The organism is Pseudomonas sp. X10 (assembly GCF_054889225.1).
This window is the reverse complement of the sequence record NZ_CM142677.1, coordinates 4,428,500-4,484,625: the sequence shown is the minus strand read 5'-3', so window position 1 is coordinate 4,484,625 and position 56,126 is coordinate 4,428,500. Positions and strand designations below refer to the sequence as shown.

Genomic DNA, 56,126 nt, shown 5'->3' with positions numbered 1-56,126 from the left:
TCTTTCCCGAAACACGAAGTTCGATTTCGATTCACACCGCGCCAATCAAACCCACCGCTCAAGGCAGGCGGAGATTGAAGAAATCAGCTACCGGACTACTCACCATTGCGTGATGGCCACTCATCGATGCGCACGGCCATCTCAGGGCACGCGGTTGAAAATTCTGGCCATCGATCCCAGCCGCAGCATCTTCCCGGTTGCGTCAGGGTTGACGAAGGCCAGAGGGAATGGATGCGCCACGCCGTTCAGGTTCATCTGGAAGAGATGGTCACCGACCCGCTTCAGCTCAAAGACCGGAGCCTCGGCGTTGTCGGTCTCATAGAGGTCCTGCCTTGCGACCATCCTGGCCAACAACTGGTCGCCTTCGCGGTAGACATCAAACCGAAAAAGCTGATTCTCGAAACTTCCCTCATAGGCCGCAGTGTCGAAAGCCCCTTCGATCGGTGTCAGAGGATCGGCCGTCGCGCCCCAGCTTTCAAGAATGGGGTCGATGAGCTTCGCATCGAAAGCCCCGTACTTTGAACAGTTGGTAAGAAGCGCGAATGCTCTGCCGGTCTCCGGGTGCGCATAGAGCGCTGAGGATACGCCCGGACCACCGCCGCCGTGAAAAAGCACGCCTCCAGACAAGAGCATCCAACCGAGGCCTACACGCCACGTGTGAGGAGAAATAAATCCGGTTGTCTCTTTTGCCATGAGAGACGCGCTGGCCTGCGACAGAATACGAGCACCGTTGAGGCCGACGCCGCCGTTAATCAGCGCTCGGGCGAATGTCACTAGATCGCTGGCGGTCATCATGACCGTGGCTCCAGCCGGGGCAAAGCTCAACGGCAGGAACGGCTTGGTGCTTTGAACGAGCTTGCCCTCTTTGTCGACCTGATCGCCGACACTGACGCGGAACCGGGGAAGTTCGGTGATGTCGGCCAGCGAATGATGAAGGCCGAGCGGCTCGAAAATGCGCGACTTGATCAGGCTGTACCAGCCTTCACCTCGGAGCTTCTGGGCGATGTAGCCCGCGATGACCGTACCGATATTCGAATAGGCTGTCGCTTCGCCCGGCGGATGTAACTGTAGCTTGGACGCGCAATCCTCGATCGCATTGTCGATGCGCTGTTCGTCGAAATCCCGGTAGGCCGGGCAGTCATAGTCGATACCATTGGTGTGATTGATGAGCATCCGGCAGGTGATCCTGGAGAGAGCCTCTGGATCACCCAGCCGCAATTCGGGCAGATGCCTGGTTACGGGATCGTCGAGATCGATCAGCCCGTCATCGACCAATTGCATGAAAAGCGTAGCGTTCAGCACCTTGGTGATCGAGCCGATGTGCATCAGCGTGTCGAGCGTCACCGGGTCACCGGTCATGCTGTTGCGCAGGCCGCCAACGGCGTGGTGCATCTGGTCGCCATCCCAGAAAGCGAAGGATGCGCCGGTCACTTCGCCGCTTCCCGTGATGTCCGCGATGACCGCGGCGAAATCAATGGTCATTTCAATGTCCTTTCAAGTCGATTGCTATCAATGTCCACCGCTGATGCATGACGGGCATCCAGGCAGCCGGGCACCATGCTGGAGGAAGCGCTTGAAATGGGCCTCCTCCTCGAGTGGCGGCGGGAGATCCGCAGTCAACAGCGGACGTTCGGGCAGCGCGGCGAGGTCGACGAGCGCGCCGTCCTTGATGACCGCGTGGATGCTGCGATAGTGGTCGGCTGCCTCCAGCGGGTCCTTGTCGAGAACCACCATGTCGGCAATCTTGCCGGCTTCGAGGGTGCCGAGATCGGCGTCGACCTTATAGGCCTGGGCGATGTTGCGCGTTGCCGCGTGGAGCAGGTCCATCGCCGCCATTCCCTTTTCCTCCATCGCACGGAGCCAGGCGAAGTGTCCGGTCGCAAGCCTGCCGAGCGCCTCTTGTTCGGGCATGCCGTTCCAAGTGGCCTTCAGCCAGGGCTCGCGCAACAGCTCCTGAGAGAAGACTCCGCCGTCATTGCCCAGCAGAATCGGTGCGCTCGAGTCGATGAGGTTGCGCGCGTTGATGTCGGCGGCCGCCCACATTGTCCATTCGTGATCGGATACCGCTCCCTTGACATGCGCCAGCCCCGCCTCGGTAACCGGAAAGATCACCGCGCCACATTGGGTGTGCGCGAACAGGTCGAGGGTTTCGTCTGGGATCGGCACCGGGCCGGTCATATTGCAATGGGTGACAAGGTCGCATCCAGCCTCGATCGCCATGCGCAGGCTTTCGACCGTAGTACTGTGCGCTTGGACGGTTCGACCGGCGGCACGCCCTGCCTCGACGATCGCCCGTTGCGTGCGCTCGGAGAATTGCAGGAAGGCTCCTGCGGCAAGTGCGCCATGTTCGGATGCACCATATTTGACGAAGTCGATGCCGCGCTCAATGTAGCGGGCGACTTCCTCTGCGACCTGGGCCGGGGTCATCCACATCAGGTGCCGCCCGCTGTTCTCGACCCAGCTCGCATTGACGCGATCGACGAACCACGAACTCGCAACCTCGGCCGCCTTGCCGAAGAAGTCGCCTGAGAAAGGGCCATCGAAGCCGATGATGTTGCCCGCGCAGCGAATGCGGCTTCCGACGGCTTCGCCGCTTTCGATCCGATCGCGTACCGCCATCAGCGCGCGGCGCGGCCCCCAGGTGTCGAACACCGTTGTCATGCCGGCTTTCAAAGCGACCTGAGCCGCCTCGGTGATCAGCTCCTCATAGCGCCCATCGAAGCGCAGTAGTGTTTCGGGGGTCACATTGACAAGTAGATGGACGTTGGCATTCATCAGACCCGGGATGAGGAACTTGCCCGTCAGATCGAGATGGTGAGCGTCGAGCGGGACGCCCAACTCCTCGCGTCGGCCAATTGCACGGATGCGCCCGTGCTCGACCAGGATGGCGCTGCCGTTGAGAGGCTTGTCCGCGATGCCGTCGATGATCGTGGCGCCAGTGATTAACAGAGTCATGTCACTACCTTTTCAAGAGCGGTCGGGTTCGTGAATGGTAGGCTCGTAGCCTGACCAGCTGGGTGGATCCTGTAAAACCAGGCGCCTGTTCGAAGCGGTCCACGGTGATGGCCACGTCGGGCTCGTCTGGCTGGCGCATCGCAAGGCGGTGAATCGCAAGGCGGTGAATCGGTCTCGTCCGCGGGCGAGGTCAGCAGTAGGCCGGCATCCGGCTTGAAATAGAACTGCTCGTCGACCGCGATGGATGCAGGCCAGCATGCGGCATCCCGGTTGTCCGGCACATCGACGAGCGCAGCGGTGCGGTGCTTGGGTTGTAAGCCGAGCGGTGCGGCACCGGCGCTGCGCGCCACGTTCGGGCCGCCACATAGGGATTCTGGTGCAAGCGTTCCAGCAGATCCAACTGGCCGGCCGTGCCGAAAAAGAGCGTTTCCCGTGGCGTCACCAAGGGGGGCGCCGCAAACCCGGCAGGTGGCTTGAACGGGAAGCTGCGGCTGGCACGGGTGAGGCGACGCTCCACGGCGTTGCCGTGGAGCTCCGAAATGAGGGCCGCCGAGTGGCCGGTGGAGTGATTGCCGGGATGGTCCTCGGTCTCGAGCAGGAGCACCGAGCCCCGCGCGGCCTGGTAAGCCGCCGCCGACGGCTCGGAGATGCCGGCGCCGATCACCACGAAATCAACTTCCCTGACTTGACTCATCACTGCCACCCATCGGTTAAGGTGGGTTGACTATACGAAATAAAAATTCCAAAAGGGAAATTAATTTTCCGTATTAGGGGTGTCACTTCGCTCGCAGTGAGTGCCGTGGCTTTGTCCCGTTCAGGCGGCTCTTGGGGGCAGTCGCTCGTTTCTCGGAGGCCGAGACAAAGGTCTCGATCATCGGATTCGTGCCCCCGCGCGGCGCGGCCGCCGCGACGATGCGGCAGGGCGCGTCGCTTGCCTTGAGGTAGGCGTGACCCATCTCGCTGTCGAAATAAAGCGTGTCGCCCGCGCGCAGGAGCATCGGCTCATAGAGATCGCTCCAGAACTCCACCTCGCCCTCGATGATATACACGAACTCCTCGCCTGGATGGCGGATAAAGTCACCGAACTCTGCGCGGAACTCGTCCATCGTGCGGGCGTGTACCTCGACGATCATCGGCGTCATCATCTTGTGCAGCAACTCCGTGGCGAGGTAGATCTGGCTATAGCAGCGGGTTTCCACCTGCTTGCCCTCGCCAGCGCGCAGCATCACTCGCCGGCCGCTGCTGCTAGGAGCCGGAGCGACGGCCGGAGCCGGATTGCCGAGCAGTTCAGTCATGTCGACACCCAGGCCGCGGCTGATTGCCACGAGCTTGTCGAACGAAAGCGATACGTGGCCGGCCTCCAGCTTCGACAGGGTCGAGGCGGCCAAGCCCGTCTTCGCGCTCAGCTCGGCAAGTGTCATGTCGGCACTGCGGCGCAGGGCGCGGATCGTCGTGCCTGGGTTGTTGTTGCGGTTGTCGGTGGTGGGATCGGTCATTTTCATAGCGCGCACTGTAGCAGGCACATTCCATTACCCCAAGTGAAATTCAGTATCGTCAATATCTGATTTTGAAAATTATATTCCGTTTTGGAAAATTAATTGCTACGATGCGACGCACGTACCAAGCATCAGTTGTCGCTCACAAGGACTCTCATGAACGTTGCAGACTCCACCGACCGCATGATCGCACAGCACTCGGGCCGCGCCGGCTCGGCGCCAGCCCCTATCCGGCGCGCTGGTTGGTTCGTCGGCGGGCTGCAAGGCCGACCTGACATGCTTTCGAGCAGGGGGGGCGAATGACTGGATCATCTTCTCCGGGCGTCGCGGTCAAGGCCGGTGTCGTTGCACTGGACGAGCTCTTCCAGGCAGTCAATCGCAGCGATGCCCCGGGCCTGGTCGTTGGCGTCGCGCAGCACGGCAAGGCCCTCTACCGTCGCGGTTTCGGCCTGGCCAGCGTAGAGCTGGGTGTCGCCAACACGCCTTGGACGCGCATGCGTATCGGTTCCACCAGCAAGCACTTCACCTGCTTGGCCGTGCTGCTGCTCGCCGAGGAGGGCAAGGTCGATCCCGATGCAAGCATACGCCGCTACATCCCCGAACTACCGAAGCTCGCAGGGGAGCCCAGCCTGCGGCAGTTGATGTCGCATACCGGGGGCTACCGCTGCTATCTCGACCTGGGCTTCATCGCCGACGGTATGGCGATACGGCCAAAAGGCGAGGCGCTGGCGGCGCAGCTGCGCCAGACTGCAGCGAACTTCGCGCAGGGCGAGTCAAGCCTTTACTGCAACAGCGGTTATCACCTGCTGTCACATGTGATCGTGCGGACCAGTGGCATGCCCTTCGAGCAGTTCCTGCGCGAGCGTATCTTTACGCCACTGGGCATGCTGGACACCGCCTCGGTACCGAGCGACCTGGAGATCCACCGTGGCATGGCGACCCTGCATCTGCCGCAGCCAGACGGTGGCTGGAAGCGCGGCATTTTCCCCAGCGAAGAGGTGCTCGGCGAAGGCGCAATGATCTCGACGGTTGACGACATGCTGCGCTGGCTCGTCCACCTTCGCGGCCCGAAGACGGTCGGCAGCGAGGCCACTTGGGCGCAGATGACAACGCTCTCGCGACTGAACAACGGCATTACCAATCCCTACTCCCTCGGGCTGATGCGGCACGACTACCGCGGCGTCGAGGTGATCCACCATGCCGGCGGCGTGATCGGCGGTGCCTCGCAGATGCTGACGGTGCCGAGTCATGAGCTCGACGTGATCATCATGACCAACGGCGTGCTGGTGAATCCTGTCGAGCTCGCCAACCAGGTCGTGGATGCCATGCTCGGCGACGTGCTCGGCCTGCCTGCTGAGAAGGCCGCGACGGAGCGGTTCTATCCGTTGTTGGGGACCCGTTACCACTCGAAGAGCACTGGTCAGGTGATCGGCTTCGATGATGCCGGCGGCAAACTGGGTCTGTCTTTTCTGAACAGTCCGGCGATGCCGCTGACGGATGGTGGCGATGTGCTGTACATCGGTTTTCAGGAACTCGCCGTCGGCCCACTGAGCTTGCCCATCGCGCAATTGGCAGACCTGCAGGAGGTGCCGGCCTCGCTTCAGTTCAGCGAAGCCGGCAACGCATCGACATTCAAGCGTCTCCCAGCCGACGCGCCATCGCTGGCGGAAGCAGGTGCTGCACTAGTCGGCCGCTACCACGCCGCCGACCTCGGCGCGGACGCCGAGGTCCGCTTCGATGGCGAGGCCCTGAACCTGCACGTCCACGGCGCGCATGCGGTCTCGGTGATGCCGCTTGAAGCGTTCAGCGCAGACGTCTTCGGCCTGGCGTCGTCGATCCCGACATTGCGTTTACACGGGGTCCTCAACGTCGAACACAAAGACGGCCGCGTGACAGGCTTCGTCCTCGACACCATGCGTACGCGGCATCTGCAATTCGAACGGAAGGAATGACGATGAAAGCCCCCGTACAAAAAACGCCTTCGCTGATTTCCTCGATGCTGGTCTGGGACAACCATGCCTGCATGCCCCTGCGTCCGCAGGATGTCAGCTTCATGGACCAGCTCGAATGGCATCACCTCAACGGTACTGACGTCGTGATGCTCAACGTCGGTTTCGGCGACGACTCGATCGAGGCGCACCTGCGCATGCTCGCCACCTTCCGCGCATGGCTGGCCGCACGCCCCGCGCAATACCGGTTGATCCGATCGGTAGCAGACATCCACGCCGCCCGCGCCGCCGGGCAACTGGCTGTGGGTTTCGACATCGAAGGTGCCAACGCGGTCGGCGACCAGCTCAGCCTGATCGAGCTGTATCGGGACCTCGGCGTGTGCTGGATGCTGCTGGCCTACAACCGGAACAACCGCGCCGGCGGTGGCTGCCAGGACGATGACCCCGGCCTGACCGCTTTGGGTCGGGCGATGCTGGAGGAAATGGCGCGCGTCGGCATGATTGGCTGCTGCTCGCATACCGGCTATCGCACGGCCCGGGAGGCGATCGACGCATCGCCTGTGCCGCTGATCTTCTCGCATTCGAACCCGCGTGCGTTGTACGAGCACCCGCGCAACATCCCCGATGAGTTGATCCGCGCCTGCGCCGCACGCGGTGGCGTCATCGGCATCAATGGCATTGGCCTGTTCCTCGGCGGTAACGACGCGTCGCCAGCCAATGTGGCGCGGCACGTGATGTACGTTGCCGAACTGGTCGGCATCGAGCATGTCGGCATCGGGCTGGATTTCATTCACGACCGCCAGGACATCGACGACTTCCTCGCCGCGAACCCGGACAAGTTCCCGCCCCACCTAGGCTATGGGGCCGGCATGAAGATGATGACGCCGGCCGAGCTCCCGGCACTGGCTGCCGAGCTGAGCAGGCTAGGTATGGCCGACGCCGAGCTGGCGGCTGTGTTTGGCGGCAACTGGCTGCGACTGGCCGAGCAGATCTGGCGCGACTAGCCAGCGCAACACGAGCTACCCGCATCCAAGTCGTTGGCCCGCACGGGTAGGGCCGGCTCCGCCGCGGGTGTTTCAGAGATTCGACTCCCATTTTTTCACCGAGACGAGACTTGCTATGACCAACCTTCAACGCTTCGATGTCGGCCCCCGCATCTCCCAGATTGCCATTCACAATGGTGTCGCTTACTTAGCCGGCCAGATCCCCTCCGACATGAATGCGGACGTGCGGGGCCAGACGGCCCAAGTCCTGAATGCGATCGATGCTCTGCTGGCCCGCGTGGGCTCGGACAAGACACTGATCCTGAGGGCTGAGATCTTCCTGGCCGACATCGCCGACTTCGCGGAGATGAACGCAGCGTGGGACGACTGGGTGCCTGCCGGCTATGCGCCGCCGCGCGCAACGGTAGAGGCTCGGCTGGCGATGCCGGAAATCAAAGTAGAAATCGTCGTGACGGCTGCGGTGCGGACGGACTGATGTCCGTTGGCGACCGTATGAAGTCGAATGATCATTCGCCCAAACGGTCGCCGGGCCTGGTCATCCGCACTTTGTGCCTGGACACGGGCTCCGCTCTCGAAATCGACATGGCATTGAAGGAGGGGTCGTCGCGTTTCGACGGCATGACCCACATGGGCAAGCTCTACCGGTCCTCCTGCAAGTCTTCCCAAATTTAAGCGTTGTCTCACGGCAGTGCACCCATAACTAACCACAAAAAAAAGAAAGGAAATAAGATGAAAAATGTCATCGTGCATGCATCCTTCGACTCAAAAAAATCCGGAGAGCACACATTTTGCTCACGCATGAAACTTATCGCGTGTAAAGGCTGGCAACCCTCGAGCTTGAGCATAGTTATTGTTTCCCTTATCTCTCTCTCTCCTCTCGGGCTGACCGCAAGCGCTAGCGAAGTTGATTCCAACGAAATCGCAGCAACTCCTGACACCCCTGAATGTTTGAAATACGATCGATACAACTACACAGGTTCCGAGTCGCCTTTTCCCTCCAATTGCGAATCGATTGCCCCTGAATTAGGAGGGTTTCGCGATTTCATGTACGACGCGGGGTGGAATGCGCAACTCATACTTACCAGTGGTGTTACCTATGATCTAAAAGGTCACGATCGCGAGACGCAAGTGTACAGTGGGCAAAGGCCTTCTTATACGTCGACCGGCAGCCTTTTGATAAACCATGACCTAGAGCGGCACGGGCTTCCCAAAGGATCTTTATTTACCTTGGGTGGATCGTTTGCCTACAGTAGCTTTCGTGGAGATGGACTTCGTGAGGCATTTATAAGTCAGCTTTCCGCTCGAGTTCCGTTTCATGATGATCAAGTGGTTGTCCAATTAGGTTATTACAGTCTGGCAGGCCAGTTCTACGGGACCCTATTGGGGAACAATATTGCCGCCTCGACGCTCGGCCCGAGCAGTGGACTTCTTGCTCAAACCGGCGCCCAGGGATTTAAACCATCGCCGGCGTTCGATATTCGCCTCTACTCCAAAGATAAGCGTTATTACAATCACTTTGGCGTGGCCCGAAGTATCAGTCCCGATGGACTGTTTGCCGATGCTGACGACAATAAGTCCGGTTTGAAATTCCATACAAAAGATGCCAAGGCTGTAGTTATTAACGAGGTAGGTTATCGAGTCGAAGCCGGGCCCGAGCAGAAGAAGATATGGTTGCGCGGCGGCCTTATTTATAACAACTCGGATTACACCAGGCTGGACGACCCGGAACGAAAAAGCAGCAATCACGGCTCATACGTAGTTGGTGATCTCCAGTTGACACAACCGAGCTCAGCATTGCCCTATAAGGGCTGGTACGTGAACGCCTATGTCAATCAGGGCAGGGAAAGTGTCAATTATTTACCTGGCGCTTTCGGTGGCTCGATTTACAGCTTGGCGCCGTTTGAATCTCGTCCATACGATCTATTTGCCATTGGTATTTCAAAAAACCAATACAGCAGCTGGGCAAGACGCAATGCGTCAGCAGCGGACCTGGACTATGCGAACGCATCGACTAGTTTGTCGGTTTCCTACGCCTACCGAGTGAGTCGCGGAATTTATGTTCAATCCGCACTCATCCATACTGACAACCCTACGTTTTCGCCACGGCGAGAAAGCGCGCTCAATGCCAATGTGAATTTGGTTCTGGTATTTTGAAGTCCACGTCTTTCGGCATCGTGAGTTTTTCCGTGAAGGCCAACGGTTTGACCTGTTGAGTTCCGCCGTTTTGTGATCCCAACAGTCAGAGCTTAGGAGGGGGTAGACAAAATCAAGTAAACTTCTTGCTTCGTGCCTACGCAGCGTTGACGCTATGCCTCGAACTGGACGCCTACACCTGTAATTGCTGCGGAGCACTACCTGCTGCAGGGCTCCAGTCCAGCCCAAGCATTTCACGCTGAAACAGGTATCACTGCTCACCCCCGACACGATCCCTTTGCAAAAGCCTTGAAACTGGCCGGGATCGCTCGTGTAAAGGAGTGGGCCAAGGGTAGCTTCCAATCTCCCGCGCCTCGCAAGTCTTATGGCTACACCGAGGCATAGCGGCGCCAGTTGCCTGATGGGTCGGAGTCTTGGCAGGTCGGGTGCCAACGCGGGCCTTCATGATAGGCATCTGTTATAGCGAGCCGAATTGTTTTTGGCTGAGCATTGGCAGCGGGATAGGAATGAAGCTGCGGATAGATATCGTCGAACTAGCGCTTCACCTCGGCCTACCTCATGTTCAGTCATTACTTGCCCGAAGGTTATCTCGCCGCCTTAGACGCTGCGAAGTTGTCGTTCGACCCCGGCCTCATCGTGGAATGCGATCTCTCAGAGGACGGTGGACTAAGCGGGGCCCGACAACTTCTGGCAATGGATAACCCGCCCACAGCGCTGATGTGTGGTCATGACCTCATCGCGATTGGAGCGATGCAGGCCATCGTCGAAATGGGGATGCGCTCGGGCACTCGCGTAGCGATCATTGGATGCGACAACCATCCGCTGGGCTCTATTTGACTCCACCGTTGGCAACCTTCTCTGCACCAACGCTGGAAGCTGGGTGGAGGATGGTCGAACTACTTCTCGCACTCCTGAGAGGCTGATCAGCCGAGGCCCCGCGGGAGGTCTGGTCGCTGGAATTGATCTTGTGCTCCTCTCATGGAGGGGACGTGGCAACCCCTTAACCCTATACAGGCTCGTCTTGACAGTCGCGGGTAAGAGCGGTAATTTTTCGAAAACGTTTTCGTTTTTTTTGACGTATTGCTTGATGGAGAGATTGGACCATGAGAGCGCGTGAGGGCGGCTGCTTGTGCGGCGCTATTCGATACAAGGTAAAGGATGAGCCACAAGCCATTGTGGTTTGCCATTGCAGCCATTGCCAAAGAGCGAGTGGCAGTGCGTTTTCCGTGAACCTTTTGGTAAAGGAGGGAGATTACGAACAAGCAGGGGAAACCAAGTTCTTGGTGGATACGGGTGATAGTGGGCTGCCGTCCTATCGCCATTTTTGTGGCAATTGCGGTTCCCCAATCATGACCAAGGCGATGAATCTGCCTGGCATCGTCTTGGTGAAGGCGGGAACCCTTGACGATCAGGAGGGGCTCCAGCCGCAGGTCGAGATCTACACCGAACACGCAATGAAGTGGCATGCCCCGGTCATTGGTGCAGTTCGTTTTAGTCAGGCTCCACCAGGCTGATCGGAGTAGGGAATGGTGATTTTTTTGCCATATAAAGAAAACGTTTTCGATATATGGCCGGTCAGGCTGCCCAGTGCACTGAGCAGTCAGAACAGAAAGGCGCAGCGATGCGACCAATGCAAGCGGTCCAAGTGGCGAAGGCGGGTGGCCCGCTCGAACTCGTCGAGCGAGGCATCTCCGGAACCGGTCGGGGCGCATGAAGAGTCGTTCTACGGTCCGAGCACGGGGCAGATTCGATCGACTTGCTTTTCTCTTCCATCCAACGTGTCACTAGTGAGGAGTTATCCATGAGCTTTCAGAGCATTAACCCGGCAACGGGCGAACTCATAAAGGAATTTCCACTTCAATCGGATGCTGAAGTCTTCTCGGCGTTGGAGAAGGCGGACAAGCTCTATCGTGAAGACTGGCGGTTGCGGTCTGTGGCCGACCGTGTCGCTATCATCGCGCGAGCCGCCCAAATTCTTCGCGAAAAACGCGATGAATACGTGACCTATCCCACCCTCGAAATGGGCAAGGTCACGCGCTTCGGTTATATGGAGGTCGATCTGGTCGCCGATATCCTGGACTACTACGCGAAGAACGGCGAGCGGCTGCTGGCGGCGCAGGAACTGCCAGGGGAGCCAGGCGCGACCCTGCTGTCCGAGCCCATCGGCGTCATTCTGGCAATCGAGCCCTGGAATTTCCCCTATTACCAACTGGTTCGGGTCGCGGCACCGCAGCTTATTGCCGGCAATGTGGTGCTGATGAAGCATGCTGAGAACGTGCCGCAATGTGCGCTGGCGTTCGCACGCTTGTTCGAGGAGGCCGGTGCGCCTGAAGGGGCTTATACGAATCTCTTCTGCAGCATCGATCAGATCGCCAAATTGATCGAAGACTTCCGTGTTCGTGGTGTGGCGCTGACCGGCAGCGAACGTGCGGGAACGTCGGTTGGCGAACGCGCCGGCCGGAACTTGAAGAAGGTGATCCTCGAACTGGGCGGTAGTGATCCGGCCATCATCATGCCGAGTGCCCCGCTGGATCATGCAGTGGAACAGGTCGTGATGGGGCGTACGTTCAACTCGGGACAAGGTTGCGTCAACATCAAGCGCGTCATCGTCATTGGCAAGCAGCGTGGCGAACAGATGTTGGAGGCCTTGAAGCAGAAATTCTCCGAGATCAAGGTCGGCGATCCCACGGATGAAGCCACATTGCTCGGTCCGCTTGTCAGTGAGCGAGCCCTGCAAGGACTACTCAAGCAGATTGATGACGCGAAGGCCGCCGGGGGCCGAATCGTCTTTGGAGGCAAGCGGGTAGATCGTCCGGGCTTCTATCTCGAACCGACGATCATCACCGATATTTCTGAAAGCAATCCTCTTTATACACAGGAAGCGTTCGGTCCGGTGCTGTCCTTCTATATCGTGGATAACGAGGAAGAGGCAATCCAGCTAGCCAATGCCACCCCTTATGGCTTGGGCGGTTATGTCTTCGATGCTGATGTCGAGAATGCAAAGCGAGTGGCTTCGTATATCGACTCCGGCATGGTCTATATCAACTCGTGCTTCGCCGACTCACCTGGGTTGCCCTTCGGCGGCGTCAAGAACTCCGGCTTCGGGCGGGAACTATCTGAAATCGGTATTGGCGAGTTCTTGAATCGCAAGCTGATACGGGTAGCCGAAGTTGGGTGAGATAAACAGACGGCGTAAGAGCGGCTACTAAGGCGTTTGACGAATTGGCGGCCACTGTGAACATTTGCGCGTCAGCAGGCCGCCCAAAACGAAAGCGCAGCTCTTGGCTGCGCTTCGTTCTATAGGAAGGCACGATAAGCAGGAGAGCTGACTAGCTGAGCTGCTCTCCTGTTTGTCGGGCTCAAACCACAACCACGATCTTTCCGACCTGTTGGCCTTTTTCCATGTAGCGATGCGCGTCGGCGATTTCGGCGAGCGGGAACGTCCGGTCGATGCGCGGCTTCAAATGGCCGCTGTCGAGCTTCTCATAGACGTATCGTTCAGCGCTCTTGAGCGCCTCGGGATCGCCGGTGATCGAGAACATCGTGTAGCCCATGAGTTTGAAGGGCTTGCCTTGCGCGCCCTGTCCCCAGGCTTCGTAGATCGGAAAGGGCGTCGGCTCGGGGGCCAGGTTGCCGTAGATCATGATGAGTCCGTCCCGGGCTGTGGCCTTGGCGAGTTCGAGGATGCCGGAACCAGCCACGGCATCGAAGACGATCTTTGCACCGACGCCGTTGGTGATTTCCAGAATCCGCGCAGCGATATCTTTCTCTTCGTCGGTGATGATCACGTGGTCGGCGCCGGCGGCAAGGAGCTCGTCTCGTTTGTCTGCGCCACGCGTGGTCGCGATCACGATGCCACCCTCTGCTTTGACAATCTGAATCGCAGCGATGCCGATCGAGCTAGTGGCTGCGGTCAGGACGACATGATCGCCCTTGGCGACACGTCCGTTATGTACCAGTGCTCCATAGGTCGTGATGTATTGCATCCAGATGCTGGTGCCTTGCTCGAACGACAGGTGCTCCGGATAAGCCGCGAGTGCGCCAGCGGGGACGATCGCCACCTCGCCATAGACGCCATATTTGTTCAGCGGAAAGGCTGGCACGGTCGAACGTACCTTTCCGATGAGATCGGTATCGACGTCTGGACCAACGGCCTCGACAATGCCCGATGCCTCATAGCCGATGTTCGATGGGAAACTGGGTTCCAGGAAGTACTGGCCCTCGCGGAACATGACCTCGGCCCGGTTCAGACCGATGGCCTTGACACGAAGGCGGACCTCGCCGGGACCCGGTTCGGGTAGAGGGAGCGTGTCTATACGCAGTACTTCGGCGCTGCCTTTCTCATGGAAACGCACGATTTTCACTTGATTCGGCATGTCGGTTCTCCACACCTCGTAGGGGAGGTTTGTCAGGTAAATAAAGTGGCTTCTTTCGCAAGGTGGCGAAATCAGCCCTGGGTAGGATCGATCAGGAATTTCTCGCCCGTCGCTTTGCGGTCGAAGGCGCGTAGCACGTCAGGTTGCAGCACGTCGGCCAGGCCGATGGTGCGCGTGTAGTGGCTTGCGAAGGTGGTAGTCAGTTCGTTGGTCACGCGCTGGCGAAGACGCTGCACGACTTCCGGGCCAGCCTTGGGCAGGTAGTTGAAGAGCAGCCACGCCGATACGCTCCATGCGTAGCCCAGCGCGCCGCGGTCCAGCACGGTTGGTGCGGTGTCGAGGCTGCCGTAGATGTAGAGCTGCTTGAACACGGTCGTGCCATATCGGCTGTAGGCGCCGGGTATCCGAGCGGCGGCGCGCTCCATTGACTGGAGGATGTCGCTACCGAGCTTTCCGCCGCCGATCGCGTCAAAGGCGATGGTGGCACCTGTCTCCGCAATCGCCTCGGTCAGACGTGCAGCGAAGTCCGCGTCCTTGCTGTTCAGCACGTGGGTCGCACCGATGCTCCGCAGAAGGGTTACTTGTTCTTCTGAGCGCACGATGTTGACCAATGGGATGCCGTCGGCAAGGCAGATTCGCTGCAGCATCTGGCCGAGATTGGACGCGGCTGGAGTGTGAACGATGGCCTTATGGCCTTCCCGGCGGGCGGTTTCGACGAAGCCGAGGGCGGTCAGGGGATTGATGAACATGGACGCGCCATCAGCAGCGCTGGCACCTTCGGGCAGGGGGATGACGTCATTCATGCCGATCTTGCGGTAATCGGCGTACATGGCGCCGCCATACATGCCGACGCGCTTGCCCAGCAGGGCGGCTGCATTCTTGCCGGCTGCGACGACCGTTCCTGCGCCTTCATTGCCTACGGGCAGCGACTGGCCAATCCGGCCGGCGACAGCCGCCAGGCGCGTTGTCGGCACGGTGAGCGTCAGCCTCGGTGCACCTGGCTTGTCCGACACCTCGATGTTGGACAAATCCGCGGGGCCCAAGAGCAGGCCGGTATCACTAGGGTTGACCGGTGCCGCCTCGATACGGACGACAACCTCGTCATCACCAGGTTCTCCCAATTCAACTTGATCCAGTGACAGAACGAGCGTGCCGTTCTTGTCGATGGTCGATCGCATTTCGCGTCCGGTCCAGGTCATATTCCTGCCTCCAATAACGGGTATCCGAGCTTTCGCCTGCGTAGCTAGCTTCGGTTTCAAAAAGACTAAAAGAAAACGTTTTCGTAGTCCACATATCTTAGCGGACCCTATCAAGCCGAAAGCCAAGCGATGGCTTCCACCTCGAACAGGAACGCCGGGAGGAATAGGGCGGAAACCTTCACGGCCATACTGGCTGGATGAAGTTGTCGCGGGCCTAGTGCATCGGAACCTTGGCGCCAGTCGCTGTGCCGTCGAGAGGGTCGATGTCCCTTGGACCAAGCGGTGTTGTACACGCGAGTACCTTTTTAGAAAAACGATTTCGTTGGTGTTGTGCTGAAAAGTGCTTCCGGTGACCGGCTCTGGCGTAGCGCCGTATCAGGTCCTAGATGTGCCGCGACAGTCAGGGTGGGTCGAATCAAGATGGCCGACTGGAGTACGGCTGCGAAGACGGTAAGGGTGAACTGATTACCTGATCGGTCTGCCAGGAAAATGTTGTTCCACGGTAGGGGGAATCAAGCTAATAAGCTGTAGGTAATTGGCTATGTGACTGAAAGAATCGTCGCCTCGCAAATCGCTCCATCTTCCTCTCATACGCAAGGTTCAGGGTCATATGGATCATTTCGTTGTCATTTCTGGCTGTTCGGGTGGAGGCAAATCCACGCTGCTTGCTGAGCTTCAGCGGCAAGGCCATGCCATCGTCGAAGAGCCTGGGCGGCGTATCGTTCAGGCAGAAGCCCGCACCGGTGGCCAAGCCCTCCCGTGGGTCGACATGGCTGCGTTTCTACGTCGAGCCATCGCACAGGCACTGGATGACCATGAAAACGCTAGTGCCGGCAGCGGGAAATGGCTGTTCTTCGATCGTGGCTTGGTAGATGCGGCAGCGGCGCTTCAGGAACTGACGGGGGAGCCGCTTCTCGCAACGCTCGGACAACGCCATCGCTATCACCGTCGTGTGTTTCTCGCTCCACCGTGGCCTGAAATCTATGAGCAAGATCCGGAGCGCCGTCATGACATGGGGGCAGCGTTGGCCGAGTACGAGAGATTGCAGAAGGCCTATCCGGCGCTTGGCTACGAGGTCTCGTTACTGCCCAAGGTCAGCGTGCCGGAACGCGTGGATTTCGTGCTGAATACTTTGGCGGTCAAGTCGCCTAGCTGAATTACCGCTGCGAGAAGGGCAAAGACGGGATCAATGCGTGACTTTGCCCTCTGGCGCAGATGCTTTTACACTTGCATGCCAATCATCCATTACCGAGGTATGCGTCATGCGCCATTGATGCCGCCGTCTTCATGACGGCCAGTCTCCACCTACCCCCATGAGCAGGGGGAGTTCTTGGCATCCTTGGAAATGACACATGACCAATCCCTATCTCGCGCTGGAAGGCGTGTCTTATGTTCTGCCGGACGGCAGGACACTCTTCTCCGAACTCAACGAACAGTTTGACCATCGTCCCACAGGTCTGGTCGGGCGCAATGGCGTCGGCAAGAGCGTGCTGGCGCGTATTTTGTCTGGACAGGTGCCACCGACTGCCGGGCGTTGTGCGCGTTCTGGCAGCGTGCATTACCTGGGGCAGCAGGTCTCTCATCCAGCGGGCACCACCGTTGTCGGTCTGGCAGGTGTGCAGGTCACGCTAGATGCGCTTGAGCGCATCGAGGCGGGCAGCAGTGCGACCGACGACTTCGATGCCGTGGGCGATCGTTGGGATATACGCCTGCGTCTGCAGCATGAGCTGGAACTCATCGGCCTGGGCTATCTCGATGTTACGACGCCTGCGAGCGTGCTCAGTGGCGGCGAGGCCATGCGTGTCATGCTGATCGGTGCTTTCTTGTCGGATGCCGATTTCCTCATCCTGGATGAGCCCAGCAATCATCTAGACCGACCGAACCGTCAGGCGCTGATCGAGCAGTTGCAGCGTTGGTCGCGCGGCCTGTTGGTGGTGAGCCATGATCGGCAATTGCTGGAGACGATGACGCGTATCGTGGAGCTGTCCTCACTGGGGCTGCGCAGCTACGGTGGCAATTACAGCTTCTACGCGCAATGCAAGGAGCAGGAGCGGCAGAACGCAATCCAACAACTCGAACAACGCAAGCTCGAACGCCAACGCGAAGAACAGTCCCTGCGCGAGCAGCGTGAGCGCCAGGAACGGCGGCAGGCCCGCGGCAGTCGGCGTGCGCACGAGGCCAATCAAGCCAAGATCCTGCTGGACCGCCAGAAGGAGCGTAGCGAGAGTTCGGCAGGCAAGTTGCGTCAGCAGCATGCTGCGACCCGGGAACAGCTCGCCCAGCGCGTGCGCGAGGCCGCGCAGCAGGTCGAAGAAGATTTGGCGATCGTGGTGCACGCGCTGCCGGTCGCCCCGTCTTCACAGCGACGTGTCGCGGAACTGGATGCGCTGGAGCTACCCTTTGTATCGGCTGCCACGCGCCATGTCAGCCTTAGCTTGACTGGACGGCAGCGGGTGGGCGTGGTTGGTCCCAACGGTTGCGGCAAGTCGACCTTGCTCAAGGTCCTCGCTGGCCAGCTTCAACCTCGGACCGGGGCCTGTCGGGTAGCGGTCGAAGGTGTCTATCTCGATCAACGGCTGGCCAGCCTGGAGCCTCAGCGCAGCGTGCTGGAACAGATGCTGGCAGCCAACCGCACCGCTACAGAAGGCGATCTGCGCATGCGCCTCGCGCAACTTGGCCTGGATGCCCAGAAGATCGTCGTGCCCAGCGGCTCGCTCAGCGGCGGGGAGCGGCTGAAAGCGGCGCTGGCGTGCGTGCTCTATGCCGATCCGCCGGCGCAGTTACTATTGCTGGATGAACCCAGCAACCACTTGGACCTGCCTTCGGTACAGGCGCTGGAAACCATGCTGCGCAGCTATCAAGGCGCTTTGCTTGTGGTGTCGCACGATGATGCGTTCATGCATAGCCTTGGTTTGACGGATCGTCTGGTGGCGACTGAACAGGGGTGGCGGTTGGAACAGTGGTGATGAGGACGGAGGAGAAGACTTCACTTAATCTTTCTCAATCGCAGGTGTATCGTATTCGCCCTTCATCGCTGGCCACTGCTGGCAGACTGATTGCGCAGAAACGAGGTACCCGCACTGATGTCCTTTACCCGTCGACAAATGCTCAAGGGCTTGACCGGCCTCGTCGTGGTTGGCTTGGGCGCTGGGGGCGCCGCGCGCTACTGGCTGGGCAAGGTCGAGGACGAGCAGGCCGGGCATGACTACGAGCTGATCGCCGCTCCTCTGGACGTCGAGCTGGTGCCGGGCTTCAAGACCGAGGCCTGGGCCTTCGGCCCGTCGGCGCCTGGCACCGAGTTGCGGGTGCGCCAGGGCACCTGGTTGCGGGTGCGTTTCATCAACCACCTGCCGGTGGAGACGACCATTCATTGGCATGGCATCCGCCTGCCGCTGGAAATGGACGGCGTGCCTTACGTGTCGCAGTTACCGGTGAAGCCTGGCGAGTTTTTCGACTACAAGTTCCGGGTGCCGGACGCCGGCAGCTACTGGTATCACCCCCACGTCAGCAGCTCCGAAGAACTGGGCCGTGGGCTGGTCGGCCCGCTGATCGTCGAGGAGCGCGAGCCAACCGGATTCCGCCATGAGCGCACCCTGAGCCTGAAGACCTGGCATGTGGACGAGCAGGGCGCCTTCATGCCATTCAGCATTCCCCGCGAGGCGGCGCGCAATGGCACTGCCGGGCGGCTGATCACCATCAACGGCCAAGCCGATTCGGTCACTGAACTGCCAGCGGGGCAGGTGGTGCGGGTGCGCCTGCTCAACCTGGACAACACCTGGACCTACCGCATCAACCTCAGGGGTAATTGCGAGGCGATGATCTACGCCCTGGACGGCAATCCGGTCACGCCAAGGCCTTTGGAGAAGGACTATTGGCTCGGTCCGGGCATGCGCATCTGCCTGGCGATCCGTATTCCCCAGGCAGGCGAGGAGGTCTCCCTGCGCGATGGCTTCGTGCGCCTGGGGACCCTGCGCTCGGTGGCCAGCGACGAAGCGCCTGGCGACTGGCCGCCAGCCTTGCCGGCCAACCCTGTCGCCGAGCCAGACCTGGCCAATGCCGAGAAACTCAACTTCAATTTCGAATGGGTGGGCAAGGTCTCGGTGAACACCGAGAACGGCAAGCCGCCGAGCCTCTGGCAGATCAATGGCCTGGCCTGGGACATCACCGACAAGACCTGCGCCGACCGGCCCATCGCTACTTTGCAGAAGGGCAAGAGCTATATCTTCGAACTGAAGAACATGACCCAGTACCAGCACCCGATCCATCTACACGGCATGAGTTTCAAGGTGATCGCCTCCAATCGCCACAAGATCGTCGAGCCTTGGTTCACTGACACCTACCTGCTGGGCAAGAACGAGCGCGCCCAGGTGGCGCTGGTGGCGGATAACCCGGGTACCTGGATGTTCCACTGCCACGTGATCGACCATATGGAAACCGGCCTCATGGCGGCGATCGAGGTAGTCTGATGCGTCCACAGATCATCGATCGCAGCCGTGACCAGGAGTTCATGCGCATGGCCCTGGACCTGGCCGCCGAGGGCGCAAGCCTTGGCGAAGTGCCGGTTGGCGCGGTGCTGGTGCAGCATGGCCAGGTGATTGGGCGTGGCTTCAACTGCCCGATCAGTGGCAGCGACCCCAGCGCTCATGCCGAGATGGTGGCCATCCGCGCCGCTGCCCAGGCTGCCAGCAATTACCGGCTGCCAGGCAGCACCCTGTACGTCACCCTTGAGCCTTGCAGCATGTGCGCGGGGCTGATCGTTCACTCGCGGGTCAGCCGAGTGGTCTTCGGCGCCCTGGAGCCCAAGGCCGGAGTGGTGCAGAGCCAGGGGCAGTTCTTTACCCAGGGCTTTCTGAACCACCGGGTGATCTTCGAGGGAGGCGTGCTGGCGGAGGAGTGCGGGCGGATCCTGAGCGAGTTCTTCAAGGCGAGAAGGGCGAAGGCCTGAAGACCTGAGGATGAATGCCTCGATTCACATCGGCGGTGACTGCTCCGCCGGCTTGTCCTTGTTCACACCGGGCACATGCAGGTTGCCTTCGGCCACCTGGCCTTCGAGCTGCGGCTGGGTCACCCAGGTGAGGATGTCGTAGTAACGGCGGATGTTGGCCACGAAGTGCACTGGCTCGCCACCGCGGGCATAACCGTAGCGGGTCTTGCTGTACCACTGTTTCTGCGACAGGCGTGGCAGCATTTTCTTCACGTCCAGCCACTTGTTCGGGTTCAGGCCTTCGCGCTTGGCCAGGGTGCGAGCGTCTTCGAGATGGCCGCTGCCGACGTTGTAGGCGGCCAGGGCGAACCAGGTGCGGTCCGGTTCCTGGATGCTGTCATCGAGCTGGGACTTCACCAGCATGAAGTACTTGGCCCCACCTTCGATGCTCTGCTTGGGATCCAGGCGGTTGGAGACGCCCATGGCCTGGGCGGTACGCTGCGTCAGCATCATCAGGCCGCGCACGCCGGTCTTGGAGGTGACCTCGGGCTGCCATAGGGACTCCTGGTAGCCGATCGCGGCGAGCAGACGCCAGTCCACCTGTTCCTTTTTCGCCGAAGCGTGGAAGAACTTCTCGTAGCGTGGCAGGCGCTGCTGCAGGTGCTGGGCGAAGGTATAGGCGCCCACGTAGCCAAGCACGTCGACATGGCCGTAGTAACGTTCCTTCAGGCGTTGCAGGGTGCCGTTCTTCTGCGCTTTGTCGAGGAAGCCGTTGATCTCGTTGAGCAGGCTGTTGTCCTCGCCGGCCGCCACCGCCCAGCGCTGATCGCGGGAGTCGCCCAGGTCGAAGGCGACCCGCACGTTGGGGAAGTAGACCTGGTTCATCGCCAGTTCGTTGGAGTCCACCAGGGTCAGGTCGATCTGCCCTTCATCGACCATGCGCAGCAGGTCTACGACTTCTACTGCGTCGGATTCTTCGTATTCTAGTGTCGGATACTGCTTTTTCAGCTCAGCCAGTTGCTCGGCATGGCTGCTGCCCTTGAGCACCATGATCTTCTTGCCGATCAGCCCCTTGGCGTCGGTGGGACGGGAGCGGCCGTTGCGGTAGATGATCTGCGGGGTGACTTCCAGGTACGGGTGGGAGAAACGCACTTGGGCTTGGCGCTGCTCGCTGCTGACCAGGCCCGCGGCGGCCAGCACTGGGCCGGAAGGCTTGCCGAGCTGGGTGAAGATGTCGTCGAGGTTGTCGGCGGTCTCGATCTTCAGCTCCACGCCCAGGTCGTCGGCGAAGCGCTTGACCAGCTCGTACTCGAAGCCGGTTTCGCCGTTGCGGTCTTGGAAGTAGGTGGCCGGGCTGTTGCGGGTGATCACGCGCAGCACACCATCCTCCTTGACACGCTCGAGGGTGCTGGGTTTATCAACACAGGCACCGAGCATCAGGAAGAGTCCGGTTGCGATGAGCCATCTGGCGCAGCGCTGGCGCAAAGCAGTGTGGGCGAACATAGCTTGCAGTATACGCAAAGCACAGGTCCCGCCATATCTCGACAACTGCTAGCTTGTCTGCTAGCGGTCAGTTGCAAGCCCCATGGCGCAAGCTGCAAGAAAAAGTAGAACCCGTGCGGTCCACTTCCTTATAGCTTGTAGCTTAATAGCTGCTTTTTTTGACCCTGGAGTCCGGTTCGGCCGCTGCTCGGTATTGCCCTATTGCGGGTGCCGAAAGCCGTGGATTTAGGCTAGAATGCACGGCCTCTAAGCACACCCCTTCCTGAGGCTGTCCCGACGATGTTGATCCTGCGCGGCGCTCCTGCCCTTTCTGCCTTTCGCCACGGTAAGTTACTCGAGCAACTGAGCCAGAAAGTCCCCGCTGTTACTGGTTTGTATGCCGAATTTGCCCACTTCGCCGAGGTCGACGGCGAACTGACCGACGACCAACAGCAGGTGCTTGGTCGTCTGCTCAAGTACGGCCCGAGCGTACCGGTCCAGGAGCCCAGCGGTCGCCTGTTCCTGGTGGTGCCGCGCCTGGGCACTATTTCGCCCTGGTCGAGCAAGGCCAGCGACATCGCCCACAATTGCGGCCTGGACAACATCCAGCGTCTGGAGCGGGGTATCGCCTACTACGTCAGTGGTGAGCTGAGCGAGGCCGACGCGGCCACCGTCGCCGCCCTGCTGCACGACCGCATGACCCAGCGTGTGCTGGCCAGGCTGGAGGAGGCCGCCGGCCTGTTCAGCCACGCCGAGCCCAAGCCGCTGACCGCCGTGGACGTCCTCGGTGGCGGCCGCGCCGCCCTGGCCCAGGCCAACATCGAGCTGGGCCTGGCCCTGGCCGAAGACGAGATCGATTATCTGGTCAATGCCTTCCAGGGGCTCAAGCGCAACCCGCACGACATCGAACTGATGATGTTCGCCCAGGCCAACTCCGAGCACTGCCGTCACAAGATCTTCAACGCCAGTTGGGATATCGACGGCGAAAGCCAGGAAAAAAGCCTGTTCGGCATGATCAAGAACACCTACCAGATGCACAGCGAAGGCGTGTTGTCCGCTTACAAGGACAACGCCTCGGTGATCGTCGGTAATGTGGCCGGACGCTTCTACCCGAACCCTGAGACCCGCCAGTACGGCGCGGTTCAGGAGCCGGTGCACATCCTGATGAAGGTCGAGACCCATAACCACCCGACCGCCATTTCGCCATTTTCCGGTGCTTCCACCGGTTCCGGTGGCGAGATCCGCGACGAGGGTGCCACTGGCCGTGGGGCCAAACCCAAGGCCGGCCTCACCGGTTTCACCGTCTCCAACCTGGAGATTCCGGGCTTCGAGCAGCCGTGGGAGCAGCCGTACGGCAAGCCAGAGCGCATCGTCACCGCGCTGGACATCATGATCGAAGGCCCGCTGGGCGGCGCGGCGTTCAACAACGAATTCGGCCGTCCGGCCCTGACCGGTTACTTCCGCACCTTCGAGCAGTCGATCGAGACGCCGCGTGGTGAAGAAGTGCGCGGTTACCACAAGCCGATCATGCTGGCCGGCGGCCTGGGCAACATCCGCGAAGACCACGTGCAGAAGGGCGAGATCACCGTCGGCGCCAAGCTCATCGTCCTCGGTGGCCCGGCCATGCTGATCGGCCTGGGCGGCGGCGCGGCCTCCTCGGTGGCCACCGGCGCCAGCTCCGCCGACCTCGACTTCGCCTCGGTGCAGCGCGAGAACCCGGAAATGGAACGCCGCTGCCAGGAGGTCATCGACCGCTGCTGGCAACTGGGTGATGCCAACCCGATCGCCTTCATCCACGACGTTGGTGCCGGCGGCCTGTCCAACGCCTTCCCCGAGCTGGTCAACGACGGCGGCCGCGGTGGTCGCTTCGAACTGCGCAATGTGCCGAACGACGAGCCGGGCATGGCGCCTCACGAAATCTGGAGCAACGAATCCCAGGAGCGTTACGTCCTGGCGGTCGATGCCGCGGACTTCGAGCGCTTCAAGGCCATCTGCGAGCGCGAGCGCTGCCCGTTCGCCGTGGTCGGTGAAGCCACTGCCGAGCCGCAACTGACCGTCACCGACAGCCACTTCGGCAACAGCCCGGTGGACATGCCGCTCGATGTGCTGCTTGGCAAGCCGCCGCGCATGCATCGTTCGGTGAGCCGCGAAGCGGAGCTGGGCGATGACTTCGACCCGAGCCAGCTGGACCTGGACAACGCCGTCGAGCGCGTCCTGCACCACCCGGCCGTGGCCAGCAAGAGCTTCCTGATCACCATCGGCGACCGCAGCATCACCGGCTTGGTGGCCCGCGACCAGATGGTCGGCCCGTGGCAGGTGCCAGTGGCCGACTGCGCCGTCACCGCTACCAGCTTCGACGTCTACACCGGCGAAGCCATGGCCATGGGCGAGCGTACCCCACTGGCCCTGCTCGACGCTCCGGCGTCCGGCCGCATGGCCATCGGCGAGGTGCTGACCAACCTGGCTGGCGCGCGCATCGGGCAACTCTCCGACATCAAGCTGTCGGCCAACTGGATGTCCGCCGCCGGCCACCCCGGTGAAGACGCCCGCCTGTACGACACGGTCAAGGCCGTGGGCATGGAGCTGTGCCCTGAGCTGGGCCTGACCATTCCGGTCGGCAAGGACTCCATGTCCATGAAGACCCAATGGAGCGAAGAGGGCGCCGAGAAGAGCGTGACCTCGCCGATGTCGCTGATCGTCAGCGGCTTCGCTCCGGTCGAGGACATCCGCAAGACCCTGACCCCTGAGCTGCGCATGGACAAGGGCGAGACCGACCTGGTCCTGATCGACCTGGGCCGTGGCCAGAACCGCATGGGCGGCTCGATCCTGGCACAGACCTACGGCAAGCTCGGCAATCAGGCGCCGGACGTCGACGACGCCGAGGACCTCAAGGCCTTCTTCGCCGTGATCCAGGGCCTGAACGACGACGGCCACCTGCTGGCCTACCACGACCGTTCCGACGGTGGCCTGCTGGTCAGCGTGCTGGAAATGGCCTTCGCCGGCCATTGCGGCCTGAGCCTGGACCTGGACACCCTGGCCGAAAGCCGCGAGGAAGTCCCGGCGATCCTGTTCAACGAGGAGCTCGGCGCGGTGATCCAGGTACGCCAGGACGCCACCCCGGAAGTGCTGGCCCAGTTCAGCGCCGCAGGCCTGGCCGATTGCGTCGCGGTGATCGGCAAGCCGGTCAACAATGGCGAGGTTTCCATCACCCTCAACGGCGAAGTGCTGTTCGACGACCAGCGTCGTCTGCTGCAGCGCCAGTGGGCTGAAACCAGCTACCAGATCCAACGCCTGCGAGACAACGCCGACTGTGCCGACCAGGAATTCGACACGCTGTTGGAAGAAGACAACCCAGGCCTGAGCGTCAAGCTCGGCTTCGACGTCAACGAAGACATCGCCGCGCCGTACATCAAGAAGGGCGTGCGTCCGCAAGTGGCGATCCTTCGCGAGCAGGGTGTCAACGGCCAGGTAGAAATGGCGGCAGCCTTCGACCGCGCCGGTTTCAATGCCATCGACGTGCACATGAGCGATATCCTCGCCGGCCGAGTCGATTTCGACGCCTTCAAAGGCCTGGTCGCCTGCGGCGGTTTCTCCTACGGTGACGTACTCGGCGCCGGTGAAGGCTGGGCCAAGTCGGCCTTGTTCAACAGCCGCGCCCGTGATGCCTTCCAGGCCTTCTTCGAGCGTAACGACAGCTTCGCCTTGGGCGTTTGCAACGGTTGCCAGATGATGTCCAACCTGCATGAGCTGATCCCGGGCACCGAATTCTGGCCGCACTTCGTGCGCAACCGCTCGGAGCAGTTCGAGGCGCGCGTGGCCATGGTCCAGGTCCAGGAGTCGAACTCGATCTTCCTGCAGGGCATGGCCGGTTCGCGCATGCCGATCGCCATCGCCCATGGCGAAGGCCATGCCGAGTTCGCCAGCGAAGAAGCACTGCTGGAAGCCGACCTGTCTGGCTGCGTGGCCCTGCGCTACGTCGACAACCACGGCAAGGTCAGCGAAGCCTACCCGGCCAACCCGAACGGCTCGCCGCGTGGCATCACCGGCCTGACCAGCCGCGACGGCCGTGTGACCATCATGATGCCGCACCCTGAGCGTGTGTTCCGTGCCGTACAGAACTCCTGGCGTCCGGACGACTGGCAGGAAGACGGCGCCTGGATGCGCATGTTCCGCAATGCGCGGGTCTGGGTGAACTAAAGGTGTACAAGCTCGCCTTCTTCGTGCCGCCGAGCCATGTCGAAGAGGTCAAGGCCGCTGTTTTCGCCGCCGGTGGCGGACGCATCGGTGGCTACGACCACTGCGCCTGGCAGGTGCTGGGCCAGGGCCAGTTCCGCCCGCTGGACGGCAGCCAGCCGTACCTCGGGCAGACGGGCGTGGTCGAGCAGGTCGAGGAATGGCGGGTGGAGCTGGTGGTGGCGGACGACCTGATCGCTCAGGCCGTCGCTGCGCTCAAGCAGAGCCACCCGTACGAGACGCCAGCCTACGAGGTATGGCGGCTCGCCGAGTTCTAGACCGCACTGAGCCATTGGCGGGCTTGCCCGCCAATGCGTTTGCTCATTCAGGGACTATTATCTGGGCGTCTTGCCCGGACCGCCGCAACGCTGCGCACGCCACCAACCCCACCTCGAACAACAGCCACATCGGCACCGCCAGCAACGTCTGTGAAAACACATCCGGCGGCGTCAGGATCATCCCCACCACGAAACATCCGACGATCACGTAAGGCCGGCTGCGGCGCAGGGTCGCGGTGTCGACCAGTCCTGCCCAGACCACGATGAAGGTCGCCACGGGAATCTCGAATGCCAGCCCGAAGGCCAGGAATAGCGCCATGACGAAGTCCAGGTACAGGCTGATGTCGGTCATCATTGCCACTCCGTTCGGAGTCACGCTGGCGAAGAAGCCGAACATCATCGGGAACACCAGGAAGAACGCGAAGGCCATGCCGGCATAGAACAGCACGATGCTCGATATCAGCAGCGGCAAGGCGATGCGGCGCTCGCGGCGGTACATGCCGGGCGCGATGAAGCCCCAGGCCTGGTGCAGCAGTATCGGCATGGCAACGAACAGCGCGCACATCAGGGTCAGCTTGAACGGTGCCAGGAACGGTGAGGTCACGCTGGTGGCGATCATGCTTGCGCTTTCCGGCAGATAGCGGCGCAGTGGCTCGGAGACCAAGGTGTAGAGGGTCTGGGCGAAGGGGAACAGGCCGGCGAACATCACGGCAATGGCCAGCAGGCAGCGCACTAGGCGCCGACGCAGATCGCGCAGGTGCTCGGTCAGCGGCATGCGTGTTTCTTCAACGGCGATGCTCATGGCCGGTCTCCATGGTTGGCGCCGTGTCATTGGCCGGTTCGGCCTGCAGGCTGATGCCCTGGCGGATCTCCTGTTCCAGGCGCTGCAAAGGGGCGGTGTCCAGCCTCGGTGCATCCAACTCCCGCTCGACCTGCGCGCGCAAGGCGTTCATTGCCCGGCGTGCCTGGCCCAGCCCACGCCCGACCGTGCGCGCCGCTACTGGCAAGCGCTCTGGTCCCAGCACCAGCAAGGCCACCACGCCCACCAGCAAGAGTTCGCTGAAGCCTATCTCGAACATCAGCCCTGGCGTTCCGTTTGAGGTTGCTGCGCGGCCTGTCCGGCCTGTTGCGGTTGTTGCCGCAGCTGTGCCGAGGGGGTGGGTTCCTCGTTGCTGGTCCCCATGGATTTGCGAAAGCCCTGAATCGCTTCGCCGACATCGCTGCCCAGTCCTTTGAGGCGCTTGGTGCCGAACAGCAGGAACACGATCAACAGCACGATGACCAATTGCCAAATACCGATGCCACCCATGGAACCACTCCAAGTTCATGAAAAGGAAGGCGTTATCCTGCCTACCGTTTATGACGCGGACGTGACTTGGACAGCGTTTGCCATGTGCCTGAAACATCCGACGTGTTGACTGGCGCCTCGATGATCGACAGGGTTCGCAGGCATGGTTGGCAAGCAACAGCGCGGCGCGGCGCTGCTGATGGTGATGGTGGTTCTGGCAATGATTGCCACAGGCTTGACCTGGTTGGTGCAGGATGGCCGACAGCAGGTCGATGCTGTGCGCCTGTTGCAGCAACGGGTACAGGTGCGGGCCATGGAGCAGGCTGGCCTGGCCTTTGCCGAGCAGGCTCTGCGTGATCCGGCCTGGCGTGTCAGCCCCCTGTTCTGGCAGGCCTTGCGTGGCCAGCCGCTGTCTTACAATTTCGGTGCAGGGTCGGCGCAATTGCGTGTGCAGGATCTGCACACCTGCTTCAACGTCAATGCGTTGCTGGGTGAGGATGGCGAGCGTGCCGAACGCCAGTTGCGTTATCTGCTGGGGGATGACTTGGCCGCCGAGCGCCTGACCCACTCCCTGGCCGACTGGCTCGACAGCGACAGCCAGGCGCGCCTGCACGGTGCCGAAAGCGACCAGTATCTGCGCCAGTCACCGGCGCGGTTGGCCGCTAACCAGCCGATGCTGGACACCAGTGAGCTGAACCTGCTGCTTGAGCTGGACGCCAAGAGGCAGGGACGCTACCCCGCCCTTTGCGCCTTGCCCGAGACCACTGGCTGGCGCCTGAATGCCAATGCCCTTGGGCCAGAGCACTTGGCTTTGCTCGATGCGCTCTACGAGGGACGGTTTTCGCGCTCACTGCTCAGCCGCATCATCAGCGGCCGCCCGGCATCGGGCTATGTGGATGCCTCGGCGCTGCGTCAGGCATTGGGGGCGGTGGACGATGAGACCTTCGAGAGGCTGAGCTCGGGCCTGCTGCTCAACAGTGGGCATTTCCTGTTGCAGCTGACATTCGAAGAGGAGGGGCGCCGCCTGCGTAGCCAATTCGAGGTCGAGGCGCTGGGAGTGGTGCAATGGCACGCCCGGGTGCCGGTTCAACAGGTGCGGGTGAAGAGCCGCGAACCACTGCCCTGGTAAGGGCAGCGGTTCGTGGAGGAGGCGGGGTCAGGCGATGCCGATCTCGCCGCCATCGTTACGCTGGATCACCACGGTCGAAGCGCGTGGCCGGACGGTGGTGCCCGCTGGTGTCACGGCGGTGGCCACATCGGTATACGGCCAGTTTCCGGGATGCTGGATGTTGATGAACAGCGACTTGTTGTCCGGGGTGAAAGCGATGCCGGTGACTTCGCAGTCGTTCGGACCGACGAAGAAGCGGCGCAGGTCCACCTGGTTCTCGGCATTGACCGGGACCTGCTTGCCATCGGCGTCTACCAGGTTCGTGGGGATCACCGCCAGCATCTGGTCGTTGGTGTAGTTGGTCAGGGTCGACTCGCCATTGTCGGTCTCGAACCAGAGGATGCCGCGGCTATCGAAGCTCATGCCGTCGGGGCTGGCGAACTGGTTCAGTTCGGTCAGGCCGGAGCGGTTGATGTCGGCGGTGCCGGCCGCGTTGGCGCCGAAGACGAAGATGTCCCAAGTCATGCTCAGGTAGTCGTCGCTGTCGTGCCAACGGATGATGTGACCGTGGCGGTTCGGGCCGCGCGGGTTGGCGGCATCCACTGTGTCCGGGGTGCGCGCGCTGTTGTTGGTCAGGGTCAGGTAGACGTCGCCGTTGAGCGGGTTGACCGTGGTCCATTCAGGGCGGTCCATCGGCGTGGCGCCCAGGGCGTCGGCAGCGCCACGGGTGTGCAGGATGATGCCGGCCAAGTCGCCGTACAGTGCGCCGAGCGTGCTGCCGCTGGTGGTTGGGCTGTTGACGTCCAGCAGCAGCCAGACGCCGGTGCCATCGGCATTGAAGCGCGCCACATAGAGCTTGCCCTGGTCCATGTACTTGGCACCGGTGGCCAGGCGGTCTGCAGGATCGGCGTCGGCCGGGTCCCACAGGGCGTCGGAGACGAACTTGTACAGGTACTCGTTGTTCGAGTCATCGCCCATGTACCAGACGACCGGCTTGCCCGCCACCGGCAGGCCGGGGCAGCAGCCTTCGTGGCGGAAGCGGCCCAGCGCGGTGCGTTTGACCGCCCGGGTGCTGCTGTCGTACGGGTCGATCTCGACGATGTAGCCGTAGGTGCTGGCTTCGTTGCGGTAGTCGTCGGTGGCGCTGGCGCCGGTCGGAGTGACGTCGAAGCGGCTGAATTCACCATCCACTTCGCTGGCGTCGCCGGCTGCGGTTTCCCAGGCGTAGCTGGTGCTGGAGGTGGACACACCGATACGCTGCTGGTCAGCCGGACGCGTGCCTTTGTTGACGAAGATGCCTGGCCAGTTCTCTTCGCAGGTCAGGTAGGTACCCCACGGGGTGAAGCCGTTGCCGCAGTTGTTGTTGGTGCCGCGGGCCTGGATGCCGTCGGGGGAGAAGCGGGTCTTGACGTGTTCGGTACCGCGCAGGGGGCCGGAGATGTCCATCAGCGAGGCAGTGGTGAAGCGGCGGTTGAGCGGGTCGTTGTCGACCACCTGCCAGCGACCGTTGACCTTGCTCAGGCGTACCACGCCGGCACCATGGGCGTTGATTTCCTTGCGCACTTCCTCGGCCGGGCGGTTGCCGTTGGCATCGACGGTCGGCCCGGCCGGGTGCAGGGCATCGGCGTCGATGTACTCGAAGTTGATCGCCAGCAGGCCGTCATCGGAGCTGCCATTGATGGGGAAGAAATGCATGCCGTCATGGTGCATGCCGATGGCGTTGGCCTGGTCGGTGGAGGTGTTGCTGCCATCGGACTTCCAGGGGTTGCCGTTGCTGTTGAGCGGGGTGCCCCATGGCGCGATGACGTAGGCGCTGTAACCGGCGGCGACGACACAGGCGTCGGTGCGCGAGCCTGGGATCGAGTCGAACCCCAGTTTGAGTTTCGGGACTTCCGGTTCGGTGACGGGGGGCTCGGTTACCGGGTCGTCATGCGAACTGCCGCCGCCATCGAAACAACCGCTAAGGCCGGTGCCGGCGATCATGGCGATCGCCGCGCCCAGGCCTCCACGAACGACGCTGCGGCGGCTCAGGTAGGTGTCCATGACACTGGCCATCGGCAGGTTGCCGCTCAGGTTCCGGTCCAGGTTGTCGCCGGTATCTCGACTCATCAGTGATTCCTTCTTTTGGTTGAGCTGAGTTGGAAGAAACCGGGACTGTAGAGGGGCAGTGTGATGATTGATTGGCAGTTTTATTAACGGGTTTTTAAAACTGCAGGTTCTTACCAATTGATTTGAAGGATCTTTCCGGAATGACTGTCTGATAACTGCCATTAAACTGTCATCCAAGCTCCGCAATATCCCGGCCCACAGTCAAACAGCAGGGAAGGAAGACGGGGCCGATGGCGAACATGCGCAGACGCGAAGTGATCAGTTGGATGGGCGTTGGTGCTATGGCGCCCTTGCTCGGCGCCTGCTCCGCCATTCCCGGCCAGGGCGCCAGCGGCCAGCCGTCACTGGACCTGCTATATATCGCCGATACCCTGGACGCACGCCAGCCAGGCTTGGCCGTGGTCCCCGCCACCCGCCTGGGGCCGGTGACCCACCTTGGCCGCGCGCCTTGGATGACCGGCAGCAACGCCCGCGGCGGTCATGCCGAACTCGCCCCTTTGCTCGATGCAGGCCTGGCCGACAACGCCCGGCTCGGCGGCTATGCCGTCCTGGCGGCATTGCTCGAACAATTGCGTAACGAAAGTGGCCCAGACCATTGCCTGACCCTGGAGAACGGCCAGGGCTGGAATGGCAGCGGCATGGCCTACCTGACCCAAGGCGCCAGCGGGGTGCAGGGTAGTCGGTTACTGGGCAGCGAAGTGCGGGTGAGCAGCGACGAGCGTGTGCTCTGGCCACAACACTGCGCCGGGCTCTACCGGCAATCCTCCGCGATTACCTTGGGCGCGGGGCTGGCTATGGAACAGGCGCAGGCCTTGGGTGTGGAGGGCGTGCACCTGTTCCGGCGTGCTGGCGTGCGCATCGCCGTGGTCGGGATTACGGACCCCTACGCCCAGGACCAGAAGGCTTCTCTCAAACAGTGGTACCAGTCGCTGCGGCCCAGCTTCGAACAGGCGCGCCGTGAGGCTGACTTGGTAGTGGCCCTGGCCGATGTCGGCACGGGGCCGGGCCTCTGGCTCGCCGAACGGGTACCGGAGGTCGATGTGCTGCTCTGTGCTCGGGGCCAGGATCTTTGGCCGGCGCCTGTGGAGGTGACCCAGACCAGCGGACGGCGTGTGCCGGTGTTGTTCGCCGGTTGCCGAGGCAGCGGCGCGTTCCGTATCCGCTGCCAGCAGGTGGCCGGGCAATGGCAATTCAACGGGCGTTTCTTCCCGGCGTTCGAACACGTGCTTGCACCTGCCGCCCAGGCGCGTGCCGCACAACTGCGTCCGCTATTGCAGCAGGAACGCGCTGGCCATGCGGCCTGGCTGGACCGGCCCCTGGCCCAGGCGCCCGAGGCACTCTGGCGGCGTGACACGCGTGGCGGCAGTTGGGATCGCCTGCTGCACCAGGCCCTGGCCGACGACAGCAACCTGCCAGTGCTGTTGCCAGGCCTGCGCTACGACGTCCCCTTGCGCGCCGGGGAGAGCATCACCCGTGAACACTTGATCTGCCTTACCGGCGGTTATTCCGCGCCGGTGGTCGACGCTCCGGCCCGGCAGGTCGAGCAGGTGCTGGAGAACGCTGCCGAGCAACTCTTCGGCGATCCCTTGCTGCTCGACAACAGCCAGGACTTGCCGCGCTGGCAAGGCCAGGCCTGGCAGGTCAGCTACAGCGCCGTGGGCAAGCGTATCGGCGGACTTGCGCCGAACAAGGGCCTGTGCCGCACCTTCGGCCTGCATTTCGATCCGGGCGCGGGCGAGCCCCTATGGCAACGGGTCGAGGCCTGGCTGGCGCGGCAGCCTGTGAACTGGCGACTGGCATCCTTGCAACTGCCGGAGGTGCGTTACGTGCAAGGGCATCCGGGCTGGCATCCGCGCCAGGTGAGCGCTTGACCCGCATTACACCTCTGCTCGGCGGCCTCTGGCTGGCCCTCGCTGGCTGGTTGGCCGCGCAATGCGTGCTCCAGTTGAGCCGCGAACCGCAAACAGCCAGCGCGCCTGCGCCACGCGAGGCGGCACTGCCCGGGTTGATGGTCGGTCATTGGCAACCGGTTGCCGATACCGGGGCCATCCCCCTGACACGCTTGCCGTTGCAGTACCTCGGCGGGCTCAAGGCCGAACCCTTGAGCGCCACGGTAGTGGTGCTGCGCTATGGCGAGCAGGTGCGCACCCTAGGTCGCGGCCAGCGCCTGGCGCCGGGGATCGTACTGCAAGACATCGACCATGAAGGACTGATTTTCGACAACCAGGGGCGGCGTGAGCGCCTGCCCTGGCCGCCACGGCCCGCCGTGACCGGCTTCAAGCGGCAAGGATGACTGATGATCGCGAGATACTGCCTGGCTGGCCTGCTGTGCCTTGGCCTGTCGCTGGCCCATGCCGAAGAACCGGAAGCCCTGGAGGAGGGCGAAGCTCCCCTGTATGAGGTGAACTTCGTCGACACTGACTTGGGCGAGTTCATCGACAGTGTGTCGCGCATCACTGGCACCACCTTCATCGTCGATCCAAGGGTCAAGGGCAAGGTCACGGTACGCACGGTCGATCGCCACGATGCCGAGGCCATCTACGACATCTTTCTGGCCCAGTTGCGCGCCCAGGGCTTTGCCGCCGTGGACCTGCCCAACGGCAGCGTGAAGATCGTCCCCGACCAGGCCGCGCGCCTGGAGCCGGTGCCGGTGGAGGCCGTCGGCAAGTCCAGCGATGGCAGCGACGGCGTCGCCACCCGCGTATTCAATGTGCGCAACGCCGCCAGCGAGCAGATGCTTGGTATCCTCAAACCGCTGATCGATCCCCGGGTTGGCGTGATCACCCCGTACCCGGCGGCCAACCTGCTGGTGGTCACTGATTGGCGCAGCAACTTGGCGCGGATCGATAGCCTGTTGCGCCAGCTCGACCAGGTCAGCGACGAGCCCTTGCAGGTCATGCCGCTGCAGCATGCCAGCGCTGCCGACACCAGCCAGTTGCTCACCCGCCTGCTGGCCCGCGAGCAGGGCGTCGACAGTGCCCAGGTGGTCGCCGATCCGCGCAGCAATGCTTTGCTGGTACGTGGTAGCGCCGACAGCCGCGAGCGCGTGCGGGCCCTGCTGGCCCAGCTCGACAAACCACGGGAAGACCGGCGCGACTCCAACACCCAAGTGATGTACTTGCGCCACGCCAATGCCGGCGAAGTGGTCAAGGTCTTGCGTGGCCTCAGTGGGGAAGCTGGCGCACCGCCCGCCGAGGGGGACGCTGAAGGCAAGCAGTCGCTGCCTGTCAGCGACTCGGGTATCCGTCTGGAATATGAAGAAGGCACCAACGCCGTGGTCATGGTCGGCCCGGACAGCGAGCTGGCAGCCTACCGCAGCATTGTCGAGCAGTTGGACATCCGCCGCGCCCAGGTGGTGGTCGAGGCGATCATCGCCGAGGTGTCCGACTCCCGCGCGGAAGAACTGGGCGTGCAATGGCTGTTCGCTGACGAGAAGTTCGGTGCCGGTATCGTCAATTTCGGCAGCGGCGGTGCCAACATCGCCAGCATCGCCGGGGCGGCCGCCAGCGGGAACAGCGCCGAACTGGGCAAAGTGTTGTCTGGCATCAGCGGCGCGACGGCGGGCATTGGTCATTTCGGCGGCGGCTTCAACTTCGCCATGCTGGTCAACGCGCTCAAGGGCAAGAGCGGCTTCAACCTGCTGTCCACGCCGACCCTGCTGACCCTGGACAACGCCGAGGCTTCGATCCTGGTGGGCCAGGAAGTGCCCTTCGTCACAGGTTCCGTGACTCAGAACAACGCCAACCCTTACCAGACCATCGAGCGCAAGGAGGTCGGCGTGAAGTTGCGCATCAAGCCGCAGATCAACATCGACGACAGCGTGCGCCTGGACATTGTCCAGGAGGTTTCGTCGATCGCCGACACGGCGGCGGCCAGCGACGTGATCACCAACAAGCGCGAGATCAAGACCAAGGTCATGGTCGAGGACAACGGTCTGGTGATTCTTGGCGGGCTGATCAGCGACGAGCTCAGTACCAGCAACCAGAAGGTGCCGTTCCTCGGCGACATCCCTGGCCTGGGCCGGTTGTTCCGCTCCGACGCGAGCAGGGGCGTGAAGCAGAACCTGATGATCTTCATCCGTCCGCGCATCCTGCGTGACGGCCCGAGCCTCGCCGGCCTGAGCCAGGAGAAGTACCAACGCCTGCAACAGGAAACCGCGCTGCCCTTGCAGGAGGTGGCCGAAGGCACGCCGCTGTTGCAGGTGTTTCCTGCCAGCCGCGCACGTCTGGAAGGGGGTGACTGGTGATGCTGCCTTACCGACTGGCACGCCAAGCTGGCCTGGCCATGGCGCCTTGCACCGAGGGCTGGCAACTGTGGCTGCGTCGCAATGCCGACAGTGATCAGTTGCACGAACTGCTGCGCGTGCACGGCAAACCCCAGGCCCTCGAATACCTTGAGGACGAGGCCTTCGACGAGCGTCTTGGCCAGCTCTATCAGGCAGGCGAAGCGGCTACTGCTGCGTTGATCGAAGGCATCGGCGAGCAGGTCGACCTGGATGGCCTGATGAGCGAGATGCCGCGTATCGAGGATCTGCTGGAGAGCGATGACGAAGCGCCGGTGATCCGTCTGATCAATGGTCTGTTCGGGCAAGCTTTGCGCCTGCGCGCCTCCGATATCCATATCGAAACCTTCGAGCAGAGCCTGGTGGTGCGCCTGCGCGTCGACGGCCACCTGCGCGAAGTGCTGCGCCCGCCACGCGCCTTGTCGGCCATGTTGGTGTCGCGAATCAAGGTCATGGCGCGCCTGGATATCGCCGAGAAACGCCAGCCCCAGGACGGCCGCATCACCTTGCGCGCCGCCGGGCGTGAGGTGGACGTGCGTGTCTCGACCTTGCCGGGCATCCATGGCGAGCGCGTGGTGATGCGGGTCTTGGACAAGCAGGCCAGCCTGTTGGCACTGGACAACCTGGGCATGCCGGCCAGTGTCTTGCAGGGCCTGCGCGCTTGCCTCGGGCGGCCCAACGGCATCGTCCTCAGTACCGGGCCGACCGGCTCGGGCAAGACCACCACGCTCTATGCCAGCCTCAACAGCCTGAACGACGGCAGCCGTAATATCCTCACCGTCGAAGACCCGGTGGAATACGCCATCGCCGGCATCGGCCAGACGGCGATCAACCCGCGCGCCGGGCTGACCTTCGCCAGTGGCCTACGCGCCATCCTGCGCCAGGACCCGGACGTGATCATGCTCGGTGAGATCCGCGACCGCGAGACCGCGCAGATCGCCGTGCAGGCCAGCTTGACCGGCCACCTGGTGCTGTCGACCCTGCACACCAACAGCGCCGTGGGCGCGGTGACGCGGCTGCGCGACATGGGGATCGAACCTTTCCTCATCGCGTCCTGCCTGCGTGGGGTGCTGGCCCAGCGTCTGGTACGCCGCTTGTGCAACTGCGCGGTGGCCCAGCCGTTGCAAGATGCCGAGCGGCGCCTGTGGCCCGAGTTGAACGGCCTGTCCCAGAGCTACCACGCGGTCGGGTGCGAGCACTGCCAGGGCAGCGGCTACACCGGCCGCTTGGGGCTGTATGAGTTCATCGAGCTGGATGCCGGCCTGGTCGCTCTGCTGTACGAGGGCGCCAGCGAGTTGGCCATGCAGGACTACTTGGCCGGACGCCGCCAGAGCCTGGTGGCCATGGCCAGCGATTGCCTGGCCGCAGGCCAGACCAGCCTCGCCGAAGTGCTGCGCGCGGTGCAGGGCTGAGCCATGCCGACCTATCGTTATCAAGCCGTCGACCTGGCCGGCAAGGCCCACAAGGCTAGCCTGCAGGCCGACAGCGAGCGCCATGCCCGGCAACTGCTGCGTGAGCAGGGGCTGTTCGCCCGCCGCTTGCAACGGCACGAAGGCGGCAATGCACAGCCGCGCCGCCAGCGCCTGACCCGCGCCCAGCTGTGTGAGCTGACCCGGCAACTGGCGACCCTCACCGGTGCCGGCATCCCCTTGGTCGATGCACTGGCGACCCTTGAACGACAATTGCGCCAGCCCGCGTTGCACAGCCTGCTGGTGGCGCTGCGCGGATCATTGGCCGAAGGCCTTGGCCTGGCCCGCAGCCTGGCTCGCCAGGGCGCGCCTTTCACCGGCCTGTATTGCGCGCTGGTCGAAGCCGGCGAGCGCTCCGGGCGCCTGGCCCAGGTGCTCGAACGCCTGGCCGGACACTTGGAGCAGGTGCAGCGCCAGCAGCACAAGGCACGCACTGCGCTGATCTATCCCTGTGTGCTGATGGGCGTGTCGCTGGCCGTGGTCATCGGCCTGATGACCTTCGTGGTGCCCAAGCTCACCGAGCAGTTCGCCCACTCCGGGCAGAGCCTGCCTTTGCTCACTTCGTTGCTGATCGGCCTCAGCCAGGGGCTGGTCAACGCCGTGCCCTGGTTGCTGGGCGCGGCCGTGGTGTTGACCCTGCTGGGTGGCTGGCTGCTACGCAAGCCGCACTGGTGCCTGCGCCGTGACGATTGCCTGTTACGCCTGCCACGTATCGGCAGCCTGCTGCAGGTGCTGGAGAGCGCGCGCCTGGCGCGCAGCCTGGCGATCCTCACCGGCAGCGGCGTGGCCTTGCTCGAAGCCCTGCAGGTGGCCACCGCCACGGTCGGCAACCGCCGCGTGCGCCTGGCGCTGGAGCAGGTCAGCCTGCAAGTGCAGGGCGGCAGCAGCCTGCACCGCGCGCTGGACGACAGCGGCCAGTTTCCGCCGCTGCTGGTGAACATGGTCGGCAGTGGCGAGGCCAGCGGCACCCTGGCGGACATGCTCGAACGCGTGGCCGATGACCAGGAGCGCGGCTTTGCCCGCCAGGTGGACACGGCCATGGCGTTGTTCGAACCCCTGATGATCCTGGTGATGGGCGGCGTGGTGCTGTTCATCGTGCTGGCGGTGCTGTTGCCGATCATGCAGCTCAACCAGGGCCTGACACTGTGACAAGGAGCCTGAACATGCACAGACAACACCCGCGTCAGCGCGGTTTCACCCTCATGGAGATCATGGTGGTGATCTTTATCATCGGCCTGCTCATCGCCGTGGTCGCTCCCAGTGTGCTGGGCAACCAGGACAAGGCCATGCGCCAGAAGGCCATGGCCGACCTGGCCACGCTGGAGCAGGCACTGGACATGTACCGCCTGGACAACCTGCGCTTCCCCAGCAACGAGCAGGGCTTGGCGGCGCTGGTGAAGAAGCCGCAGCAGGAGCCGCTGCCTCGGGCCTGGCGTAGCGACGGCTATATCCGCCGCCTGCCGGAAGACCCCTGGGGCACGCCGTACCAGTACCGCTCCCCGGGCGAGCATGGCCGTGTCGATGTCTATTCATTGGGGGCCGACGGCGTGCCAGGCGGTGAAGGCTTGGATGCCGACCTGGGTAACTGGGAGCTGTGACGCATGACGGCCCAGCGCGGGTTCAGCCTGCTGGAGTTGCTGGTGGTGCTGGCCATTGCCGGGCTGATGACTGGGCTCAGCGTGGTTTGGCTCGACAGCAGCAAGGCCGGCGGCGAGCAAGCGTTGTCCAGGTTGGCTGCCATGACCCGTGAACAGGCCGCCCTGGCGCAGCATGTCGGGCAATTGCGTGGCATGCGCTGGAACGGTGAGCGCCCGGAGTTCGTCCGCTTGGCCGGCAGTGGCTGGGAGGTCGAGCCATTGGCGATCGGCGACTGGCCCAAGGGCTTGCATCCGGACTGGCCGGCCAGCCCGTCGCCACGGCTGCTGTTCACACCTGATGGCTGGGGCCAGCCGGGCACTGTCCTGTGGCGCTGGGCGCAAGGCAGGCAGCGCTGGGACTGGACCCGCAGCGGCCAACTGCGCACGGCGGCGGTACCATGAAGCGCCGGCAGCAGGGTTTCACTCTGCTCGAAGTGAGCGTGGCACTGGGTATCGCCGCCGTGTTGGCGGTGATGGCCAGCCAGGCCCTGCGTCAACGTCTGGCCGTGCAGGAGAGCGTGCAGCAGCACCGTCTCGGCGTGCTCTGCGCCCGGGAGCTGCAGGCGCGCTTCAGCGTCGAGCAGTACTGGCCGGCAGGCAACCAGGTCAATGGCACGTTGCACCAAGGCGGCCTGGACTGTCATTGGCAATTGCAGTTGCGCGGGACCGGTGTGAAGGACCTGCGGCGCGGCGAGATGCAGTTGTTCGCTGACCGCGACGGACGCGTGCCGTTGGGCCAGTACACCCTGTTCCTGGTGCGGCCATGAAGCGCCGCCAGGCAGGGCTGACCCTGATCGAGCTGATGGTGGCCATGGCTCTGACCGCGCTGCTCGGCGTCATGCTGGCGGCGTTGGTGAATGGCTGGCTCAAGGTGCGTGAACGGCTGGCCAGCCCCGCCCGGGCCACCCCTGTACTGGAGTTCTGCCTGGCCTTGGAGCGGCGCTTCGACAGCCCGGTGTTGCGCCGCCTGTCCGAGCAGCGCTTGCCGCTGGCACCGCGCTGGCTGGACTGGCAGGCCGACCGTGGGCAACTACTGTGGGTGGCCGCCGCAGCTTGGCCGGCGGTGGATGGTGGCTCGCGCCTGCAACGCCAACGGCTGCGCTTCGATGCCCGCGAGCAGCGGCTGTCGCTGGAAAGCTCCGCTGACCTGTACGCCGCCAGTGCGCCGCGCTGGGTCCTGCGTGAGCAGCTCGACGATGTAACGGCGGTGAACGTTCTCTTTCACCAGGGGGGCCGCTGGCTGGCCTGGCCTTCCGATCAACCCGCGCGCCCGGACCGTGGCGTGCGCCTGGAATTCCAGCGTGATGGAGCACCTTATGCCTGTACCTTTGCCTTGCCCTGGGGGCGCTCATGAAATTTGACTGGCGGCGCCGCTCCCCGGCACGGAGCTGGTTGCTGCTGCGGCCAGGGCTGGGCGAAGGCTCCTGGCACTGGCTGCTGGTGGCCAACGGCGAGCCACTGCGCGAAGGAGACGGCCGGCCGCCCGCTGACTTGGGCGCGCAGGTCGCGCTGATCGTGCCCGGTCCCTTGTGCAGCCACTTCCAGGTGCCGGCGCCGCCGGGGCTCAAGCGTGACGAGTGGCCGTTGCTGCTTGAAGACCGCTTGTTGCAGAGCGGTGACGAGGTGCAATGCGCCTGCTTGTCACGCCATCCGGGGCGGTTGCAACTGGTCGGTGTCGAGCGTCAGCGGCTGGCTCAGTGGTTGAATACTTGCGCCAGCTGGGGGCTGGAGGTCGGACGTTGCTGGGCTGAGTTCCAGTTGCTGCCGGCACCGCAAGCCGGGCATGCGCTGCATTGGCAGCGCGACGGCGAGCTGGATCTGTTCAAGGGCCGTAGCGAAGAAGGACAGGAGCACTGGTTAGCCTGGCCGACGGCACTGGGCAGCGAATTGCCGGCGTCTTGGGGGCAGTTGCGCTACGAACGGCTCGACGGGCGCTGGCCTGCGCGCCTGGCTGTGCTGGAGGGGTTGCCAGGCTTGTTCGAAGTCCGGCGCTCACGCCGACGCTTGAGCCTGCCGCGCAACCAGATGCGCCTGGCGCTGACGTGCCTGCTCTTGGCCAGCCTCTGGGGTGGCTTGTGGCTGGTCCAGCAGTGGCGTCAGGCCCAGTTGTATCGTGCCCAGGTGCTGGCTGTAACCGGCGAGCAGGCCACGCCGCGTCAGGCGGCCTTGGCACTCAAGCGCCTGCAGGCCGTTGACCTTGAGCGGCAACTGCACTTGCGCCAACTCGATGGCCTGCAGGCGCAGTTGCAGGACTGGTTACGCCAGCGTCCCGACTGGCGCCTGCTGGCCGTGCGCTTCGATGGCCAACGCTGGCACCTGCGCCTGAATGGCGAGGACGCCAGCCCGCCATGGCAGGACATGGCCAGCGCGGCGGGCGCGCAGGTCGAGATACAAGCGGACGGCCAACCTGGGCAATGGCAGGTGACCTTCGACCTGGGAGGTGCTTCATGAACGAGGCGCTGTGGCAGCGTTATCGAGTGCCCCTGGCCTGTGGAGTGATCGGTGCGCTGCTGGCGACCCTGGTGGTGCGCGAAGGCATCGGGCAATGGCGCCAGCTGGCCCAGTGGCGGGACTTGGCCGAGTTGGCGGCGACCTTGCAGGAGGGGCCGTCCCTGGGCCTGGAGCGGTTGCAGCAATCGGCCCAGGCCCGGCAGGTCCGCTTGCTGGATGTCGATACCCAGGGCGATGCCTGGCAACTGCGAGGGCAGGTCGAGGATGAGCAGGTCTTGCAGGACTGGTTATTGGCCTTGCAGGCCGAGGGAGGACGCCCCCTGCAATGGGGAGTGGAGCAAGATGAAAGCGGCTTGCGCTTCGACTTGCTGGTGCAACCATGAGCCGGCGTTCGCTGTTGTGGGGGATGCTGGTGTTCGGCCTGACCTTGCTGGTGGAGTTGCCGGCCAGTTGGTTGACGCGTTGGCTGGCGCTGCCTGTCGAGGGTGTCAGCGGCAGCCTGTGGCACGGCCAGGCCCGGCAAGCGGGGCCTGTCGGGCCGTTGCGCTGGGACTGGCAACCCTGGCGCCTTTGGGCCCAGGCGCAGTTCGGCTACCAAGGTCAGGCCTGGCAGGTGCAGTTGCAAGGGTGGCCCTGGAACTGGCGGGCGGACCTCCAGGCCGATGGAGCGCAACCTACTGCGCTGTCGGATTACCGGCTGGCAGGGCAATGGCGGGGCGCTATCCATCTGCTTGGCGCTGGCCGGCAATGCCGTGGCGCCGTGGGACGGATCGCGGCGGATGACTTGGCCCTGGTCGCCCCTTGGTCACTGGCGCTGGGCCAAGGCTGGCTGCAGATCGACTGCAGCGACGGCTGGCGCCTGGTCGGCCACATGGCGCTGGCGCAGCAGCATCAGGCGGCGTTGGATGCCGACCTGCTGGCACGCCAGGCGCAGCTCGACGTCGCCGTGCAGGCCGACGCCGCACTGTTGCCCCTGTTGCGCAGCAGCCAGTGGCTGGGACCGGAGGCGACGCGCCTGCAGCGGCGCATCACCTGGTAAGGCCGGCAGCGGCTCAGGGTTGGCGGACCTCCTTTTGCTGCAGGCTAGAGGCCAACTGGCTACTGCGGTCATGGCCGCTGGTCCGCAGCAGGCCCAGGTCAAGGGCGTTTTCGCCACTGCTGGCATCCCTGTTCTTGATGGCGTCGACCACCGCGGTGGTCAGGTCGACCGGTGCGTTGGAGGCATCCAGCGCAACGTCACGACGGTAGTCGCGGCTGTTGAGGGTTTCCTGGGTGACTGGGCTGCCGCCCAGATCGATACGGCCATTGGCCGCGTGCAGCTTGGCGCCAGTCAGCCGAGTCTCGCCGGTGACCTGGAGGTCGATACCATCGCGGCCACTGAGGGTGCTCTGATGGGGGACGGTATCGCTCTGGGTCCGGGACAGGTCCAGGCTGAAGGTGGGGGACAGGCCCGGTTCGGCCTTGCTCAGGGTCGGCCCGGCTTTTTCCGCGACCTTGCCGCCAGCGGGGCCGGCCAGCGCCGTGGCCGCATTGGTATAGCCCTGCGGATTCTTCTCCTTGCTCAGGCGGCCATCGACCTTGAGTTCCAGGCTATCGACACTGTCCTTGCGGCTGGCGACCACTAGGTCCCCGCCAACCTGACCTGTCACCTGTTTCGCGTCGACCTGGGCGCCTTCCAGGCGCGTGTCGTCCAGGCTGTCGATGACGATGCGGTCGGCCCGCAGTTGGCTGTTGCCGTGGCTCAGGTTGTTGCGCTTGTCCATTGCCACCTGGACGCGGCCATGCAGACCAGAGGTGTTCAGTTCCGCAGTCGCGCCCTGGGCCTTGTTGAAGCCGGCTCCGGCCTTGATGTCGAGATTGTCGCGCCGGTCAGTGTTGCTGGACGACTCCACCAGCATGCCGCCGTGCTCGGTCTTCAGGTCGATCTGGCCGGCTGAAGCTTGCAGTCCTTGCAGGTGCAAGGCCTGGTCTTCGCGGGCATGGCTGGCCAGGCTCAGTTGCTTTTTGGCGGTGAAGCTGGCGGCGCTGGCCGTGGTGGCCTGTTCATCGATGCGTCCGCTGCCGATGTGGCCGCCGAGGCTGCCACCGCTGCTGGTGCCTTTCTTCCCACTCGCCTCCAAGCCTCCGCCCAGTTGGCTGCCTTTTGCTTCATGGGTATTGCTGGCGGCCTTGACCTGTAGCAAGCCGTCACTGTCCAGGCGGATATTCTCTACCTTGGCGTCACGGCTGCCGATACGGGTGCCTTCGAGCAGCAGATCGCCGCCGCTTTTTATGGTGACGTCGCCCTTGGCATCGATCTCAGCGATCCTGGCCTGGGTGTCCTGGTTTTGCTGCTGGCGGTGGTTGAGGTAGCCCCGGGCTTCCAGTCCAGTGCCCAGGGGGCTGTTGCCGCCCTTGGCCCAACCGTTGCCGTCCAGGCTTTTCTCTTCCTGGCGATGGCGGTCGGTGGCCTGGGCCAATGTCAGGCTGCCGGCGCTGGTCAACGCCAGCGAGCCTTCTCCGGCATCGATGCGGCTACCTTCGTAGCGGCCATCGCTGCCCAGTTGCACCTGGATGCCTGTTTGCCCATAGAGGCTGCCAGGACGGGCAGTTTCGCCGACGTTGCGCTTGTCCAGGGAGCCGCCTTTACCGGCCAGGCGCACATTGATGTCTTCGCCGGTGTTGGTGTCGACGCGCAGGTCCGTGTCGAAGTCCAGGCGTTGCACATGGTTCTGCTGGGTATCCCGGGCGGCATTGAGGTGGTGACTTTGCGCTTGGATTTGCAGCTTGCCCTGGGTAGCGCGGTAGGCCGTACCCTGATCGTCGATCGTTGTGGCCTTGACCGTCACGGTCCCCCCCGTGAGTTCGCTGACTTGCGCAGTCCCTTTGATGTCCTCGGCCTGGCGGCTGAGATGGCTCAGGGTCAGATCGGCGCCTGCGCTCGGCGCGGCGAGGGAGTCCTCGACCGATGCCTGCTGGAAACGGGATGCTTCCTGGCCGTTGATCAGGTTCTCGATGGGCCGGGTCAGGCCTCGGTATTCCACGCTGCCACCGAGGCTGCCACGCCAATTGTTGGTGGTTTGGCTCCGTTTCTGGCGATCTTCCACGACGCGGTTTTCCACCTGCTCTGCCTCGACCAGCAGTTGTTTGCCGGCATCGACTTTCGCTGCTTCGGTGACCAGTTCAGAGGCGGTGATCTTCACATCGCCGCTGGCGCCCAGTTCGCTGCGTTGGTGGAGGGTGTCCTGTTCGCTCAGGGTTTCCTGGTTGCGATGCCCTTCGAAAGCACTGCCAAGCCGGTCTATCCCTCCGCTGAGAGCCAGGCCGCCACCGCTCTGGGTGGTGCTGGTCTGTGCGTTCTTTTCGTTGCGGCTGGCGCCCAGGGTCAATTGCTTGGCCTGCAAGACAAGGTCACCGTCGCTGGCCGAGACTTTCGAGCCATTCACCTGCAGGTGGGCGCCATTCTTGATGTCCACCGAGGCCCCGCTCAGTTCGCTGCCCACCTGGGTATTGTGGGTTTCCTTACGGGTGACCTGCTTGACCTCGTAGCTGAGGCTGGCGTTGTACTGGCGGGACTCGGGTTTGCCGTCTTGCGCTTGCTGGGTCTGGCCGGCGCTGGCGGTGAAGCCTCTGTCCTGTTCCGAGGTCTCCTGGCTGACTTGTGCCTGGGCACTGGCGATGCTGATGTCCTTCTGCGCCTCCAGTTGCAGCTGTTGGCCGGCACTCAGCCTGGCACCGTGGACCTTCAGTTCATCCGCACTGGCCAGGCGCAGGTTGCTTTTGGAGGATACGTCGCTGACCAGCACGTCCTGGGTGCTGCTGTTGTGCTCGCGCTTCTTGCCGATCAGGCCGAACAGCTTGCTGTCACTTTCATGCTGGCTGGAACTGGAGGTGCTCTGTGCCGACTCTACCGACAGCAGCGCTTTGTCGCTGTAGAGGATGGCGTCCCCGGTGCTGTCCAGCGTGCTGCCTTTGATACCTACCCGGTGGGCAGACACGCTCAGCTCACCGCCCGACTGTACGTGGCTGCCGACGGCCTGCTCATCATGGCGGTCATCGCCCGCGCGGTCGCCGAAGAAGGTGCCGGAAACCAGGTCGCCCCGGTAGTCTCGGCTCGAACCTTGGTGTTTGAGTAAGGTATCGGTAATTTCTACCTGCTGGGCCTTGATGGTCATGTCGGAGCGGCTTGTCACGCTGCTACCTTGCAGTTTGAAGTCGCCGCCCGAGCTCAAGGCGACCTGCTCGCCGTGCAGGCGGCTTTGAACGGCCTTTTCCTGGTACTGGCTTGAGTCGGAGTCGCCGCGCCAGAGGTGCTTGCGGTGCCTGACCTTGACGTCTTCCTGGCTGCTGTCGTGCACGGCGAGGATGCCCATCTGGCCTTTGCTGTCGGCGCTCAGGGTGCCGCCCGCCTCGACCTTGGCGCCTTTGAGGCGCATGTCCTGGCCGGACTGCAGGGCTACATCCGCGGAAGCCTGCAGTTCGCTACCCACGTGCTCGCGGTCGGTCCGGGTGGCTTCGCGGCTGTAGGTCTCAGTGGTAATGAACCATGCCTTCTTGTTCCAGCTGTCGCGGTCACGCTTGATGGCTTCCCGGGTCTGGGTGCTCAGTGTCAGGTCCTTGCCGGCCTTGACGTCGATCCGCTCGGCCTTGCCGACCGTGGCGCTCAGCTCCAGGTCGTCGCGGGCGCCGAGCGACAGTGTGCCTTGCTCACTGTGCAGCAGCGCGTGCTTCTGTCCGGTGCCGTTGACCGTCAGGCTTCCGGACGAGCTGATGTGAATGCCGTCTCGTCCAGCCACGTCCACCGCCCCCATGCGTACGCCTGCGCCTTCGGCCGTGCTGACGATACGGATACGTCCGGCACGCATGGCGCCGAACAGGCTGGCATCGAGGCTCGACGAGGTGCCCGGCAGGTGTCGCAGGACCTGGCCGCTGGCGGCATCGATACGGTTGCGGCCTGCGGTCAGTGTCAGGTCGTCGCGGGCTTCGAGCGGCCCCAGGCTCTCGATGCGCGGGGCGATCAGTTCGAGGGCGCCCTCGGCGTTGCTCTGACCGTCTTTCAACACCTGCAGCGAACCGCTGGCCTTGAGGGTGTCGAGGTGCTTGAGTTGCTGCTCCTGGATATCGGGGCTACCTACCAGGAAGCCGGCGCGGGTGGTGTTGATGAAGCTGCCACCATTGAGGGTGATGCCGTTGGGGTTGGCCAAGACGTAATCGGCCGGGCGGCCGAAGATCTCTTGCGGGCCTTCGATCAGCGACGCGTTGCGGCTGATCACTTCATTGAGAATGGTCGAAGCGGCCTGGCCCTGGAACTGCGGGTTGGCGGCAAGGGCGCCGGCCAACTGCGACTGGCCCGCCTGTGTGGCGTTGTTCAGCACCAAGCCGGGTTTGCCGACGTTGTAGTCGAGAAACTGGTTGTGTGACAGGCCCCGGGCATTGGGTGCAACGATGTCGATGACCGGTACGCCATGGCCATTGTTGATCAGCGGTGTGCCGCCCGGACCGCTGGCCGGGGTCAGGCCACCGTCGGCGAGGGCCGCGCAGGGGGCCAGCAGGCAGAGGAAAATGGCCCAGCGCAAGATGTCGGGGCGTAGGTCGAGGTGGGAGGAGGGGATGTTCACAGTGGCTCTCTCTCTTTCTTGTTGGTGAGTCAGATGTTCAAGGCCCACTCCAGCACCCAAAAGCCCGTTTCCAGATCCTGGTGGGGTTTGTCGCTGGCATGGAGGGCGCGCTGGTAGTCGAACCGCAAGCGGCTGCCGGGAAAGCTCAGGGAGAGACCGGCAGCGGCGCCGGCCAGGCGTTGTCCGGGGCTTGCCTGGGTGTAGCGCGCCCAGCCGAGGTCGAGGCCAAGGTGCGGGCGCAGTTCGACGGTGGCCGGCAAAGGCAGGGGCAGGGGGTAACTCAAGGTATTGCGCCAGACAGCACCGGTGGCCCCGGCGACGCTGTGCTGGCGAAAGCCGCGCACGGCCGTGTCGTCGCTGAGCCACAACTGTTCGATGGAGGGGAGGGGATCGCTGCTGTATTGCAGGTTCAGTTCGCTCTGCCAGCGCCAGGGCCGGTTCACAGGCCCCTGGCGCAGGTGCAGGAGGTTGGCGCGGTACTTGCGAAAGTGTGGTTGTGGGCTGCTCTGGCTCAAGGCATTGCGGTCGGCGCCCAACCCGTTCACGCCTTGTGACAGGCCCAGGTAGGCATTCCATAGGCCGTTTTCCAGCCAGAGCAGGTTAAGGCCCATTTCAAGCGTGGTCAGGGTTGGGCTTTGCAGTCGCGTGACCTGACCGGCCTGGCGGTTGACCAGTTGCTTGCGGTCCAGTCGTGCTGTTGCGCTGAGCAGGCCCTGCTGGTTGCGCCACAGGGTGCGTTCCAGGCTCAGGCCATGGAAGGTGCTTTCGCCATTGCCCGCCAGGTGTCCGCCCGGCAGCGGCGCCCGGTAACTGAGGCGGCTGGCGTTCAGGCCGAAGGTCCAGGGCCCGTAGGGAATGTTGTAGTAGATACTCAGGCCCCTGGCCTCGCCGGGTGCCTGGGCAATGGTCGACGTCAGCGAGAGGCGCAGGTAGTCGTTGAGCCCTAGCGGACTGTCCAGGCCTAGGCCGAGGCCAAGGCGGTGACGGCCGGTCAACGGGCTGCCACGGTTGTCGTAGCTGCTGTCCAGGTGCCAGCGCGGGTCGACACGACGGGGCTGGATGACGACCCGGGTGCCACCCTCGAATTGCCCCGGGAGCAAGTCGGCACCCAGGTCGAAGGCACGCAGGCGGTTGAGCTGGTCCAGGCCCTGCTCCAGATCTGGAAGGTACAAGGGCCGGCCCAGCAACTCGGGAAAGGCGCCGCGAAGGGACAGGGGAAGTTCAGGGTCGGCCAGCTCGACGGACTCGACGAAGCCCTCGACGATCTGGATGTCCAGCGGCGCGCCAGGTTGGGGACTGTGTGCCAGGAATGGTCGGCTCGTTGGGTAGCCCGCCTGCACATAGCGCTCGGTGATGGCCTTGAGCAACTGGTTGATGTCGTTCACACCCATACAGGGACGGATCAGCGGGCGCAACGCCTCTTCGAGCTTTTGCCCTGGCAGTCGCCTGTTGCCCGCCAGGCGCACAGCGGAAACCGGCCAGCAGCGCTGGTCTTGCTGCGGGGGAGCATCGGCGTCGATACTTTCGCGTGGCTGGGCGCGCCGTTGCCATTGCTGCAGGCGCTGTTGTCGTTCCAGTTGCTGGATCTGCTGTTGCTGGTCGCGCAGTTGCTGGCTGGCCGGGTCGTTGGCCGTGGCAAGGGGGGCGATGAGCAGGCTTAGCCACAGCACGGCAAAGCGCAGGCTGGCCCGGTGGAGCGAAGATCTCGGCATGGCAGAATCCTGCAAGCGGCGTACGACTCAGGTACTCGTTTGCGTGGATTCTAAAAATGTCGCTATTCGCTTGGATGCGGTCCCGTGCCGAGCAAGATGTCGGGCGTGTACCGTTTCAAGGTAAGGTATTTCCGGCGTAAAGCACCGGAAAGCAGGACTTCAGGGGCGGATCTCGATCAAGGTGCCGTCCTTGACCAGGTTCCAGACTTCGCGCATGTCATCGTTCTTCATGGCGATGCAGCCTTCGGTCCAGTCCAGGGTATGGAAGTACCACTCGGGGTACTCTTCGTTCAGCGGTGTGCCGTGGATCATGATCATGCCGCCGGGATTGACGCCTTCGCGCCGGGCGCGGGCTGAGTCACTGATGTTCGGATAGGAAATGTGCATTGCCAGGTTGTAGCGATCGCTGACTTTGCGCCAGTCGATCCAGTAGAAGCCCTCGGGGGTGCGTTTGTCGCCCTCCTGCAACTTGGTGCCCTTGGGCTGCTTGCCCAAGGAGATGCGGTAGGTCTTCAGCGGCTCGCCTCGGCTGATCAATTGCAGACGGCGTTCGGACTTGATCACCAGCACTTTGTCGATGCTCGGGGGCGCCGAACCCAACGCATCCACCGGCTTGCGGATGATGGTTTCGGTGAAGGCCGCCTGGGATACCGAGGCCACGGCAAGGCAGAAAAGGGCAAGCAACCAGCGCATGAAACCGAATCCCTGAAAACTAGGTGTTGGGTGACGAGACATTCATCGGCGGCAGGTATTCATTGCCTATCGGATAGTGCTGCTCGATGCGGTCACGATAATAGCATTCTAGGGTACGAGCGACGGTGCGGAAAGCCAGTTCCCCCCAGGGGATCTCGCTTTCCTCGAACAGCCGCACCTCGAGGCTTTCGATGCCCACGGCAAAGTCCAGGTCGGCCAGTTCGGCACGGAAGAACACGTGCACCTGGTTGATGTGGGGCAGGTCGAACAACTGGTACAGGCTCATTGGGCCCACGCGGGCACAGGCTTCTTCCACTGTTTCTCGACGGGCGGCCTGCTCCAGGGTCTCGCCGTTCTCCATGAACCCGGCTGGCAGGGTCCAATAGCCCCGGCGCGGCTCTATGGCCCGCCGGCACAACAGGACCTGACTGCCCCAGATCGGCAGGACGCCCGCGACGATGTTCGGGTTCTGGTAATGAATGGTCTGGCAATAGTCGCAGACGTACCGCAGGCGGCTGTCGCCTTCGGGGACTCGCTGGATGACTGGCTGGCCGCACGCGCTGCAGAATTTCATGCTTTCATTCCTCTAGGGGCTGCCTATCTTGGCGTGCTTGCCGACAGCCCCGCAAGCCGCTTCCAAGCAGGACTTGGGTGCCCCGCGGCTTTGGTGCATCATGCAGGGTAGGCCCTGGAATCGAGAGTGTGCAATGCTGGACGAGCTTCTTCGCCGAATGAGCAACCATACCCCGGCTTCACTGGAAACGGACCGCCGTTTTCCTGAAGCGGCGGTGCTTTTGCCCATCACCCGCAGCGAAGAGCCGGAACTGGTATTAACCTTGCGTGCCAAGGGCCTGTCGACCCACGGGGGGGAAGTGGCCTTCCCAGGGGGGCGCCGCGACCCGGAAGACCCGGACCTGGTGTTCACCGCCTTGCGCGAGGCCGAAGAGGAAATCGGCCTGCCGCCGGGGCTGGTGGAGGTGATCGGCCCGCTCAGCCCGCTGATTTCCTTGCATGGCCTGAAGGTCACGCCATTCGTCGGGCTGATTCCCGATTACGTGGAATACCAGGCCAACGATGCGGAAATCGCGGCAGTATTCAACGTGCCGCTCGATTTTTTCCGCCAGGACCCGCGCGACCATACCCACCGCATCGATTACCAGGGACGCAGTTGGTACGTGCCCAGTTACCGCTATGGCGAGTACAAGATCTGGGGGCTTTCGGCGATCATGATCGTTGAACTGGTCAACCTGCTCTATGACGCGCGCATCGATCTGCAACGACCACCCGAGCGTTTCATCCAGAATTGAGCGGGGTTTCACCCGCCAGCACCGCCGTACTGTGAGGAGCTTTCCATGAAATACCGCCTGGGCGACCTGCGGGTCGAGACCCACCCCACCAGTTGGGCCGCGCCGAACGCCACATTGATCGGCAAGGTACGCCTGCAGGCCAGGGCCAATGTCTGGTTCGGCGCTGTGCTGCGCGGGGACAACGAACTGATCGACATCGGTGAAGACAGCAACGTGCAGGACGGCACGGTGATGCACACCGACATGGGCTCGCCGCTGACCCTCGGCAAAGGCGTGACCGTCGGCCACAACGCCATGCTGCACGGCTGCACGGTGGGCGACTACAGCCTGGTCGGCATCAACGCGGTGATCCTCAATGGCGCGCGGATCGGCAAGCACTGCATCATCGGCGCCAACGCGCTGATCCCTGAAGGCAAGGAGATCCCCGATGGCTCGCTGGTCATGGGGTCGCCCGGCAAGGTGGTGCGCGAGCTGACCGAGGCGCAGAAACGCATGCTCGAAGCCAGCGCCGCGCACTATGTGCACAATGCCGAGCGCTATGCCCGTGACCTAGCGCCACAGGATGACTGAGATGAGCAACCCGGAACGCCCGGTCGCCTCGCCCTGTGTCAGCGTCTGCGCGCTGGATGAGCAGGACATCTGCGTCGGCTGCCAGCGCACGGTGGCGGAAATCACCCGCTGGGGGCGCATGGACAACCAGGAGCGCCGCGAGGTCTTGCGCCTGTGCCATGAGCGGGCGCTGGCGGCAGGGCTGATCTTCGGTCAGTGAGCCCTTGGCCACGGACGGCCGCTACAGTACCCTGTGCGGCTTGCCCGATGGTCGAGTCCATGTTCTATCTCATTGCCTATATCAGCAGCGTAGTGCTGATCAACTACGCCTTTTCCAGCGCTCCGCACCTGGACGTGATCTGGTCCGCCTGGGGCGGCCTGGTATTCATCCTTCGCGACATGGTGCAGACCCGCTACGGGCATGGCGCGCTGGTCGCCATGCTGGTGGCGCTGGTGTTGTCTTACGCGACCTCCGAGCCTGCTATCGCTCTGGCCAGCGCCACTGCCTTCGCTGTCTCCGAACTGATCGACTGGCTGGTGTTCAGCATCACCCGTCGGCCGCTGCGTGACCGGCTGTGGCTGAGCTCTGCACTGAGCATCCCGGTGGACACCTTCATCTTCTTTGGCATGATCGGCGCCCTGACCCCGGCCGTGGCCGGTACTGCGCTGGCCTCCAAGTTCGGCGGAGTGACCGTGGTCTGGCTGGCCATGGCCTGGCGGGCACGCAAGGGGGCGCTGGCCACGTAGTCTTGCTGTAGGCGAGGACTACGTCCTCGGTCCGCTGCGATGGGGGCGAATCAGCCCCAAAGGGCAATGTGGGGTGTAGAATACCGGTCCTTTTCAGCGGCTGTCCCGCAGCAGGGCGGCCCCGTATGCCTTCGAGGACCTGAGATGACCCGTATCGGAACCCCATTGTCGCCCACCGCGACCCGTGTACTGCTCTGTGGTTGTGGCGAGCTGGGCAAGGAAGTGGTGATCGAGCTGCAGCGCCTGGGCGTCGAAGTGATCGGCGTGGACCGCTACGCTGACGCGCCGGCCATGCAGGTCGCCCACCGCAGCCATGTGATCAACATGCTCGACGGTGCTGCCTTGCGGGCCGTGATCGAGGCCGAGAAGCCCCACTACATCGTTCCCGAGATCGAGGCCATCGCCACGGCGACCCTGGTCGAGCTGGAGAACGAAGGTTTCAACGTGGTGCCCACTGCCCGCGCCACCCAACTGACCATGAACCGCGAAGGCATCCGTCGCCTGGCCGCCGAGGAGCTGGACCTGCCGACCTCGCCGTACCATTTCGCCGACACCTTCGAAGACTACAGCAAGGCTATCGAGGACCTCGGCTACCCCTGCGTGGTCAAGCCGGTGATGAGCTCCTCGGGCAAGGGGCAGAGCCTGCTGCGCAGCGCCGACGACCTGCAGAAGGCTTGGGATTACGCTCAGGAAGGCGGCCGCGCTGGCAAGGGCCGGGTGATCATCGAGGGCTTCATCGATTTCGACTACGAGATCACCTTGCTGACTGTCCGCCATGTTGGTGGCACCACCTTCCTCGCACCGGTGGGCCACCGTCAGGAGAAGGGCGACTATCAGGAGTCCTGGCAGCCCCAGGCCATGAGCCCCAAGGCCTTGGCCGAGTCCGAGCGAGTGGCCAAGGCGGTCACTGACGCGCTGGGTGGTCGCGGCCTGTTCGGCGTCGAGCTGTTCGTCAAGGGTGACCAAGTGTGGTTCAGCGAAGTGTCGCCGCGTCCGCATGACACCGGCCTGGTGACCCTGATTTCCCAGGATCTGTCGCAGTTCGCCCTGCATGCGCGGGCCATTCTCGGCCTGCCGATCCCGGTGATCCGTCAGTTCGGGCCTTCGGCATCGGCGGTGATCCTGGTCGAGGGTCAGTCGCAGCAGACCACCTTCGCCAACCTGGGCGCGGCGCTGAGCGAGCCGGACACTGCCATTCGCCTGTTTGGCAAGCCGGAGGTCAATGGCCAGCGGCGCATGGGGGTTTGCCTGGCCCGTGATGAGTCGATCGAGGCTGCCCGGGCCAAGGCGACCCGGGCTTCGCAGGCGGTCAAGGTCGAACTCTGAGGCTGCACCGTCAAAGCCAGAAGCCGCAAGCGTTGCACTATCGCTCTTGCAGCTTCTGGCTTGGCGCTTACAGCTGGTTGTTTCGCGTCTCTTTCAAGCACAGCACGGCAATCAGGCTGAGCACGGCCGCCGCTGAAACATACCCGCCAACCCAGCTCAATCCCCCCATGCTGACCAGCTTCTGGGCAAAGAAGGGTGCCGCCGAGGCGCCGACGATGCCGCCCAGGTTGTAGGCCGCCGAGGCGCCGGTGTAGCGCACGTGGGTCGGGAAGAGCTCCGGCAGCAGCGCGCCCATCGGGGCGAAGGTCACGCCCATGAGGAACAGCTCGATGGTCAGGAACAACGCCACTCCGGTGGTCGAGCCCGAGGTCAGCAGGGGTTCCATGGTGAAACCCGAAGCCACCGCCAGCAGGCCGCCGACGATCAGTACCGGCTTGCGCCCGTAACGGTCGCTGAGCCAGGCCGACAGTGGCGTGGCCAGGGCCATGAAGACCACGGCGAAGCACAGCATGCCAAGGAACGACTCACGGCTGTAACCCAGGGTCGAGACGCCATAGCTCAGGGAAAACACCGTGGAGATGTAGAACAGGGCGTAGCACACCACCATCGCCGCAGCGCCCAGCAGGGTCGGCAGCCAGTAACGGGCGAACAGGTCGACTACCGGCATCTTCACCCGCTCGTGGCGTGCCACGGCCTTGGCGAACACCGGGCTCTCTTCCAGCTTCAGGCGCACATAGAGGCCGACGATGACCAGTGCGGCGCTGAGCAGGAAGGGAATGCGCCAGCCCCACTCGCGGAACTGCTCGTCACTGAGCACCAGTGCCAAGGTGAGGAACAGGCCGTTGGCGGCAAGGAAGCCGATCGAGGGGCCCAGTTGCGGGAACATGCCGAACCAGGCGCGCTTGCCTTCCGGGGCGTTCTCGGTGGCGAGCAAGGCCGCGCCACCCCATTCGCCACCAAGCCCCAGCCCTTGGCCGAAGCGCAGGATACAGAGCAGGATCGGTGCCCAGGCGCCGATGCTATCGTAGCCGGGGAGGACGCCGATCAGCGTGGTGCATACGCCCATCAGCAGCAGCGAGGCGACCAGGGTCGACTTGCGTCCGATGCGGTCGCCGAAATGGCCGAACAGCGCCGAGCCCAGTGGGCGGGCCAGGAAGGCGATGCCGAAGGTCAGGAAGGCCGAGAGCATCTGTGCGGTGCCCGACCCCTGGGGGAAGAACACCGGGCCGATGACCAAGGCGGCGGCAGTGGCGTAGACGTAGAAATCATAGAACTCGATGGCGGTGCCGATGAAGCTGGCGGTGGCCACCCGCGCAGGTGAGTTGACCGGGGTGGCCGGGGTCGAGTCGACATAGGTACTGCTGGTTGTCATTGCGTAGGTCCCTGACAGTCGGGGCTCCATCGGCATTGTCTGCGTGCGGGCCCAGGCAGGCACGGGCGCGCAGACGCCGGAGCGTATTGTTGTAGGTCGCCGGACTGGACGTATGCCCGTGGAGGATAGGGGCTGGCGCGGGCACTGTCCGGGGTGTGGAGCAGGGCCGCTGAGCGCGCGTCAGTCGTGCGGACTGGCCGTGGGACGCCGGGTGCGGGTAGCGGGCGGGACGGCAGGGCTGGGTAAGCGTCGCGGGAGTATAGCGTGGCTCTGTTTCCGTTTCATTCGTGGCGGAGAATGAAAAAGGCCTTACCGAGCCACGGTCCAGATCAGCACGCGGCTGGCGCAATTGTCCTCGGTTTCGAGGATTTCCAAGCGGTAGCGGCCGATCTTCAGGCAGACGGCGCTTTCCGGGATGCTTTCCAGGGCTTCGGTGACCAGGCCGTTGAGGGTCTTCGGGCCGCCGTCGCAGGGTAAGTGCCAGCCCAGGCTGCGGTTCAGCTCGCGCAGAGACGCTGTGCCTTCGATGACATAGCGGCCATCGGACTGCGGGTGGATATGCGGGTTGTTCAGGTCGTGCTCGTCTTCGAACTCGCCGACGATCTCCTCGAGGATGTCCTCCAGGGTGACGATACCCAGGACTTCCCCGTATTCGTCGACCACCACGCCCAGGCGGCGCTGCTGTTTGTGGAAGTTCAGCAACTGCATCTGCAGCGGTGTGCTCTCGGGAACGAAGTAGGGCTCGTAGCAGGCGGCCTGAAGCTTCTCCGGGGTCAGCTCGGCCTTGGGCAACAGGTGGCTGATCAGCTTGGTGTTGAGGATGGCTTCGACCTGGTTGATGTCGCTGTGGTAGACCGGCAGGCGAGTGTGGCGGCTGATGATCAACTGTTCGATGATCTGCTCGATCGGGTCGTCCAGATTGACGCCATCGACCTCGTTGCGCGGCACCAGGATGTCGTTGACGGTAATCCGGTCCAGCGCCTGCAGGCCATCCGGCAGGCTAGGTCGGGGTTCCTCGTGGGGCTCGTCCTCATCGAAGAGGGTGTCGTCCTGCGGGTGCGGGGTGACGCCGCCGGACTGCACGCGGAAAGGCCGCAGCATCAGTTTGGCGCAACCGTCCAGCAGGCAGGCCAAGGGCTGCAGCAAGGCCAGGGGAAGTTTCAGCAGGCTGTTGCCGAGGACGATGAAGGCCTGTGGATTGCGCCGGGCCAGGCGCCGGGGCAGGTATTCGGCCAGCACCAGCAGTACCAGGGCGGCGCCCAGGCCGGCCAGCCAGAAACCCTGCTCGCCACTGTGGCGCTGTCCGATCAAGCAGGCCAGGCCCAGCACCAGCAGTTTGCCCAGGCTCGCGCAGAGCACCAGGGCCTGGGGTGCCACGCTCGGCTCCGGGCTGTCGGTGTGGCGGTGGTGGCCATTGAGTTGCTGGCGGGCGGCATCCACGGCACTGAACAGTGCCGACCAGAGCAGCGCCAGTACCAATGTGCCGAGCAGGGGGGCGAACGGCAGAGTGTCCATTACGTGGCCGTCAGATATGCAGGATGAATTCGCGGACCAGCTTGCTGCCGAAATAGGCGAGCATCAGCAGGCAGAAACCGGCGAGGGTCCAGCGAATTGCCTTGTGGCCGCGCCAACCCAGGCGAGTGCGGCCCCACAGCAGCACGCTGAACACCACCCAGGCGATGCAGGCCAGCAGGGTCTTGTGCGCCAAGTGCTGGGCGAACAGGTTGTCGAGGAACAGCCAGCCGGAGATCAGCGACAGCGAAAGCAGGACCCAGCCGGCCCAGAGAAAGCCGAACAGCAGGCTTTCCATGGTCTGCAGGGGCGGAAAATTGCGGATCAGCCCGGAAGGGTGCTTGTGCTTGAGCTGGTGGTCCTGCAACAGCAGCAGCAGGGCCTGGAACACGGCGATGGTATAGAGGCCGTAGGCCAGGATCGACAGCAGGATGTGCGCCAGGATGCCAGGCTCCTCGTTGATCAGCGGCACCGTGCCGGGCGGCGCGAACTGGGCCAGCAGGGCCGTGACCGCGCCCAGCGGGAACAGCAGTAGGAGCAGGTTCTCGACAGGAATTCTCAGGCAGGCCAGCAGGGTCAGGGCGATGACTGCCGTGGCGATCAGGCTGGCGGCGCTGAAGAAGTCCAGGCTCAGACCCAGCGGCGTCAGCAACTGCCAGAACAGGGCCGTGCCCTGGGCGATCACAGCGAGTGCGCCGAGCAGGCCAAGCAGCCGTTTGTCGGCCCGGGTGCCCTGGGCCAGGCGCGAGCCTTGATAGAAGGTCGCGGCCACGTACAGGCAGGCGGCGATCAGGTTGGGAAGTAGACTGGGGGACAAGGAGAGCATAAGTCCTGTTAGGCAAGCCCTAAAGAGACTGAGTTTGGCATAGAACGCGCCTGCCAAGGAAGACCGACGGCCGTGCGCATGGTGTGCGCAG

50 protein-coding genes and 1 pseudogene are annotated in these 56,126 nt (G+C 63.3%); 33 read left to right on the top strand and 18 right to left on the bottom strand.

The window, feature by feature from the left end:
- Window positions 1-141: 141 nt before the first annotated feature.
- From ACYU03_RS20445 to ACYU03_RS20430, 4 genes are all read right to left on the bottom strand, one after another.
- Complete coding sequence (locus ACYU03_RS20445) at window positions 142-1,482, bottom strand: serine hydrolase domain-containing protein (RefSeq protein ID WP_461886441.1); 1,341 nt, start codon at window positions 1,480-1,482, stop codon at window positions 142-144.
- Between the two features lie 27 nt (window positions 1,483-1,509).
- On the bottom strand, window positions 1,510-2,955 hold the full coding sequence (locus ACYU03_RS20440) for an amidohydrolase family protein (protein ID WP_461886440.1): 1,446 nt from the start codon (window positions 2,953-2,955) through the stop codon (window positions 1,510-1,512).
- A gap of 190 nt (window positions 2,956-3,145) precedes the next feature.
- Window positions 3,146-3,649: an FAD-dependent oxidoreductase gene (locus ACYU03_RS20435; RefSeq protein WP_461886439.1), complete on the bottom strand. Its 504-nt coding sequence runs from the start codon at window positions 3,647-3,649 to the stop codon at window positions 3,146-3,148.
- Window positions 3,650-3,731: 82 nt separating this feature from the next.
- Entirely contained in the window at window positions 3,732-4,457 is a 726-nt protein-coding gene (locus tag ACYU03_RS20430; protein ID WP_461886438.1) for a helix-turn-helix domain-containing protein, read from the bottom strand.
- Between the two features lie 293 nt (window positions 4,458-4,750).
- On the opposite strand from ACYU03_RS20430, the gene ACYU03_RS20425 reads away from it, so the two are divergent.
- The 9 genes and pseudogenes from ACYU03_RS20425 (at window position 4,751) to ACYU03_RS20385 (ending at window position 12,736) form a co-directional block, all read left to right on the top strand.
- Window positions 4,751-6,403 (top strand): serine hydrolase domain-containing protein, encoded by a 1,653-nt coding sequence (locus ACYU03_RS20425; RefSeq protein WP_461886437.1) that lies wholly within the window; start codon window positions 4,751-4,753, stop codon window positions 6,401-6,403.
- A gap of 2 nt (window positions 6,404-6,405) precedes the next feature.
- Window positions 6,406-7,404: a dipeptidase gene (locus ACYU03_RS20420; RefSeq protein ID WP_461886436.1), complete on the top strand. Its 999-nt coding sequence runs from the start codon at window positions 6,406-6,408 to the stop codon at window positions 7,402-7,404.
- Between the two features lie 115 nt (window positions 7,405-7,519).
- Window positions 7,520-7,879, top strand: coding sequence for a RidA family protein (locus ACYU03_RS20415; protein ID WP_461886435.1), 360 nt, complete (start codon window positions 7,520-7,522; stop codon window positions 7,877-7,879).
- Window positions 7,879-8,076, top strand: a complete 198-nt coding sequence (locus ACYU03_RS20410; protein WP_461886434.1) for a hypothetical protein — start codon at window positions 7,879-7,881, stop codon at window positions 8,074-8,076. Before ACYU03_RS20415 ends, ACYU03_RS20410 begins: the two co-directional genes overlap by 1 nt.
- Window positions 8,077-8,133: 57 nt before the next feature.
- A complete protein-coding gene (locus ACYU03_RS20405; RefSeq protein ID WP_461886433.1) occupies window positions 8,134-9,558 on the top strand; it encodes a carbohydrate porin in 1,425 nt (474 codons plus the stop codon).
- A 154-nt stretch (window positions 9,559-9,712) separates the two neighbouring features.
- A pseudogene (locus ACYU03_RS20400) lies at window positions 9,713-9,939 on the top strand (IS5/IS1182 family transposase); the annotation flags it as partial.
- A gap of 177 nt (window positions 9,940-10,116) precedes the next feature.
- Complete coding sequence (locus ACYU03_RS20395) at window positions 10,117-10,395, top strand: substrate-binding domain-containing protein (protein WP_461886432.1); 279 nt, start codon at window positions 10,117-10,119, stop codon at window positions 10,393-10,395.
- 266 nt (window positions 10,396-10,661) lie between these two features.
- The gene (locus tag ACYU03_RS20390) at window positions 10,662-11,072 is read left to right on the top strand and encodes a GFA family protein (RefSeq protein WP_461886431.1); all 411 of its coding nucleotides are present in this window, start codon (window positions 10,662-10,664) and stop codon (window positions 11,070-11,072) included.
- A 287-nt stretch (window positions 11,073-11,359) separates the two neighbouring features.
- Window positions 11,360-12,736, top strand: coding sequence for an NAD-dependent succinate-semialdehyde dehydrogenase (locus tag ACYU03_RS20385; RefSeq protein ID WP_461886430.1), 1,377 nt, complete (start codon window positions 11,360-11,362; stop codon window positions 12,734-12,736).
- A gap of 181 nt (window positions 12,737-12,917) precedes the next feature.
- Here the strand turns inward: ACYU03_RS20385 and ACYU03_RS20380 are convergent, their stop codons facing one another.
- Together ACYU03_RS20380 and ACYU03_RS20375 are read right to left on the bottom strand one after the other, a co-directional pair.
- Complete coding sequence (locus tag ACYU03_RS20380; RefSeq protein WP_461886429.1) at window positions 12,918-13,934, bottom strand: zinc-dependent alcohol dehydrogenase family protein; 1,017 nt, start codon at window positions 13,932-13,934, stop codon at window positions 12,918-12,920.
- Between the two features lie 71 nt (window positions 13,935-14,005).
- Window positions 14,006-15,133 carry a zinc-binding dehydrogenase gene (locus ACYU03_RS20375; RefSeq protein ID WP_461886428.1) on the bottom strand — a complete coding sequence of 376 codons (1,128 nt, stop codon included), beginning with the start codon at window positions 15,131-15,133 and terminating at the stop codon, window positions 14,006-14,008.
- 610 nt (window positions 15,134-15,743) lie between these two features.
- Here ACYU03_RS20375 and ACYU03_RS20370 point away from each other — a divergent pair.
- The 4 genes from ACYU03_RS20370 (at window position 15,744) to tadA (ending at window position 20,078) form a co-directional block, all read left to right on the top strand.
- Window positions 15,744-16,289: an AAA family ATPase gene (locus ACYU03_RS20370; RefSeq protein ID WP_461886427.1), complete on the top strand. Its 546-nt coding sequence runs from the start codon at window positions 15,744-15,746 to the stop codon at window positions 16,287-16,289.
- Window positions 16,290-16,485: 196 nt separating this feature from the next.
- On the top strand, window positions 16,486-18,099 hold the full coding sequence (locus ACYU03_RS20365; protein WP_461886426.1) for an ABC-F family ATP-binding cassette domain-containing protein: 1,614 nt from the start codon (window positions 16,486-16,488) through the stop codon (window positions 18,097-18,099).
- A gap of 117 nt (window positions 18,100-18,216) precedes the next feature.
- Entirely contained in the window at window positions 18,217-19,599 is a 1,383-nt protein-coding gene (locus ACYU03_RS20360; protein ID WP_461886425.1) for a multicopper oxidase family protein, read from the top strand.
- The gene (gene tadA / locus ACYU03_RS20355; RefSeq protein WP_461886424.1) at window positions 19,599-20,078 is read left to right on the top strand and encodes a tRNA adenosine(34) deaminase TadA; all 480 of its coding nucleotides are present in this window, start codon (window positions 19,599-19,601) and stop codon (window positions 20,076-20,078) included. The genes ACYU03_RS20360 and tadA overlap by 1 nt, the downstream gene beginning before the upstream one ends.
- Window positions 20,079-20,102: 24 nt before the next feature.
- Here tadA and mltF read toward each other — a convergent pair whose 3' ends face one another.
- Window positions 20,103-21,560 (bottom strand): membrane-bound lytic murein transglycosylase MltF, encoded by a 1,458-nt coding sequence (gene mltF, locus ACYU03_RS20350; protein WP_461891511.1) that lies wholly within the window; start codon window positions 21,558-21,560, stop codon window positions 20,103-20,105.
- 279 nt (window positions 21,561-21,839) lie between these two features.
- On the opposite strand from mltF, the gene purL reads away from it, so the two are divergent.
- Window positions 21,840-25,736, top strand: coding sequence for a phosphoribosylformylglycinamidine synthase (gene purL, locus ACYU03_RS20345; protein WP_461886423.1), 3,897 nt, complete (start codon window positions 21,840-21,842; stop codon window positions 25,734-25,736).
- 2 nt (window positions 25,737-25,738) lie between these two features.
- Complete coding sequence (locus tag ACYU03_RS20340; RefSeq protein ID WP_461886422.1) at window positions 25,739-26,050, top strand: NGG1p interacting factor NIF3; 312 nt, start codon at window positions 25,739-25,741, stop codon at window positions 26,048-26,050.
- Window positions 26,051-26,093: 43 nt separating this feature from the next.
- Here ACYU03_RS20340 and tatC read toward each other — a convergent pair whose 3' ends face one another.
- Genes tatC through tatA form a run of 3 tightly spaced genes read right to left on the bottom strand, consistent with a single transcriptional unit; the run spans window position 26,094 to window position 27,359 of the window.
- Window positions 26,094-26,852, bottom strand: coding sequence for a twin-arginine translocase subunit TatC (tatC, locus tag ACYU03_RS20335; protein WP_461886421.1), 759 nt, complete (start codon window positions 26,850-26,852; stop codon window positions 26,094-26,096).
- The gene (gene tatB / locus ACYU03_RS20330; protein WP_461886420.1) at window positions 26,836-27,129 is read right to left on the bottom strand and encodes a Sec-independent protein translocase protein TatB; all 294 of its coding nucleotides are present in this window, start codon (window positions 27,127-27,129) and stop codon (window positions 26,836-26,838) included. The genes tatC and tatB overlap by 17 nt, the downstream gene beginning before the upstream one ends.
- Window positions 27,129-27,359, bottom strand: a complete 231-nt coding sequence (gene tatA, locus ACYU03_RS20325) for a twin-arginine translocase TatA/TatE family subunit (protein WP_461886419.1) — start codon at window positions 27,357-27,359, stop codon at window positions 27,129-27,131. Before tatA ends, tatB begins: the two co-directional genes overlap by 1 nt.
- Before the next feature lie 142 nt (window positions 27,360-27,501).
- Between tatA and gspK the strand changes: the two genes are divergently transcribed.
- A complete protein-coding gene (gspK, locus tag ACYU03_RS20320) occupies window positions 27,502-28,467 on the top strand; it encodes a type II secretion system minor pseudopilin GspK (protein WP_461886418.1) in 966 nt (321 codons plus the stop codon).
- 27 nt (window positions 28,468-28,494) lie between these two features.
- Here the strand turns inward: gspK and ACYU03_RS20315 are convergent, their stop codons facing one another.
- Complete coding sequence (locus ACYU03_RS20315; protein ID WP_461886417.1) at window positions 28,495-30,555, bottom strand: PhoX family protein; 2,061 nt, start codon at window positions 30,553-30,555, stop codon at window positions 28,495-28,497.
- 230 nt (window positions 30,556-30,785) lie between these two features.
- On the opposite strand from ACYU03_RS20315, the gene ACYU03_RS20310 reads away from it, so the two are divergent.
- From ACYU03_RS20310 to ACYU03_RS20255, 12 genes are read left to right on the top strand one after another with little or no spacing between them, the layout of a single operon-like run.
- Entirely contained in the window at window positions 30,786-32,426 is a 1,641-nt protein-coding gene (locus ACYU03_RS20310; RefSeq protein ID WP_461886416.1) for a bifunctional UDP-sugar hydrolase/5'-nucleotidase, read from the top strand.
- A complete protein-coding gene (locus ACYU03_RS20305) occupies window positions 32,423-32,848 on the top strand; it encodes a pilus assembly protein PilZ (protein ID WP_461886415.1) in 426 nt (141 codons plus the stop codon). Before ACYU03_RS20310 ends, ACYU03_RS20305 begins: the two co-directional genes overlap by 4 nt.
- 3 nt (window positions 32,849-32,851) lie before the next feature.
- Window positions 32,852-34,801: a type II secretion system secretin GspD gene (gspD, locus tag ACYU03_RS20300; protein WP_461886414.1), complete on the top strand. Its 1,950-nt coding sequence runs from the start codon at window positions 32,852-32,854 to the stop codon at window positions 34,799-34,801.
- Window positions 34,801-36,249 (top strand): GspE/PulE family protein, encoded by a 1,449-nt coding sequence (locus ACYU03_RS20295; RefSeq protein ID WP_461886413.1) that lies wholly within the window; start codon window positions 34,801-34,803, stop codon window positions 36,247-36,249. The genes gspD and ACYU03_RS20295 overlap by 1 nt, the downstream gene beginning before the upstream one ends.
- A gap of 3 nt (window positions 36,250-36,252) precedes the next feature.
- Entirely contained in the window at window positions 36,253-37,455 is a 1,203-nt protein-coding gene (gene gspF, locus ACYU03_RS20290) for a type II secretion system inner membrane protein GspF (protein ID WP_461886412.1), read from the top strand.
- A 14-nt stretch (window positions 37,456-37,469) separates the two neighbouring features.
- Window positions 37,470-37,904 carry a type II secretion system major pseudopilin GspG gene (gspG, locus tag ACYU03_RS20285; protein ID WP_461886411.1) on the top strand — a complete coding sequence of 145 codons (435 nt, stop codon included), beginning with the start codon at window positions 37,470-37,472 and terminating at the stop codon, window positions 37,902-37,904.
- 3 nt (window positions 37,905-37,907) lie between these two features.
- Window positions 37,908-38,345 (top strand): type II secretion system minor pseudopilin GspH, encoded by a 438-nt coding sequence (gspH, locus tag ACYU03_RS20280; protein WP_461886410.1) that lies wholly within the window; start codon window positions 37,908-37,910, stop codon window positions 38,343-38,345.
- The gene (locus ACYU03_RS20275; RefSeq protein ID WP_461886409.1) at window positions 38,342-38,710 is read left to right on the top strand and encodes a type II secretion system protein; all 369 of its coding nucleotides are present in this window, start codon (window positions 38,342-38,344) and stop codon (window positions 38,708-38,710) included. The genes gspH and ACYU03_RS20275 overlap by 4 nt, the downstream gene beginning before the upstream one ends.
- Window positions 38,707-39,297 carry a PulJ/GspJ family protein gene (locus ACYU03_RS20270; RefSeq protein WP_461886408.1) on the top strand — a complete coding sequence of 197 codons (591 nt, stop codon included), beginning with the start codon at window positions 38,707-38,709 and terminating at the stop codon, window positions 39,295-39,297. The genes ACYU03_RS20275 and ACYU03_RS20270 overlap by 4 nt, the downstream gene beginning before the upstream one ends.
- Complete coding sequence (locus tag ACYU03_RS20265) at window positions 39,294-40,394, top strand: type II secretion system protein GspL (RefSeq protein WP_461886407.1); 1,101 nt, start codon at window positions 39,294-39,296, stop codon at window positions 40,392-40,394. Before ACYU03_RS20270 ends, ACYU03_RS20265 begins: the two co-directional genes overlap by 4 nt.
- Complete coding sequence (gene gspM, locus ACYU03_RS20260; protein WP_461886406.1) at window positions 40,391-40,777, top strand: type II secretion system protein GspM; 387 nt, start codon at window positions 40,391-40,393, stop codon at window positions 40,775-40,777. The genes ACYU03_RS20265 and gspM overlap by 4 nt, the downstream gene beginning before the upstream one ends.
- Window positions 40,774-41,433, top strand: coding sequence for a hypothetical protein (locus ACYU03_RS20255; RefSeq protein WP_461886405.1), 660 nt, complete (start codon window positions 40,774-40,776; stop codon window positions 41,431-41,433). The genes gspM and ACYU03_RS20255 overlap by 4 nt, the downstream gene beginning before the upstream one ends.
- Window positions 41,434-41,446: 13 nt before the next feature.
- Here ACYU03_RS20255 and ACYU03_RS20250 read toward each other — a convergent pair whose 3' ends face one another.
- The 4 genes from ACYU03_RS20250 to ACYU03_RS20235 form a co-directional block, all read right to left on the bottom strand.
- Window positions 41,447-45,991, bottom strand: a complete 4,545-nt coding sequence (locus ACYU03_RS20250) for a hemagglutinin repeat-containing protein (RefSeq protein WP_461886404.1) — start codon at window positions 45,989-45,991, stop codon at window positions 41,447-41,449.
- Between the two features lie 29 nt (window positions 45,992-46,020).
- Entirely contained in the window at window positions 46,021-47,703 is a 1,683-nt protein-coding gene (locus ACYU03_RS20245) for a ShlB/FhaC/HecB family hemolysin secretion/activation protein (RefSeq protein WP_461886403.1), read from the bottom strand.
- A gap of 159 nt (window positions 47,704-47,862) precedes the next feature.
- Window positions 47,863-48,396, bottom strand: coding sequence for a L,D-transpeptidase family protein (locus ACYU03_RS20240; RefSeq protein ID WP_461886402.1), 534 nt, complete (start codon window positions 48,394-48,396; stop codon window positions 47,863-47,865).
- 19 nt (window positions 48,397-48,415) lie between these two features.
- Window positions 48,416-48,970 carry an NUDIX hydrolase gene (locus ACYU03_RS20235; protein WP_461886401.1) on the bottom strand — a complete coding sequence of 185 codons (555 nt, stop codon included), beginning with the start codon at window positions 48,968-48,970 and terminating at the stop codon, window positions 48,416-48,418.
- A 133-nt stretch (window positions 48,971-49,103) separates the two neighbouring features.
- Here ACYU03_RS20235 and ACYU03_RS20230 point away from each other — a divergent pair, with 133 nt between their 5' ends.
- From ACYU03_RS20230 to purT, 5 genes are all read left to right on the top strand, one after another.
- A complete protein-coding gene (locus tag ACYU03_RS20230) occupies window positions 49,104-49,703 on the top strand; it encodes a CoA pyrophosphatase (RefSeq protein ID WP_461886400.1) in 600 nt (199 codons plus the stop codon).
- Window positions 49,704-49,748: 45 nt separating this feature from the next.
- On the top strand, window positions 49,749-50,273 hold the full coding sequence (locus ACYU03_RS20225; RefSeq protein ID WP_461886399.1) for a gamma carbonic anhydrase family protein: 525 nt from the start codon (window positions 49,749-49,751) through the stop codon (window positions 50,271-50,273).
- A 1-nt stretch (window position 50,274) separates the two neighbouring features.
- The gene (locus ACYU03_RS20220) at window positions 50,275-50,472 is read left to right on the top strand and encodes a DUF1289 domain-containing protein (RefSeq protein WP_461886398.1); all 198 of its coding nucleotides are present in this window, start codon (window positions 50,275-50,277) and stop codon (window positions 50,470-50,472) included.
- Between the two features lie 59 nt (window positions 50,473-50,531).
- A complete protein-coding gene (locus tag ACYU03_RS20215) occupies window positions 50,532-50,999 on the top strand; it encodes a preQ0 transporter (protein ID WP_461886397.1) in 468 nt (155 codons plus the stop codon).
- 144 nt (window positions 51,000-51,143) lie between these two features.
- The gene (purT, locus tag ACYU03_RS20210) at window positions 51,144-52,325 is read left to right on the top strand and encodes a formate-dependent phosphoribosylglycinamide formyltransferase (protein ID WP_461886396.1); all 1,182 of its coding nucleotides are present in this window, start codon (window positions 51,144-51,146) and stop codon (window positions 52,323-52,325) included.
- Window positions 52,326-52,392: 67 nt separating this feature from the next.
- Here the strand turns inward: purT and ACYU03_RS20205 are convergent, their stop codons facing one another.
- From ACYU03_RS20205 to ACYU03_RS20195, 3 genes are all read right to left on the bottom strand, one after another.
- Window positions 52,393-53,697, bottom strand: coding sequence for an MFS transporter (locus ACYU03_RS20205; protein ID WP_461886395.1), 1,305 nt, complete (start codon window positions 53,695-53,697; stop codon window positions 52,393-52,395).
- Window positions 53,698-54,006: 309 nt separating this feature from the next.
- Window positions 54,007-55,212 carry a transporter associated domain-containing protein gene (locus ACYU03_RS20200; protein WP_461886394.1) on the bottom strand — a complete coding sequence of 402 codons (1,206 nt, stop codon included), beginning with the start codon at window positions 55,210-55,212 and terminating at the stop codon, window positions 54,007-54,009.
- A gap of 10 nt (window positions 55,213-55,222) precedes the next feature.
- Window positions 55,223-56,035 carry a cytochrome C assembly family protein gene (locus tag ACYU03_RS20195; RefSeq protein ID WP_461886393.1) on the bottom strand — a complete coding sequence of 271 codons (813 nt, stop codon included), beginning with the start codon at window positions 56,033-56,035 and terminating at the stop codon, window positions 55,223-55,225.
- Window positions 56,036-56,126: the final 91 nt, after the last annotated feature.

Coding starts and splice junctions, on each gene's coding strand:
- ACYU03_RS20445 (WP_461886441.1), bottom strand. CDS start 1,482: ATGACCATTGATTTCGCCGCGGTCATCGCGGACATCACGGGAAGCGGC.
- ACYU03_RS20440 (WP_461886440.1), bottom strand. CDS start 2,955: ATGACTCTGTTAATCACTGGCGCCACGATCATCGACGGCATCGCGGAC.
- ACYU03_RS20435 (WP_461886439.1), bottom strand. CDS start 3,649: ATGAGTCAAGTCAGGGAAGTTGATTTCGTGGTGATCGGCGCCGGCATC.
- ACYU03_RS20430 (WP_461886438.1), bottom strand. CDS start 4,457: ATGAAAATGACCGATCCCACCACCGACAACCGCAACAACAACCCAGGC.
- ACYU03_RS20425 (WP_461886437.1), top strand. CDS start 4,751: ATGACTGGATCATCTTCTCCGGGCGTCGCGGTCAAGGCCGGTGTCGTT.
- ACYU03_RS20420 (WP_461886436.1), top strand. CDS start 6,406: ATGAAAGCCCCCGTACAAAAAACGCCTTCGCTGATTTCCTCGATGCTG.
- ACYU03_RS20415 (WP_461886435.1), top strand. CDS start 7,520: ATGACCAACCTTCAACGCTTCGATGTCGGCCCCCGCATCTCCCAGATT.
- ACYU03_RS20410 (WP_461886434.1), top strand. CDS start 7,879: ATGTCCGTTGGCGACCGTATGAAGTCGAATGATCATTCGCCCAAACGG.
- ACYU03_RS20405 (WP_461886433.1), top strand. CDS start 8,134: ATGAAAAATGTCATCGTGCATGCATCCTTCGACTCAAAAAAATCCGGA.
- ACYU03_RS20395 (WP_461886432.1), top strand. CDS start 10,117: ATGTTCAGTCATTACTTGCCCGAAGGTTATCTCGCCGCCTTAGACGCT.
- ACYU03_RS20390 (WP_461886431.1), top strand. CDS start 10,662: ATGAGAGCGCGTGAGGGCGGCTGCTTGTGCGGCGCTATTCGATACAAG.
- ACYU03_RS20385 (WP_461886430.1), top strand. CDS start 11,360: ATGAGCTTTCAGAGCATTAACCCGGCAACGGGCGAACTCATAAAGGAA.
- ACYU03_RS20380 (WP_461886429.1), bottom strand. CDS start 13,934: ATGCCGAATCAAGTGAAAATCGTGCGTTTCCATGAGAAAGGCAGCGCC.
- ACYU03_RS20375 (WP_461886428.1), bottom strand. CDS start 15,133: ATGACCTGGACCGGACGCGAAATGCGATCGACCATCGACAAGAACGGC.
- ACYU03_RS20370 (WP_461886427.1), top strand. CDS start 15,744: ATGGATCATTTCGTTGTCATTTCTGGCTGTTCGGGTGGAGGCAAATCC.
- ACYU03_RS20365 (WP_461886426.1), top strand. CDS start 16,486: ATGACCAATCCCTATCTCGCGCTGGAAGGCGTGTCTTATGTTCTGCCG.
- ACYU03_RS20360 (WP_461886425.1), top strand. CDS start 18,217: ATGTCCTTTACCCGTCGACAAATGCTCAAGGGCTTGACCGGCCTCGTC.
- tadA (WP_461886424.1), top strand. CDS start 19,599: ATGCGTCCACAGATCATCGATCGCAGCCGTGACCAGGAGTTCATGCGC.
- mltF (WP_461891511.1), bottom strand. CDS start 21,560: ATGTTCGCCCACACTGCTTTGCGCCAGCGCTGCGCCAGATGGCTCATC.
- purL (WP_461886423.1), top strand. CDS start 21,840: ATGTTGATCCTGCGCGGCGCTCCTGCCCTTTCTGCCTTTCGCCACGGT.
- tatC (WP_461886421.1), bottom strand. CDS start 26,852: ATGAGCATCGCCGTTGAAGAAACACGCATGCCGCTGACCGAGCACCTG.
- tatB (WP_461886420.1), bottom strand. CDS start 27,129: ATGTTCGAGATAGGCTTCAGCGAACTCTTGCTGGTGGGCGTGGTGGCC.
- tatA (WP_461886419.1), bottom strand. CDS start 27,359: ATGGGTGGCATCGGTATTTGGCAATTGGTCATCGTGCTGTTGATCGTG.
- gspK (WP_461886418.1), top strand. CDS start 27,502: ATGGTTGGCAAGCAACAGCGCGGCGCGGCGCTGCTGATGGTGATGGTG.
- ACYU03_RS20315 (WP_461886417.1), bottom strand. CDS start 30,555: ATGAGTCGAGATACCGGCGACAACCTGGACCGGAACCTGAGCGGCAAC.
- ACYU03_RS20310 (WP_461886416.1), top strand. CDS start 30,786: ATGGCGAACATGCGCAGACGCGAAGTGATCAGTTGGATGGGCGTTGGT.
- gspD (WP_461886414.1), top strand. CDS start 32,852: ATGATCGCGAGATACTGCCTGGCTGGCCTGCTGTGCCTTGGCCTGTCG.
- ACYU03_RS20295 (WP_461886413.1), top strand. CDS start 34,801: ATGCTGCCTTACCGACTGGCACGCCAAGCTGGCCTGGCCATGGCGCCT.
- gspF (WP_461886412.1), top strand. CDS start 36,253: ATGCCGACCTATCGTTATCAAGCCGTCGACCTGGCCGGCAAGGCCCAC.
- gspG (WP_461886411.1), top strand. CDS start 37,470: ATGCACAGACAACACCCGCGTCAGCGCGGTTTCACCCTCATGGAGATC.
- gspH (WP_461886410.1), top strand. CDS start 37,908: ATGACGGCCCAGCGCGGGTTCAGCCTGCTGGAGTTGCTGGTGGTGCTG.
- ACYU03_RS20275 (WP_461886409.1), top strand. CDS start 38,342: ATGAAGCGCCGGCAGCAGGGTTTCACTCTGCTCGAAGTGAGCGTGGCA.
- ACYU03_RS20270 (WP_461886408.1), top strand. CDS start 38,707: ATGAAGCGCCGCCAGGCAGGGCTGACCCTGATCGAGCTGATGGTGGCC.
- ACYU03_RS20265 (WP_461886407.1), top strand. CDS start 39,294: ATGAAATTTGACTGGCGGCGCCGCTCCCCGGCACGGAGCTGGTTGCTG.
- gspM (WP_461886406.1), top strand. CDS start 40,391: ATGAACGAGGCGCTGTGGCAGCGTTATCGAGTGCCCCTGGCCTGTGGA.
- ACYU03_RS20255 (WP_461886405.1), top strand. CDS start 40,774: ATGAGCCGGCGTTCGCTGTTGTGGGGGATGCTGGTGTTCGGCCTGACC.
- ACYU03_RS20245 (WP_461886403.1), bottom strand. CDS start 47,703: ATGCCGAGATCTTCGCTCCACCGGGCCAGCCTGCGCTTTGCCGTGCTG.
- ACYU03_RS20240 (WP_461886402.1), bottom strand. CDS start 48,396: ATGCGCTGGTTGCTTGCCCTTTTCTGCCTTGCCGTGGCCTCGGTATCC.
- ACYU03_RS20235 (WP_461886401.1), bottom strand. CDS start 48,970: ATGAAATTCTGCAGCGCGTGCGGCCAGCCAGTCATCCAGCGAGTCCCC.
- ACYU03_RS20230 (WP_461886400.1), top strand. CDS start 49,104: ATGCTGGACGAGCTTCTTCGCCGAATGAGCAACCATACCCCGGCTTCA.
- ACYU03_RS20225 (WP_461886399.1), top strand. CDS start 49,749: ATGAAATACCGCCTGGGCGACCTGCGGGTCGAGACCCACCCCACCAGT.
- ACYU03_RS20220 (WP_461886398.1), top strand. CDS start 50,275: ATGAGCAACCCGGAACGCCCGGTCGCCTCGCCCTGTGTCAGCGTCTGC.
- ACYU03_RS20215 (WP_461886397.1), top strand. CDS start 50,532: ATGTTCTATCTCATTGCCTATATCAGCAGCGTAGTGCTGATCAACTAC.
- purT (WP_461886396.1), top strand. CDS start 51,144: ATGACCCGTATCGGAACCCCATTGTCGCCCACCGCGACCCGTGTACTG.
- ACYU03_RS20205 (WP_461886395.1), bottom strand. CDS start 53,697: ATGACAACCAGCAGTACCTATGTCGACTCGACCCCGGCCACCCCGGTC.
- ACYU03_RS20200 (WP_461886394.1), bottom strand. CDS start 55,212: ATGGACACTCTGCCGTTCGCCCCCCTGCTCGGCACATTGGTACTGGCG.
- ACYU03_RS20195 (WP_461886393.1), bottom strand. CDS start 56,035: ATGCTCTCCTTGTCCCCCAGTCTACTTCCCAACCTGATCGCCGCCTGC.